This window comes from Mycobacterium asiaticum DSM 44297 (genome assembly GCF_000613245.1).
Classification (GTDB): domain Bacteria; phylum Actinomycetota; class Actinomycetes; order Mycobacteriales; family Mycobacteriaceae; genus Mycobacterium; species Mycobacterium asiaticum.
Map to the genome: position 1 here is coordinate 1,963,670 of NZ_HG964936.1, position 57,671 is coordinate 2,021,340.

The 57,671-nt window shown below is 66.2% G+C and carries 47 protein-coding genes and 6 pseudogenes (1 of these 53 cut by a window edge); 32 read left to right on the forward strand and 21 right to left on the reverse strand.

The features are described 5' to 3' along the window. A pseudogene (locus BN972_RS09535) lies at positions 1-256 on the reverse strand (hypothetical protein); the annotation flags it as partial. A gap of 417 nt (positions 257-673) precedes the next feature. Here BN972_RS09535 and gap point away from each other — a divergent pair. The 3 genes from gap to tpiA are packed head-to-tail and all read left to right on the forward strand — an operon-like array spanning position 674 to position 3,728. Beyond that, positions 674-1,693 carry a type I glyceraldehyde-3-phosphate dehydrogenase gene (gap, locus tag BN972_RS09540; RefSeq protein WP_036355628.1) on the forward strand — a complete coding sequence of 340 codons (1,020 nt, stop codon included), beginning with the start codon at positions 674-676 and terminating at the stop codon, positions 1,691-1,693. A gap of 2 nt (positions 1,694-1,695) precedes the next feature. Continuing rightward, the gene (locus BN972_RS09545) at positions 1,696-2,928 is read left to right on the forward strand and encodes a phosphoglycerate kinase (protein WP_036355631.1); all 1,233 of its coding nucleotides are present in this window, start codon (positions 1,696-1,698) and stop codon (positions 2,926-2,928) included. A gap of 14 nt (positions 2,929-2,942) precedes the next feature. Beyond that, positions 2,943-3,728 (forward strand): triose-phosphate isomerase, encoded by a 786-nt coding sequence (tpiA, locus tag BN972_RS09550; protein ID WP_036355634.1) that lies wholly within the window; start codon positions 2,943-2,945, stop codon positions 3,726-3,728. A 12-nt stretch (positions 3,729-3,740) separates the two neighbouring features. On the opposite strand, the gene BN972_RS09555 is transcribed toward tpiA, so the two are convergent. Then, positions 3,741-5,252 (reverse strand): hypothetical protein, encoded by a 1,512-nt coding sequence (locus BN972_RS09555; protein WP_051545175.1) that lies wholly within the window; start codon positions 5,250-5,252, stop codon positions 3,741-3,743. A 280-nt stretch (positions 5,253-5,532) separates the two neighbouring features. On the opposite strand from BN972_RS09555, the pseudogene BN972_RS31155 reads away from it, so the two are divergent. Together BN972_RS31155 and BN972_RS31160 are read left to right on the forward strand one after the other, a co-directional pair. After that, positions 5,533-6,006 (forward strand): annotated as a pseudogene (locus BN972_RS31155) (PAS domain-containing protein); the annotation flags it as partial. Between the two features lie 9 nt (positions 6,007-6,015). Further along, positions 6,016-7,278 (forward strand): putative bifunctional diguanylate cyclase/phosphodiesterase, encoded by a 1,263-nt coding sequence (locus BN972_RS31160; RefSeq protein ID WP_390176203.1) that lies wholly within the window; start codon positions 6,016-6,018, stop codon positions 7,276-7,278. 7 nt (positions 7,279-7,285) lie between these two features. On the opposite strand, the gene secG is transcribed toward BN972_RS31160, so the two are convergent. Next, positions 7,286-7,519 carry a preprotein translocase subunit SecG gene (gene secG, locus BN972_RS09565; protein ID WP_036355638.1) on the reverse strand — a complete coding sequence of 78 codons (234 nt, stop codon included), beginning with the start codon at positions 7,517-7,519 and terminating at the stop codon, positions 7,286-7,288. Positions 7,520-7,645: 126 nt separating this feature from the next. Here secG and BN972_RS09570 point away from each other — a divergent pair, with 126 nt between their 5' ends. The 3 genes from BN972_RS09570 to BN972_RS09580 are packed head-to-tail and all read left to right on the forward strand — an operon-like array spanning position 7,646 to position 13,303. Beyond that, entirely contained in the window at positions 7,646-8,107 is a 462-nt protein-coding gene (locus BN972_RS09570) for a hypothetical protein (protein WP_051545181.1), read from the forward strand. Positions 8,108-8,140: 33 nt separating this feature from the next. Then, a complete protein-coding gene (gene ppc, locus BN972_RS09575; RefSeq protein WP_036355641.1) occupies positions 8,141-10,948 on the forward strand; it encodes a phosphoenolpyruvate carboxylase in 2,808 nt (935 codons plus the stop codon). Between the two features lie 21 nt (positions 10,949-10,969). Continuing rightward, on the forward strand, positions 10,970-13,303 hold the full coding sequence (locus BN972_RS09580) for a molybdopterin guanine dinucleotide-containing S/N-oxide reductase (protein ID WP_036355644.1): 2,334 nt from the start codon (positions 10,970-10,972) through the stop codon (positions 13,301-13,303). 7 nt (positions 13,304-13,310) lie between these two features. Here BN972_RS09580 and BN972_RS09585 read toward each other — a convergent pair whose 3' ends face one another. The 6 genes from BN972_RS09585 to tkt are packed head-to-tail and all read right to left on the reverse strand — an operon-like array spanning position 13,311 to position 20,217. Next, positions 13,311-13,712, reverse strand: a complete 402-nt coding sequence (locus BN972_RS09585; protein ID WP_036355647.1) for a hypothetical protein — start codon at positions 13,710-13,712, stop codon at positions 13,311-13,313. Between the two features lie 51 nt (positions 13,713-13,763). After that, on the reverse strand, positions 13,764-14,504 hold the full coding sequence (gene pgl, locus BN972_RS09590) for a 6-phosphogluconolactonase (protein WP_036355649.1): 741 nt from the start codon (positions 14,502-14,504) through the stop codon (positions 13,764-13,766). Then, positions 14,501-15,412 carry a glucose-6-phosphate dehydrogenase assembly protein OpcA gene (gene opcA, locus BN972_RS09595; protein ID WP_036355652.1) on the reverse strand — a complete coding sequence of 304 codons (912 nt, stop codon included), beginning with the start codon at positions 15,410-15,412 and terminating at the stop codon, positions 14,501-14,503. The genes pgl and opcA overlap by 4 nt, the downstream gene beginning before the upstream one ends. 40 nt (positions 15,413-15,452) lie before the next feature. Then, on the reverse strand, positions 15,453-16,982 hold the full coding sequence (gene zwf / locus BN972_RS09600) for a glucose-6-phosphate dehydrogenase (protein WP_036355655.1): 1,530 nt from the start codon (positions 16,980-16,982) through the stop codon (positions 15,453-15,455). After that, positions 16,979-18,097: a transaldolase gene (gene tal, locus BN972_RS09605; RefSeq protein ID WP_036355657.1), complete on the reverse strand. Its 1,119-nt coding sequence runs from the start codon at positions 18,095-18,097 to the stop codon at positions 16,979-16,981. Before tal ends, zwf begins: the two co-directional genes overlap by 4 nt. Positions 18,098-18,111: 14 nt before the next feature. Next, entirely contained in the window at positions 18,112-20,217 is a 2,106-nt protein-coding gene (gene tkt, locus BN972_RS09610) for a transketolase (protein WP_036355659.1), read from the reverse strand. Between the two features lie 270 nt (positions 20,218-20,487). Between tkt and BN972_RS09615 the strand changes: the two genes are divergently transcribed. Then, on the forward strand, positions 20,488-21,414 hold the full coding sequence (locus BN972_RS09615) for a heme o synthase (RefSeq protein ID WP_036355663.1): 927 nt from the start codon (positions 20,488-20,490) through the stop codon (positions 21,412-21,414). 312 nt (positions 21,415-21,726) lie between these two features. Further along, positions 21,727-23,274, forward strand: coding sequence for a PPE family protein (locus tag BN972_RS09620; protein WP_036355666.1), 1,548 nt, complete (start codon positions 21,727-21,729; stop codon positions 23,272-23,274). On the opposite strand, the gene BN972_RS09625 is transcribed toward BN972_RS09620, so the two are convergent. Next, positions 23,271-24,248, reverse strand: coding sequence for a quinone oxidoreductase family protein (locus BN972_RS09625; protein WP_036355669.1), 978 nt, complete (start codon positions 24,246-24,248; stop codon positions 23,271-23,273). The genes BN972_RS09620 and BN972_RS09625 overlap by 4 nt on opposite strands. 19 nt (positions 24,249-24,267) lie before the next feature. Here BN972_RS09625 and BN972_RS09630 point away from each other — a divergent pair, with 19 nt between their 5' ends. After that, the gene (locus tag BN972_RS09630; protein WP_036355671.1) at positions 24,268-25,095 is read left to right on the forward strand and encodes an ATP-grasp domain-containing protein; all 828 of its coding nucleotides are present in this window, start codon (positions 24,268-24,270) and stop codon (positions 25,093-25,095) included. Here BN972_RS09630 and BN972_RS09635 read toward each other — a convergent pair. The 4 genes from BN972_RS09635 to mptB form a co-directional block, all read right to left on the reverse strand. Next, complete coding sequence (locus BN972_RS09635; protein ID WP_200869722.1) at positions 25,045-25,974, reverse strand: COX15/CtaA family protein; 930 nt, start codon at positions 25,972-25,974, stop codon at positions 25,045-25,047. The two genes, BN972_RS09630 and BN972_RS09635, sit on opposite strands and share 51 nt — an antisense overlap. Positions 25,975-26,119: 145 nt before the next feature. Continuing rightward, positions 26,120-26,830 (reverse strand): ABC transporter permease, encoded by a 711-nt coding sequence (locus BN972_RS09640; RefSeq protein WP_235192427.1) that lies wholly within the window; start codon positions 26,828-26,830, stop codon positions 26,120-26,122. 59 nt (positions 26,831-26,889) lie between these two features. Continuing rightward, complete coding sequence (locus tag BN972_RS09645; RefSeq protein WP_036355679.1) at positions 26,890-27,831, reverse strand: ABC transporter ATP-binding protein; 942 nt, start codon at positions 27,829-27,831, stop codon at positions 26,890-26,892. Continuing rightward, positions 27,828-29,549, reverse strand: coding sequence for a polyprenol phosphomannose-dependent alpha 1,6 mannosyltransferase MptB (gene mptB, locus BN972_RS09650; RefSeq protein WP_036355681.1), 1,722 nt, complete (start codon positions 29,547-29,549; stop codon positions 27,828-27,830). The genes BN972_RS09645 and mptB overlap by 4 nt, the downstream gene beginning before the upstream one ends. Positions 29,550-29,609: 60 nt before the next feature. On the opposite strand from mptB, the gene BN972_RS09655 reads away from it, so the two are divergent. The 7 genes and pseudogenes from BN972_RS09655 (at position 29,610) to BN972_RS09685 (ending at position 35,853) form a co-directional block, all read left to right on the forward strand. Beyond that, positions 29,610-30,386: a helix-turn-helix transcriptional regulator gene (locus BN972_RS09655; RefSeq protein WP_235192428.1), complete on the forward strand. Its 777-nt coding sequence runs from the start codon at positions 29,610-29,612 to the stop codon at positions 30,384-30,386. Then, positions 30,383-31,822, forward strand: a complete 1,440-nt coding sequence (sufB, locus tag BN972_RS09660) for a Fe-S cluster assembly protein SufB (RefSeq protein ID WP_036355684.1) — start codon at positions 30,383-30,385, stop codon at positions 31,820-31,822. Before BN972_RS09655 ends, sufB begins: the two co-directional genes overlap by 4 nt. Beyond that, positions 31,819-32,988: pseudogene (gene sufD / locus BN972_RS09665) on the forward strand (Fe-S cluster assembly protein SufD); the annotation flags it as partial. The gene sufB and the pseudogene sufD, both read left to right, overlap by 4 nt. Before the next feature lie 7 nt (positions 32,989-32,995). After that, a complete protein-coding gene (gene sufC / locus BN972_RS09670) occupies positions 32,996-33,778 on the forward strand; it encodes a Fe-S cluster assembly ATPase SufC (RefSeq protein WP_036355688.1) in 783 nt (260 codons plus the stop codon). Between the two features lies 1 nt (position 33,779). Beyond that, positions 33,780-35,024: a cysteine desulfurase gene (locus BN972_RS09675; RefSeq protein ID WP_036355691.1), complete on the forward strand. Its 1,245-nt coding sequence runs from the start codon at positions 33,780-33,782 to the stop codon at positions 35,022-35,024. Next, positions 35,021-35,510 (forward strand): annotated as a pseudogene (gene sufU / locus BN972_RS09680) (Fe-S cluster assembly sulfur transfer protein SufU). Before BN972_RS09675 ends, sufU begins: the two are co-directional and overlap by 4 nt. Further along, positions 35,485-35,853, forward strand: coding sequence for a metal-sulfur cluster assembly factor (locus tag BN972_RS09685; protein ID WP_036355695.1), 369 nt, complete (start codon positions 35,485-35,487; stop codon positions 35,851-35,853). Before sufU ends, BN972_RS09685 begins: the two are co-directional and overlap by 26 nt. A gap of 137 nt (positions 35,854-35,990) precedes the next feature. On the opposite strand, the gene BN972_RS09690 is transcribed toward BN972_RS09685, so the two are convergent. Continuing rightward, complete coding sequence (locus tag BN972_RS09690) at positions 35,991-36,488, reverse strand: DUF5666 domain-containing protein (protein WP_051545185.1); 498 nt, start codon at positions 36,486-36,488, stop codon at positions 35,991-35,993. Between the two features lie 28 nt (positions 36,489-36,516). Here BN972_RS09690 and BN972_RS30255 point away from each other — a divergent pair, with 28 nt between their 5' ends. Continuing rightward, positions 36,517-36,690 (forward strand): hypothetical protein, encoded by a 174-nt coding sequence (locus BN972_RS30255; protein WP_235192395.1) that lies wholly within the window; start codon positions 36,517-36,519, stop codon positions 36,688-36,690. A gap of 86 nt (positions 36,691-36,776) precedes the next feature. On the opposite strand, the gene BN972_RS09695 is transcribed toward BN972_RS30255, so the two are convergent. Both BN972_RS09695 and BN972_RS09700 read right to left on the reverse strand, forming a co-directional pair. Further along, positions 36,777-38,606: an acyl-CoA dehydrogenase gene (locus tag BN972_RS09695; protein WP_036357158.1), complete on the reverse strand. Its 1,830-nt coding sequence runs from the start codon at positions 38,604-38,606 to the stop codon at positions 36,777-36,779. A gap of 79 nt (positions 38,607-38,685) precedes the next feature. Continuing rightward, positions 38,686-39,615: a PE family protein gene (locus BN972_RS09700; protein ID WP_036355699.1), complete on the reverse strand. Its 930-nt coding sequence runs from the start codon at positions 39,613-39,615 to the stop codon at positions 38,686-38,688. A gap of 280 nt (positions 39,616-39,895) precedes the next feature. Here BN972_RS09700 and BN972_RS09705 point away from each other — a divergent pair, with 280 nt between their 5' ends. The 5 genes from BN972_RS09705 to BN972_RS09725 all read left to right on the forward strand — a co-directional run bounded on the left by BN972_RS09705 (position 39,896) and on the right by BN972_RS09725 (position 45,064). Beyond that, on the forward strand, positions 39,896-41,911 hold the full coding sequence (locus BN972_RS09705) for a heavy metal translocating P-type ATPase (protein WP_051545345.1): 2,016 nt from the start codon (positions 39,896-39,898) through the stop codon (positions 41,909-41,911). A 7-nt stretch (positions 41,912-41,918) separates the two neighbouring features. Next, the gene (trxA, locus tag BN972_RS09710; protein ID WP_036355702.1) at positions 41,919-42,263 is read left to right on the forward strand and encodes a thioredoxin; all 345 of its coding nucleotides are present in this window, start codon (positions 41,919-41,921) and stop codon (positions 42,261-42,263) included. Between the two features lie 36 nt (positions 42,264-42,299). Continuing rightward, positions 42,300-43,136 (forward strand): enoyl-CoA hydratase, encoded by an 837-nt coding sequence (locus BN972_RS09715; RefSeq protein WP_261785910.1) that lies wholly within the window; start codon positions 42,300-42,302, stop codon positions 43,134-43,136. 30 nt (positions 43,137-43,166) lie between these two features. Beyond that, positions 43,167-44,795 (forward strand): ABC-F family ATP-binding cassette domain-containing protein, encoded by a 1,629-nt coding sequence (locus BN972_RS09720; RefSeq protein WP_036355708.1) that lies wholly within the window; start codon positions 43,167-43,169, stop codon positions 44,793-44,795. A gap of 77 nt (positions 44,796-44,872) precedes the next feature. Beyond that, the gene (locus tag BN972_RS09725) at positions 44,873-45,064 is read left to right on the forward strand and encodes a helix-turn-helix domain-containing protein (RefSeq protein ID WP_036357160.1); all 192 of its coding nucleotides are present in this window, start codon (positions 44,873-44,875) and stop codon (positions 45,062-45,064) included. 59 nt (positions 45,065-45,123) lie between these two features. Here the strand turns inward: BN972_RS09725 and BN972_RS09730 are convergent, their stop codons facing one another. The 3 genes and pseudogenes from BN972_RS09730 to acnA all read right to left on the reverse strand — a co-directional run. Next, on the reverse strand, positions 45,124-45,699 hold the full coding sequence (locus BN972_RS09730) for a TetR/AcrR family transcriptional regulator (protein ID WP_036355712.1): 576 nt from the start codon (positions 45,697-45,699) through the stop codon (positions 45,124-45,126). 20 nt (positions 45,700-45,719) lie between these two features. Then, positions 45,720-46,784 (reverse strand): hypothetical protein, encoded by a 1,065-nt coding sequence (locus BN972_RS31165; RefSeq protein WP_390176204.1) that lies wholly within the window; start codon positions 46,782-46,784, stop codon positions 45,720-45,722. Positions 46,785-46,793: 9 nt separating this feature from the next. Then, positions 46,794-48,778, reverse strand: a pseudogene (gene acnA, locus BN972_RS31170) (aconitate hydratase AcnA); the annotation flags it as partial. A gap of 39 nt (positions 48,779-48,817) precedes the next feature. On the opposite strand from acnA, the gene BN972_RS09740 reads away from it, so the two are divergent. From BN972_RS09740 to BN972_RS09765, 6 genes are all read left to right on the forward strand, one after another. Continuing rightward, positions 48,818-49,372, forward strand: a complete 555-nt coding sequence (locus BN972_RS09740; protein ID WP_036357162.1) for an Rv1476 family membrane protein — start codon at positions 48,818-48,820, stop codon at positions 49,370-49,372. A 234-nt stretch (positions 49,373-49,606) separates the two neighbouring features. Continuing rightward, a complete protein-coding gene (gene ripA / locus BN972_RS09745; RefSeq protein ID WP_036355715.1) occupies positions 49,607-51,034 on the forward strand; it encodes an NlpC/P60 family peptidoglycan endopeptidase RipA in 1,428 nt (475 codons plus the stop codon). Between the two features lie 9 nt (positions 51,035-51,043). Further along, positions 51,044-51,763: an NlpC/P60 family peptidoglycan endopeptidase RipB gene (gene ripB, locus BN972_RS09750; RefSeq protein ID WP_036355718.1), complete on the forward strand. Its 720-nt coding sequence runs from the start codon at positions 51,044-51,046 to the stop codon at positions 51,761-51,763. 131 nt (positions 51,764-51,894) lie between these two features. Further along, the gene (moxR1, locus tag BN972_RS09755; protein WP_036355719.1) at positions 51,895-53,019 is read left to right on the forward strand and encodes a chaperone MoxR1; all 1,125 of its coding nucleotides are present in this window, start codon (positions 51,895-51,897) and stop codon (positions 53,017-53,019) included. A gap of 32 nt (positions 53,020-53,051) precedes the next feature. Beyond that, the gene (locus BN972_RS09760) at positions 53,052-53,963 is read left to right on the forward strand and encodes a DUF58 domain-containing protein (RefSeq protein WP_080696752.1); all 912 of its coding nucleotides are present in this window, start codon (positions 53,052-53,054) and stop codon (positions 53,961-53,963) included. 31 nt (positions 53,964-53,994) lie between these two features. Next, a complete protein-coding gene (locus BN972_RS09765; RefSeq protein ID WP_036355725.1) occupies positions 53,995-55,002 on the forward strand; it encodes a VWA domain-containing protein in 1,008 nt (335 codons plus the stop codon). Between the two features lie 17 nt (positions 55,003-55,019). On the opposite strand, the pseudogene BN972_RS09770 reads toward BN972_RS09765, so the two are convergent. Continuing rightward, a pseudogene (locus BN972_RS09770) lies at positions 55,020-55,932 on the reverse strand (hypothetical protein). Positions 55,933-56,084: 152 nt separating this feature from the next. On the opposite strand from BN972_RS09770, the gene fabG1 reads away from it, so the two are divergent. Together fabG1 and inhA are read left to right on the forward strand one after the other, a co-directional pair. Continuing rightward, positions 56,085-56,840, forward strand: a complete 756-nt coding sequence (fabG1, locus tag BN972_RS09775; RefSeq protein WP_036355729.1) for a 3-oxoacyl-ACP reductase FabG1 — start codon at positions 56,085-56,087, stop codon at positions 56,838-56,840. A gap of 33 nt (positions 56,841-56,873) precedes the next feature. Beyond that, a protein-coding gene (gene inhA / locus BN972_RS09780; RefSeq protein ID WP_036355732.1) for an NADH-dependent enoyl-ACP reductase InhA crosses the window boundary here: on the forward strand, positions 56,874-57,671 show its 5' portion. The gene runs 12 nt beyond the window's last position; only the first 798 of its 810 coding nucleotides appear in the window; it begins with the start codon at positions 56,874-56,876; its stop codon lies off the right edge, out of view.

The following is a 57,671-nucleotide window of genomic DNA, read 5'->3' on the forward strand; positions in this document are numbered from 1 at the left end:
CGCCTCCGGTCCCACCGCCGTACGCGCAGCACACGGTGTGGGTGCCCGCGGCCCCCGCGCCGGCCGCAGCGGCAGGTCCGCCCGCCGCGGGTGCGCCGCCAAGTTCACCCGACATGCCCTGGATGCACGCGTGGCCACCCGTTATCAGCGGGACCGCCGCTGCCTCCGGGCTCAACGAGATGGCGGCCCCGCACAACCCAGCGCTCGCGGCAATTACCTTGATGTTGAATCGATCAAAGATCGCCATCAACGTCACTCCTTTATTCGCGCTCAGACATTTCACATCAGGTGGTCCAGCAGAACCGCATAGCCGTACCGAAGCCGTGCCTGACGACCGGCTCAATAATTAAGCGTCGGCGTGCAACGCAAGCCGCGCCGCGCCGCGCCGTTTCCAAACGGTGACGTTCGGCTATATCCGGCCTTGGATAAGTCGCCAGGCGTGCAGCGAGAATGGCGACCGCCGCCATCCCTTGGGAGCTGAATCGTCAAAGAAAACGGCGGGGCCAAAACGTGAGCGGGGCCACAACGCCTGTACCAGTCGTTCATCGCGTAGCCGGGCGGTTTAGGTTCAAACTCGATGGGCGGTCTTACCGGCCAGCAATGGGTACCGCTACTGATCTAGGCTGACGAAGAGCAGATCATCAGCGCAGATTATGGACACAAGGAGAGACACGTGACGGTCCGAGTTGGCATCAACGGCTTTGGTCGAATCGGACGAAACTTCTACCGGGCCTTACTGGCTCAGCAGGAGCAGGGCGACGCCGACATCGAGGTGGTGGCCGTCAACGACATCACCGACAACAAGACGCTGGCGCATCTGCTCAAGTTCGACTCGATCCTGGGCCGGTTGCCGCACGAGGTCAGCCTCGAGGGCGAGGACACCATTGTGGTGGGGCCGGCCAAGATCAAGGGCCTGGCCGTGCGCGAGGGTCCCTCGGCGCTGCCATGGGGCGACCTCGGCGTCGACGTGGTGGTCGAATCCACCGGCCTGTTCACCAACGCGGCCAAGGCCAAGGGCCACTTGGAGGCCGGGGCCAAGAAGGTGATCATCTCGGCGCCCGCCACCGACGAAGATCTCACCGTGGTGCTGGGTGTCAACGACGACCAGTACGACGGCAGCCAGAACATCATCTCCAACGCCTCGTGCACCACGAACTGCCTGGGACCGCTGGCCAAGGTACTCAACGACGAGTTCGGCATCGTCAAGGGACTGATGACCACGATCCACGCCTACACCCAGGACCAGAACCTGCAGGATGGCCCGCATAAGGACCTGCGCCGGGCCCGCGCGGCGGCGCTGAACATCGTGCCCACGTCCACCGGAGCGGCCAAGGCGATCGGCTTGGTGCTACCGGAACTGAAGGGCAAGCTCGACGGGTACGCGCTGCGGGTGCCGATCCCCACCGGTTCGGTCACCGACCTGACCGCGGAGTTGTCCAAGTCGGCCAGTGTCGACGAGATCAACGCCGCGTTCAAGGCCGCCGCCGAGGGTCCCCTGAAGGGCATCCTCAAGTACTACGACGCGCCCATCGTTTCCAGCGACATTGTCACCGACCCGCACAGCTCGCTGTTCGACTCCGGGCTGACCAAAGTCATCGACAACCAGGCGAAGGTGGTGTCCTGGTACGACAACGAGTGGGGCTACTCCAACCGCCTCGTGGACCTGGTCAAGCTCGTCGGTAAGTCCCTCTAGCCGTGGGCGTCCCGACTCTGAAAGACCTTCTTGCCGAAGGTGTTTCCGGACGCGGCGTGCTGGTGCGCTCCGATCTCAACGTCCCGCTCGACGATGACGGCAACATCACCGACCCGGGCCGGATCACGGCGTCGGTGCCGACGCTGAAAGCCCTGCTCGACGCCGACGCCAAGGTCGTCGTCACGGCGCACCTCGGCCGGCCCAAGGACGGCCCGGACCCGAAATACTCACTGGCCCCCGTTGCCGCGGCGCTGGGTGAGCAACTCGGCCGGCATGTGCAGTTGGCCGGTGATGTAGTCGGCACCGACGCGCTGGCCCGAGCCGAGGGTTTGACCGACGGTGACATCCTGTTGCTGGAAAACATCCGCTTCGACAAGCGCGAGACCAGCAAGGACGACGGCGAGCGCCTCGCCTTGGCCCGGCAGCTCGCCGAATTGGTCAGTCCGGGAGGCGCTTTCGTCTCCGACGGGTTCGGGGTGGTGCACCGTAAGCAGGCCTCGGTGTACGACGTCGCAACGCTGCTGCCGCACTACGCCGGCACGCTCGTCGCGGACGAGATCGAGGTGCTGGAGCAGTTGACCAGCTCGACCGACCGTCCCTACGCAGTGGTCCTCGGTGGATCGAAGGTCTCTGACAAACTCGGGGTGATCGAGTCGCTCGCCACCAAGGCCGACAGCATCGTCATCGGCGGCGGCATGTGCTTCACCTTCCTTGCCGCACAGGGCTATTCCGTAGGTAAGTCGCTGCTCGAAGAGGACATGGTGCAAACCTGTCGCGACCTGCTGGAGACCTACCACGATGTGCTGCGGCTGCCGGTCGACATCGTGGTCACCGAGAAATTCGACGCCGACTCGCCGCCGCAGACCGTCGCCGCCGACGCGATTCCGGACGGCTTGATGGGTTTGGACATCGGGCCGGGTTCGGTCAAGCGGTTCACCACCTTGCTGTCGAACGCCAGAACTGTGTTCTGGAACGGTCCGATGGGCGTGTTCGAGTTCCCGGCGTACGCAGAGGGCACCAGGGGGGTGGCCGAGGCGATTGTCGCCGCGACCGGCAAAGGCGCGTTCAGCGTGGTCGGCGGTGGCGACTCCGCCGCCGCGGTCCGCGCCCTGAAGATTCCTGAGGACGCCTTCTCGCACATCTCCACCGGTGGCGGCGCGTCACTGGAATACCTTGAGGGCAAATCGCTTCCGGGCATCGAGGTGCTTGGCAGCGAACAGCCCGAGCAGAACTGAAGGGGAGACGCTTCGTGAGCCGCAAGCCGCTGATCGCCGGCAACTGGAAGATGAACCTGAACCACTTCGAGGCGATCGCGCTGGTGCAGAAGATCGCATTCGCTCTGCCGGACAAGTACTTCGACAAGGTCGACGTCACGGTGATCCCGCCGTTCACCGATCTGCGCAGCGTGCAGACCCTGGTCGATGGCGACAAACTGCGCCTCACCTACGGTGCCCAGGACTTGTCGCAGCACGACTCCGGTGCCTACACCGGTGACATCAGCGGGGCCTTCCTGGCGAAGCTGGGTTGCACGTTCGTCGTCGTCGGCCACTCCGAGCGGCGCACCTACCACAACGAGGACGACGCGCTGGTGGCCGCCAAGGCCGCGGCCGCCCTCAAACACGAGCTCACCCCGATCGTCTGCATCGGCGAGCACCTCGATGTCCGCGAGGCGGGAAATCACGTGTCGCACAACGTGGAACAATTGCGCGGTTCGCTGGCCGGCCTGTCGGCTGAGCAGATCAATCGGGTGGTCATTGCTTACGAGCCGGTCTGGGCAATCGGCACCGGGCGAGTGGCCAGTTCCGCCGACGCCCAGGAGGTGTGTGCCGCGATCCGTGCCGAGCTCGCCTCGCTGGCCTCCCCGCAGATCGCTGAGACGGTGCGGGTGCTTTACGGCGGCTCGGTCAACGCCAAGAACGTCGGCGATCTCGTCGCACAACAGGACATCGACGGTGGACTGGTCGGCGGCGCGTCGCTGGACGGCGAGCAGTTCGCGACGCTGGCGGCCATCGCCGCCGGGGGACCGTTGCCGTAACGGGCCGCCGGCCTACGTGTGACTGGCCAGTGCCGCGTACTTCCCGGCGCGCGCCACGGCGTAGGACCGCCACAATTGGCGGTCCATCGAGGCGAATACGTGATCGGCAATGTGTTTCGCCAGCCCCAATTGCTCAGCGGTCAGCGACGCTGGGGCGCTGATCTCCACCGAGCCTCCCGCATCACCGGTGACGCTCGGCGGGTCATGCCGGCCGCAGAGGTAATCCAGCCGGCCACCGGTTTCGGCTTCCGCCGCCAGCGCCAGCGGCTGTGTCTGGGCGAAGAACTCTTCACCCGTCGATTCCAGGGCTACCAGCATCCACCAGCGCAACACCGGATCCCGGTGGCGCAGAGCGATTTTGGCGAACTCGACCATGTTCTGCCGATGCAAGTCCATATCGGCATCCAGGAACAGCCACTCGAGAGCGTCACTGGCTGTGTGGCCCAGCTCCTGATCGAGTCCCAGCGCTTCCCAGTCTGAGAGGAACAGCTTGCTGTGTTGGGACAAGCGCGATGCCCACTCGTTGACCGCCTCCTCCTCGGCGCAACCCGGCTGCGCATAGGTCATGGCGTACTTGGTCAAATCGCGGTACCCGAGGATGTCCATCACCCACATCGGGATGAACAGACGAAGCCTCTCGGCGGCCCCGCGCTGGTCGCCGCGCAGCCAGTCGTAGAACGGATGCGCGCGCAGGCGCGCTTTGTGTTGCTCAATGTGACGAACCAGTTCGGCGTCATGGTCATCACGCGGTCTGACCACGAGCGCGGGCGCCGTCCAGTCATCCCGGGCCAGCGAGACCACGGCGGGTTTGTGGGGGACGACGCCCGGTTCCAGATACGTGGTGGCGTAGTCGTAGAACCCGGTGAATATGTCGTCGAAAATACCGAACATCCGCTGACATGCCTCGCCGGCGCGTTCGCGGCGCTCGGGATCGAGCACGACCGCCTCGAACAACCCTTCGGTGTTGGCGACGTGTCCGGATTCCAGGTCGAGGTGATACGGACCGAAATAGCGGTATTCCAGACCGGTTTGGCGTGACAGCTCGGCCGCGACGCGGGCGGTGTTGCTGAGCATCACATGTCCGGTGGCTTCGCCGGCTTCCGAGTGGCCGAACCGGATCAGCGCGTCGTCACCGTCGTCGACGGCCAGCCTGATGAACTCAATTCCACTGCGGCGGAACGTTTCCTGATCCGGTGAGAGGAACAACCACCACAGCACGTCGCTGGTACGCCAACCCAGCCGGGAATCCAGGTCGAGCTTGCGCCAATCTTCCAGGAACATCCTCGAATGCTTCTCGTCTTCGAGAGTGCCAAGGTTGATCAGCCATTCGTATTCGTCTCGCGGCTCCGGGAAGCGCAACACCCATCGGTTCATGTCCCGGAATTGCATGATGAAGAAGGCGCCGGCCGGCCCGATGGCGAGTCGGTCCCGCGCCGGAATGTGCTCGGCAGAAAGCCAGTTGAAAAACGCATGTCTACGCGCTGCCTCCTGGCCCGCATCGCGCAGTTCCATCACATGTTTCATCGCACGGTCTTTCTTTGCTGGACTCGACTGCTGCTTGGTGAGTCGCTAACCGTCAACAGGCCTTTCGAAGTTGTGCTAATTATACGCCCGTTGAGTACAATCGTTTAGTTGCCTCACCACCCGCAACTTGTCGGATCCCGGGGTGAGTTCATCTCATTGCCGGTGCTGGTTTGGTATCGGGTTGGAAAAATGTGTGTTACTGCTAACGGGTGTTGACCGCGTGTCGGTGACCGGTCTGCAAGGTGGATGAGTCGTCTCGGGGATGGAGGAGCTCAACGAGATGAGCGGTCAAGACGACGTGGGCGGTGTGCTCACGGGGGAGACAACCAACACGAGGGCGGCCAATGGCGCTCTCGAATCGATTTTCGCCGGCGGCGCGAGCGGCCGGGACGCGGCGCTCCTGCGTGCGGTGTTCGCCCAGTCGGGCGTCGGGGTGGGCATCTCCGACATTATGGGCAAGATCCTGGTGGTCAACGACGCGTTCGCGAACATGTTCGGCTACGAGACCGAAGAATTCATCAGGACGTTTCAGGTCACCGATCTCACCCATCCGGACGACACGATGGAAGTGTGGGACCAGTACGCGGCCTTGATGCGGGGCGACGTCGAGATGGTCAGCCTGGAGAAGCCGCACCTGCATCGCGACGGGCACACCATCTGGAACACCGTCAACGTCTCCCTGATCCGCGACGCCAACGGCGTACCCATCTACACGCTGGCCGTGTTCGGAGATGTCACCGACCGGCGCGAGCTCGAACAACAGTTGCGTCATCAGGCCTCACACGATCCGCTGACCGGATTGCCCAATCGCAGCCAGTTCTTCGACCGCCTCAGCGCGGCGTTCGAAGACCCGCAGTCCCGGGTGGGCATCTGCTACGTCGACCTCGACGGTTTCAAGGATGTCAACGACACACTCGGCCACGACATCGGTGACAAGCTTCTCGTCGAGGTTGCCGAGCGGCTGTCGTTGTGCCTGCAGCGGCCCGAGCAATTCGTCGCGCGCCTCGGTGGCGACGAGTTCGTCTTCCTGTTGCCGGAGCCGGCCAGCACGGACGAGGTCACTGAACTCGCCGACTCGGTGCTGCGTGTTCTGGAGTCGCCCTTCGACATCGACGGCAACCCCATCACCGTGTCCGCCAGCGTGGGAGTGATGGAACAGGAGGTCGCCATTATTTCCGAGGTCGACCTGATGAAGGGCGCCGACGTCACGCTCGCGCGGGCCAAGCAGGCCGGCGGCAACCGGTGGGTGATCCACGATCGCCACCACGAGAACACCCCGATGCACAAAGCCCTGGATCGCGGTGAGTTCCGCCTCGTCTACCAGCCGATCGTGCGGCTCTCCGACAACGCCGTCATCGGAGCCGAAGCCTTGGTGCGGTGGGAGCACCCGACGCTGGGGACACTGCTGCCGGACCGATTCATCAATCTCGCCGAGCGAAATGGCATGATCGTGCCGCTGACGACCTTCGTGGTGGAGCAAGCGTGTCGCCACGTGCAGGGCTGGCGGGCCAGCCAGGCGGTCGATTCGCCGCTGTTCGTCAGCGTCAATGTCGCCGTCCGCAATGTGTGTGATCCGAGCTTTCTCTCGGTGGTCAAGAACGCACTGCACAACAACGGCCTGCCGCCGCATGCCTTGCAATTGGAGCTCACCGAAAACGCGGTCCTAGGCAAGGACGAGACATCGGTACGCCGGATGCAGCAACTGTCGGCCATGGGCGTGTCGATCGCAATCGACGATTTCGGCACCGGCTTCTCCAGCCTGGCCTACCTGCGGGATCTGCCGGTCGATGTGGTCAAGCTCGCCGGCGAGTTCATCAACAATCTCGGTGGCAACATTCATGGTCGGCTGGCCGATGAACAGATCACCAGAGCCATGATCGACCTGGCTCACACGCTGGGACTCACCGTCACCGCCGAACAGGTCGAGACCCCCAGCCAGGCGGCCCGATTGCGGGCCCTGGGCTGCGACTCCGCGCAGGGTTGGCACTTCGGCAAGCCGGTAGCGCCGGAGTTGTTCAGATTCTGACGGCCGCTCAGCGGTACTTGATCAGCAAGGCCATGCCGATCACCGAAACCAGCCAGATCCCGGTGATGAACAGCGTCAGACGGTCGAGGTTCTTTTCCACCACCGTGGAGCCAGACAGGCTGGACTGCACGCCGCCACCAAACAGTGTCGACAGGCCGCCACCCTTGGCGCGGTGCAGCAACACCAGCAACACCACCAGCACGCTGGTGACCACAAGGGTGATCTGCAGGGCCAATTCCATACGGGCAGACTACCCAACGCCACCAAACCGCCCGCGACGGACGCACCAATGAGACGGAATCAGCCCAGGTGAGGCTGTACCGGGGGTACGGTGAGCTGCAAATTCGCCGTCGATCGGGGCGCGCCCATGAACCATCCCCAGCCAGGCTGGCCCTACGGCCAACCCGCCCACGGCCCCAGCAGTGGCATTGCGGTGATTCCCAAGCTTCCCGCTGCCTCGCAGTTGACAGCCCGTTGGCAGTTCACCCCGAAGCTCGTACTGGACGGCTATCACATACCGTCCGCCGGGTGGAATCGCATCCTGGCGCCGGCCGCTCCGGGTCGCCACCACCTGCAGGCCTACAGCCAGGATGGGCTCTATCGAAGGCAATTCGGGCGGGCCGACCTGATGGTCGATGTCGCGCCTGGCCAGTGGGTCGAACTTGAATACCGGCTGCCCCCGTTCGGCGGTCCGGGTTCACTCGGTCCACCGACAACAGCCGTCGACCAGGCCAGCAAGGTGATTTTCGGGTTGATCGCCGGGCTTCTGCTGGGGATTCCCGCCTTGATATTCATCGTGTTCGTCATCGCGTCGGTCGCTGCCAAATAGCCGACTCGGCGGTTGCCCTCAATACTGGGACACATGGTCGAGGTTTCTGACACCGCGCTGGACCCCATCGGCGATGTGCACCGAACGGCGCTGGGACGCGAGGCGACCGAACCCATGCGTGCCGACATCCGGTTGCTGGGCGCCATCCTCGGTGACACCGTTCGCGAACAGAACGGCGAAGAGGTATTCGACCTCGTCGAGCGTGCCCGGGTGGAATCCTTCCGGGTGCGGCGCTCCGAGATCGACCGCACCGAGGTCTCGCGCATGTTCGACGGCATCGACATCCACCAGGCCCTTCCCGTGATCCGCGCCTTCACCCAGTTCGCGCTGCTGGCCAACGTGGCCGAGGACATCCACCGGGAGCGCCGCCGCAGTATCCACGTCGCCGCCGGGGAACCCCCGCAGGACAGCAGCCTGGCCGCCACCTACCTCAAACTGGATGAGGCTGAACTAGATTCGGCGACCGTGGCCGAGGCTCTCAAAGGCGCCCTGGTGGCACCGGTGATCACCGCCCACCCGACCGAAACCCGCCGCCGCACGGTCTTCGTCACCCAGCATCGCATCACCGAATTGATGCGGCTGCACGCCGAAGGGCACACCGAGACCGACGACGGCCGCAGCATCGAACTCGAGCTGCGCCGCCAGATCCTCACGCTGTGGCAGACCGCGATCATCCGGTTGTCCCGGCTGCAGATCAGCGACGAAATCGCAGTGGGACTGCGGTATTACCCGGCATCGTTCTTCGAAGTCATTCCGCGGGTCAACGCCGAGGTGCGGGAGGCGCTGCAGAAGCGCTGGCCCGACGCGAAGCCGCTGTCCGCGCCGGTGCTGCGCCCGGGGTCGTGGATCGGTGGCGACCGCGACGGCAACCCGAACGTGACCGCCGAGGTGGTTCGGCTGGCCACGGGCAGCGCGGCCTACACCGCGCTGTCCCACTACCTGACCGAACTCGACCACCTCGAGCAGGAGCTCTCGATGTCGTCGCGGCTGCTCGACGTGACATCCGAACTCGCCGAGCTGGCGGAGGGCTGCCAGGACAAAGCACGCGCTGACGAGCCCTACCGGCGGGCGTTGCGGGTAATCCGGTCCCGGCTGAGCGCCACCGCCACCGCGATCCTGGACGAGCAGCCACAGCACCTCCTCGATCTCGGCCTGCCGTCGTATGAGACGCCCGAAGAGCTGCGGGCCGACCTCGACACCATTGACGCTTCGCTGCGCACCCACGGCAGTGCGGTGCTGGCCGACGACCGGCTGGCGCTGTTACGGGAAGCCGTGCACGTGTTCGGGTTTCACCTCAGTGGGCTGGACCTGCGGCAGAATTCCGATGTACACGAGGAGGTGGTCGCCGAACTGCTGGCCTGGGCCGGCGTGCACCCGGACTACGCCTCGCTCCCGGAAGAGGAGCGGGTCGAACTGCTGGTGACCGAACTGAGCACCCGCCGTCCGCTGATCAGGGACCGCGCGCAACTGTCCGAATTGGCGCGCAAGGAACTCGACATTGTCAGCGCCGCCACCCACGCCGTCCAAACCTACGGTCCCGCAGCGGTTCCCAACTACGTCATCTCCATGTGTCAGTCGGTGTCGGACATCTTGGAGGTGGCAATTCTGTTGAAGGAGGCGGGCCTGCTGGACGCGTCGGGGGAGGAGCCGTACTGCCCGGTCGGCATCTCACCGCTGTTCGAGACGATCGACGACCTGCACAACGGCGCGGCGATTCTGCAGTCGATGCTGGAACTCCCGCTGTACCGGGCCATGGTCGCCGCTCGCGACGACGAACAGGAAGTGATGCTCGGCTACTCCGACTCCAACAAGGACGGCGGATACCTGGCCGCGAACTGGGCGGTGTACCGCGCCGAGCTGGCCCTGGTCGAGGCGGCCCGCAAGAACGGAATCCGGTTGCGGCTCTTCCACGGTCGCGGTGGAACCGTCGGGCGCGGGGGCGGTCCGAGCTACCAGGCCATCCTGGCGCAACCGCCCGGCGCGGTGAACGGCTCCCTGCGGCTCACCGAGCAGGGTGAAGTGATCGCCGCCAAGTACGCCGAGCCGCGGACCGCCCAGCGCAACTTGGAGAGCCTGGTGGCCGCCACCCTGGAGTCAACGCTGCTGGATGTCGAAGGCCTCGGGGATACCGCGGAACCGGCCTACGCGGTGCTCGACGAAGTGGCCGAGCTGGCCAAACATGCATACGCCGAATTGGTCCACGACACACCGGGTTTCGTCGAATACTTCAAGGCCTCGACCCCGGTCAGCGAGATCGGGTCCCTCAACATCGGCAGCCGCCCGAGCTCGCGTAAACCCACCGAATCGATCGCGGACCTGCGGGCCATCCCATGGGTGCTGGCGTGGAGCCAGTCGCGGGTGATGCTGCCGGGATGGTACGGCACCGGAGCGGCTTTCGAACAATGGATCGCGGCGGGCCCCGAAAGTGAGGAAGAGCGGCTGGCGGTGCTGCACGACCTCTACGAGCGGTGGCCGTTCTTTCGCAGCGTGCTGTCCAACATGGCGCAGGTACTGGCGAAGAGCGATTTGGGCCTGGCCGCCCGCTATGCCGAACTGGTCGACGACGAAGCCTTGCGGCACAGGGTGTTTGACAAGATCGTCGAAGAACATCGCCGCACCATCGCGATGTACAAACGGATCACCGGGCAGGAGGACCTGCTCGCCGACAATGCCGCGCTGGCGCGTTCGGTGTTCAACCGGTTCCCCTACCTGGAGCCACTGAACCACCTGCAGGTGGAGTTGCTGCGCCGCTATCGCTCGGGGGAGGACAACGAATTCGTTCAGCGCGGCATCCTGCTGACCATGAACGGGTTGGCCAGCGCGCTCCGGAACAGCGGGTAGCCGGCCGCCTAGACTGCAGCAATGGCGCACACCCACACGTCGACGACGCACTGGGGCGCGTTCAACGCCCAGGTCCGCGATGGCGACATTGTGGCGGTGAGCGCCCTGGGCCGCGATACCAATCCCGCTCCGCAACTGCAGAACCTGCCCGGTGCTATTCGGCATCGCAGCCGCGTCGCCAATCCCGCGGTGCGGCGCGGTTGGCTGGAAGACGGCCCAGGCCCCAGCGACCGGCGCGGCGCCGACGAGTTCGTCGAGGTCGGCTGGGACGAGTTGATCGAGCTGCTGGCCACCGAGCTCAGGCGGGTCGTCGACCGGTACGGCAACGAGGCAATTTACGGCAGCTCCTACGGTTGGGCCAGCGCAGGACGGTTCCACCACGCCCAGAGCCAGGTGCACCGCTTCCTGAACCAGCTGGGTGGCTATACGGCGTCCCGGCACAGTTACAGTGCCGGAGCGTCGGAGGTGATCTTCCCGCACATATTCGGCGGCGAGTTCTACGACATGATGAGCCGGTCCACGACCTGGGACGTCATCATTGAGCACACCGACCTGCTGGTGGCTTTCGGCGGTTTGCCGCTCAAGAACACCTCGGTGATGCCGGGTGGCACCACCCGCCACCCCGATCGTGACCACATTGCCGACTACCGCGCCGGTGGCGGAAGGTTGGTGTCGGTGAGCCCGCTGCGGGACGACATCACCGCGATCGCTGGCCATCTCGACGAAAAGTGCCAATGGATCCCGGCCGTACCGGGCGCCGACGTGGCTCTCATGTTGGGCCTGGCCCACGTGCTCATCACCGAGTCACTGGTCGATCGCGCCTTCCTGGACACCTACTGCACCGGATACGAGCGCTTCGAACGCTACGTCCTGGGCGGTGCGGACGTGGTGGCGAAGACGCCGGAGTGGGCGGCGCAGCTGGGCGGCGTGGACGCGGACACGCTGCGGGACCTGGCCCGACGGATGGCGGCGGGCCGGACCCTGATCACCACCAGCCTGTCGCTGCAGCGGACCGAGCACGGCGAGCAGACCGTGTGGATGGGCGCCACCCTGGCGGCGATGCTCGGCCAAATCGGGCTTCCCGGCGGGGGTTACGGCCATGCCTACGGTTCCAACGGCATCGGCAACCCGCCGCTGGCTTGCGGCCTGCCGACCCTACCGCAGGGCTCCAATGCGGTGCGCAAGTTCATCCCGGTTGCGGCCATCAACGAGTTGTTGCACCGGCCGGGTGACAAGCTGCCCTTCAACGGTCAACTGCTCGATCTGCCCGACATCAAGTGTGTCTACTGGGCGGGCGGCAACCCGTTCCATCACCACCAGAACCTGCCGCGACTGCGCCGGGCACTGGCTCGGGTCGACACAATCGTTGTGCACGAACAGTTTTGGACCGCGATGGCCAAACACGCCGACATCGTCGTGCCCACCACCACCAGCTTCGAACGCGACGACTTCGGGGGCAGCCGCACCGATTCCACGCTGCTCGCCATGAAGGCGATGGTGGCGCCATACGCGAACGCCCGCGACGACTACGACACATTCGCCGCGCTGGCGCAGCGGATGGGGTTCGGCGAGCGGTTCACCGAGGGCCGCACCGGCTACGAATGGTTGGAGCACATGTACGGCAAGTGGGCGGCCGAACAAGATTTCGCTGTGCCGGCCTTCGCCGAGTTCTGGCACGCCGGCGAGCTCGAGTTGCCGACCCGAACCGGCCTGACGTGGTTCGCCGACTTCCGCGCCGATCCGGTCAATTGTCCGTTGGGGACGCCGAGTGGGCGCATCGAGATCTTCTCGGAGACGATCGACGGATTTGGGCTGCACGACTGCGCCGGCCACGCCACCTGGTTCGAACCGGCCGAATGGTTGCACGGCCCGCGGGCCGCCCAATTCCCGCTGCACCTGATCGCCAACCAGCCGCGCACCCGGCTGCACAGCCAACTCGACCACGGGGCGGTCAGTATGGCATCGAAAATCGATGGCAGAGAACCGATCCGGATGCACCCGGCGGATGCGGCGGCGCGCGGTCTAGGCGACGGCGACATCGTGCGGGTATTCAACGATCGAGGGGCCTGCCTGGCCGGCGTGGTGGTCGACGACGATTTGCGGCCGCAGGTGGTGCAATTGGCGACCGGCGCATGGTTCGATCCCGCCGACCCGGCCGATCCCGACTCGATGTGCGTGCATGGCAACCCGAACGTATTCACCAATGACATCGGGACATCCTCGTTGGCACATGGCAGCACCGGCCAGCACGTGCTGGTCCAGGTGGAGAAGTTCATTGGTGAACTGCCTGCGCTCCGTGCGCATGAACCGCCGCCACTGGTTCGGCGCGGCGAGGACTTGAGGGGCCAGGAATAGCGATGGCCTAGTGGACCGACCGATTTCGTAGCCGGTCCAGCACGCCACGCAGGACGTGTTCGGTCGCCGAGAGCGGCGTCATCATCGTTTCGCCGAGGCCGACCACGTAGTCGAACCGTTCGATAATGGCCTCCACCGGCTCGAGCAGTACAACCAACCGCTGCGCGAGGTCGTCCAAGCTGGACAGCGTCCTGTCCAGATGGTTCAGGCCACCTTCCATGCGCTCCACGGTGGCATTGAGGGAACCTAGGCATTTGTTGAGCTCGACCAGGGAGGTGCTCAGACCGTCGAGGACGTCCTCGACCTGCTCTACCGTCTTGTCGGCATTCAACGCCGCCTGGGTAAGCGTCTTCACTCTTTGCCGAGCTGGGGTCGGGCGGCCGCCGCTTCTGTCTGCCATGACGGTCATTATTACCGCATTGACATCGGAGGACCTACCCCCGGCAGCAATTGCCCGCTGTCAATCGGAGAGTTTGCCCGCGGCGTCCCGATCGAGCAGCCATCGGGTGGTCTCCCGGCCCACGGCGCCGGCCGCCGGGACCGACACCGGATCGGCGCCGCCGAGGGCGGCGGCCACCGCGTCGGCTTTGCCCGCACCCGAAACGATCAGCCACACCTCCCGGGAACGCTGAATCGCGGGCAACGTCAGGGTGATTCGCAAGGGAGGCGGTTTCGGGCAGTCCTCGACCGCGACCACCAGGCGGTCGGTCTCGCGTACCGCGGGCGTGTCCGGGAACAGCGAGTTGATGTGTCCCTCGGGTCCCATGCCCAGCAGGTGGACGTCGAAATCGGGTGCCGTCTCACCGGGTGCGGCGTTGGCGGCCAGGATCTGCTCGTAGGCCAACGCGGCAGCGTCGATGTCGGCACCGAATTCGCCGTTGCTGGCCGCCATCGGATGCACCTGGCTCGCCGGCACCGGAACGTGGTCGAGCAACGCTTCCCGGGCTTGCTTCTCGTTGCGCTCGTCGTCGTCCTCGGGCACGTAGCGCTCGTCGCCCCAGAACAGGTGGACCTTGGACCAGTCGACCTGTTGTCCGTCGGCGAGGTAGCGCAGCAGGGCGATACCGTTGCCGCCGCCGGTGAGCACGATCAGCGCTTGCCCACGAGCCTGAACCGCGGCATTGATGGTGCTGACCAATCGTTCGCCGGCCGCCTGCACCAGGGCCTCACCGTCGGAGAATACTTCAACCTCTGCGCTCACTGGTACTGCACTTTCTCGATGCCTTGCAGCGCGGCGTGAAAGATCTCGTCGGCGTCCAGCCGACGCAGGTCTTCGGCCAGGCATTCACCGGTTTCCCTGCGCGCCAACGGAACCAGCGCTTCGGGCTTGGCTGTGCGGCTCAGGGTTGCGGTGGTTCCCTCCTGCGGCCGGCTCAACACGATGGTCTCGCTCTTGCGCACCAATTCCACCTTCAGCTCGCCGACCTCGCGGCGCACCGGGCCGTCGATGCAGTGGGCGAGCCAGCCCGCCAGGATATCCAGGGCAGGTTCGTCGCGCAGACCCGAAACCAGGGCCGACTCGATCGGCTCGTGCGGCGGCAGGTCGACGGCCGAGGTGAGCAGCGCCCGCCAGTAGGTGATGCGACTCCACGCCAGGTCGGTGTCGCCCGCGGTGTAGCCGGCCAGCCGGCTCTTGATCGCCGACAACGGATCGACCCCATTGGTGGCGTCGGTGATGCGGCGAATCGCTAACTTGCCCAACGGATCCTGCGCCGGAACCGCCGGAGCGACGTCGGGCCACCACGCCACCACCGGGATGTCGGGCAGCAGGAAAGGGATCACGACGCTGTTGGCGTGACCGGACAGCGACCCGGACAGCTTGAGTACGACGACCTCGCCGGCACCGGCGTCGCCGCCCACCCGGATCTGGGCGTCCAGGCTCGGCTTGTCGGCGTACGGGTCGCCGCGCATCGCGACGATGACGCGGCTGGGGTGTTCATGGCTGGCCCCGTTGGCGGCCTCGATGGATTCTTCGAGCACCGCCTCGCTGTCCGGCGCGATGATCAACGTGAGGACTCGGCCCATGGTGACGATGCCGGCCTTCTCGCGCATGTCATCGAGCTTCTTGTTCACCGCCGTAGTGGTGGTGTCAGGCATGTCGACAATCATCCGCGCCGCTCCTCAGCACCCCTGCGTCCACAATGCGAGATCACGGCCGCCGCCATTCCCGGCCGGTGCGGCGCAGCATCTCAAATGCCGATTCCGGGCCCCAAGTGCCCGCCTCGTACGGGTCCGGTTTCCCGTGCGATGCCCAGTTGTCCAGCGCGGGATCCAGTATCTCCCAGGCCAATTCGACCTCCTCATTGACCGGGAACAGGGACGGCTCCCCAAGCAGCACGTCGAGAATCAGCCGCTCGTAGGCCTCCGGCGATTCCTCGGCGAATGCCGAACCGTAGGAGAAGTCCATGTTGACGTCGCGGACCTCCATCGCGCTGCCCGGCACCTTCGAACCGAACCGCAGGGTGATGCCCTCGTCCGGTTGTACTCGGATGACCATCGCGTTGGTGCCCAACTCGTCGGTCATGGTGGCGTCGAACGGCAGGTGCGGCGCCCGCTTGAAGACCAGCGCGATCTCGGTGACCCTGCGGCCCAAGCGTTTTCCGGTCCGCAGGTAGAAGGGCACTCCGGCCCAGCGTCGGGTGTCGACCTCGAGGGTGATCGCGGCGAAGGTCTCGGTTATCGAGTCTTTGGAGAACCCTTCCTCATCGAGCAGCCCGACTACCTTCTCCCCGCCCTGCCAGCCGGCGGTGTACTGGCCGCGGCTGGTGGTCTCGTCGAGGGGCTCGGCCAGCCGGGTCGCCGACAGCACCTTGATCTTTTCGGTCTGCAAGGCATGAGGATTGAAGCTGACCGGCTCCTCCATCGCGGTCAATGCCAGCAGCTGCATCAGGTGGTTCTGGATCACATCGCGGGCGGCGCCGATGCCATCGTAGTAGCCGGCCCGGCCGCCCAGGCCAATGTCCTCGGCCATGGTGATCTGTACGTGGTCGACGTAATGCGCGTTCCAGATCGGGTCGAACAGCTGGTTGGCGAAGCGCAGCGCCAGGATGTTCTGCACCGTCTCCTTACCGAGGTAGTGGTCTATACGAAAGACCGATTCCTCCGGAAAGACGGAATTGACCGTTTTGTTCAGGTCTTGCGCACTGGCCAGGTCATGCCCGAACGGCTTCTCGATCACCACCCGGCTCCACCGGCTACCCTGTGGCCGAGCCAGCCCCGACTTGTGCAGCTGTTCACACACCTGCGGGAAGGACTTCGGTGGGATGGCCAGGTAGAACGCGTGATTGCCGCCGGTGCCGCGCTCGGCGTCGAGCTTTTCCAGCGTCTCGGCAAGCCGGGCAAAGGCGTCGTCGTCGTCGAAAGCGCCTGGCACGAAACGGAATCCCTCGGCCAACCGGTCCCAGTTCTCCTGCCGGAACGGGGTCCGGCAGTGTTGTTTGACGGCGTTGTAGACCACGTCCCCGAAATCCTGGGTGGTCCAGTCGCGGCGCGCGAAACCCACCAGGGAAAATGTCGGGGGCAGCAAGCCGCGGTTGGCCAGGTCGTAGATCGCCGGCATCACCTTCTTGCGGGCCAGGTCACCGGTGACCCCGAAGATCACCATGCCGCACGGCCCGGCGATTCTGGGCAGCCTTTTATCCCGCTTGTCCCGCAGCGGGTTATGCCACGCTTGGGTCATTTCTTGGCGGAGTCCAGCTGCGCCTGAGTCTCCTCGAGTAGCTCACTCCAGGACTCCTCGAACTTCTGGACGCCCTCGTTCTCGAGCACGATGAACACGTCGTCCAGGTCAAGGCCGATGTCCTGCAGCTTGTCGAAAACTTGCTGGGCTTCCGCTGCGGTGCCGGTCACCGTGTCGCCGTTGATCACGCCGTGGTCGGCCACGGCGTCAATCGTCTTCTCCGGCATGGTGTTCACCGTGTTGGGCGCCACCAACTCGGTGACATACAGGGTGTCGGAGTAGTCGGGGTTCTTCACGCCGGTGGACGCCCAGAGTGGCCGCTGCACCCGGGCGCCGTCGGCCTTGAGCGCCTCGAACCGCTCGCCGCCCTCGAACACCTCCTGGTATGCCGCGTAGGCCAGCCGGGCATTGGCGACCGCGGCCTGCCCCAGCAGCGCCCGCGCCTCGTCGGAGTCGATCTTCTCCAGCCGCTTGTCCACCTCGGTGTCCACCCGGGACACGAAAAACGAAGCGACGGAATGGATCTTGGACAAGTCGTGGCCGGCCTGCTTGGCCCTCTCCAGTCCCTCAAGGTAGGCGCCCATCACCGCCCGGTAACGCTCCACCGAGAAGATCAGCGTGACATTGACCGAAATCCCTTCCGCCAGGGTAGAAGCGATGGCCGGGATACCGGCCTCGGTGGCGGGGATCTTGATCAGCAGGTTCGGCCGGTCGACGGTCTTCCATAGGTCGAGGGCCTGCTGCGTGGTCTTGTCCGTGTCGTGGGCCAGTCGCGGGTCGACCTCGATCGATACCCGCCCGTCGACACCATCGGAGGACTCCCACTGCGGCCGCAACACGTCACAGGCGTCGCGGACATCGTCGGTGGTGACCGTGCGGATGGTGGCATCGACGTCGGCGCCGCGCTCGGCCAGCTCGGCAACCTGGTCGTTGTAGGTATCGCTGTCGGCCAGCGCTTTCTGGAAGATCGACGGGTTGGTGGTCACCCCGACGACGCTCTTGGTGTCAATCAGTTCCTGCAGATTGCCCGACTTGATCCGGTCCCGCGAGAGATCGTCCAGCCATACCGATACCCCTGCCTCGCTCAACGCCGCGAGGTTTGGATTCTGGGTCATCTTCAATCACCTTCTCAATTATCGAGTGCTTCTTCCGCGGCGGCAGCGACGGCTTCCGCTGTGAAGCCGTACTCGCGGAATAAGGTCTTGTAGTCGGCCGATTCGCCGAAATGCTCGATCGACACGATCTTGCCGGTGTCGCCGACGAGCTTGTGCCAGGACTGCGCGACGCCGGCCTCGACAGCCACCCGCGCCGACACCGACGGGGGCAGCACACTGTCGCGGTAGTCGCTGGGCTGCGACTCGAACCACTCTACGCAGGGCATCGAGACCACCCGCGCCACAATGTCCTTGTCCGCCAGCAACTTCTGCGCCCCGACCGCCAGCTGAACCTCGGAACCGGTGCCGATCAGCACGACGTCGGGCTCGTCGTCGTCTTCCCGGCCGCCGGCCTCCTGGCCCAACACGTAGCCGCCACGCGCGACACCTTCCAGGTTGGTGCCCTCGAGTATCGGGACGTTCTGACGGGTCAGGATCAACCCCACCGGCCCGCTGCCGTTGCCCCGCGCCAGAATCGTGCGCCAGGCATATGCCGTCTCGTTGGCGTCGGCCGGGCGCACCACCGACAGGTTCGGAATGGCCCGCAGCGCCGAAAGATGCTCGATCGGTTGGTGCGTCGGACCGTCCTCACCCAACCCGACCGAGTCGTGCGTCCACACGTAGATGGTGTCGATGTCCATCAGCGACGCCAACCGCACCGCCGGACGCATGTAGTCGGAGAACTGCAGGAAGGTGCCGCCGTAGGCGCGGGTGGGGCCGTGCAGGACGATGCCGGACAGAATGGCACCCATCGCGTGCTCGCGTACACCGAAGTGCAGCGTCCGGCCGTACCAGTGGGCGGTGTAATCCTTCGTCGAAATCGACGGTGGGCCAAAGGAATCCGCGCCCTTGATGGTGGTGTTGTTGCTGCCCGCCAGGTCGGCCGAACCGCCCCACAACTCCGGAAGCTTCGGGCCCACCGCGTTTAATACCTCGTTGGAGGCCTTGCGGGTGGCAATCGCGTCCTCGCCGGGGTCCCAGTGCGGCAGCTCGGCATCCCAACCTTCAGGAAGTTCCTCAGCGGTCAACCGGTCCAGCAGCGCCTTGCGTTCCGGCTCGCGCTCGGCCCAGGCGTCGAAGTCTTGCTGCCACTTCTCGTGAGCTTCCTTACCGCGGTCCACCAGCTTGCGGGTGTGCGCGATCACCTCGTCGCGCACCTCGAAGTTCTTGTCCGGGTCGAAACCGAGGATCTTCTTGACCTCGGCGACCTCTTCGTCACCGAGCGCGGCACCGTGCGCCTTGCCGGTGTTCATCAGGTTCGGCGCCGGGAAACCGATGATGGTGCGCAGCGCGATGAACGACGGCCGATCGGTTTCGGCCTTCGCGTTGGCAATCGCCTCTTCGATGCCGACTACGTTCTCGCCACCCTCGACCTCCTGCACGTGCCAGCCGTAGGCGCGGTAGCGGGCCGCGGTGTCCTCAGACAGGGCGATGTTGGTGTCGTCTTCGATCGAGATCTGATTGCGGTCGTAGAACACGATCAAATTGCCCAGTTGCTGGACTCCGGCCAGCGATGACGCCTCGGAGGTCACACCTTCTTCGATGTCACCGTCGGAGGCGATCACGTAGATGTGGTGGTCGAACGGGCTGGTGCCCGGTTCGGCGTCCGGATCGAACAGGCCACGCTCATACCGCGCCGCCATCGCCATCCCGACGGCCGAGGCCAATCCCTGGCCCAGCGGGCCGGTGGTGATCTCCACGCCCTTGGTGTGCCGGAACTCCGGGTGCCCCGGGGTCTTGGACTTCCAGGTCCGCAGCGACTCGATGTCCTCGAGCTCGAGACCGAAGCCGCCCAAGTAGAGCTGCAGGTAGAGCGTCAGGCTGCTGTGTCCGGCGGACAACACGAACCGGTCGCGGCCCAGCCAGTGCACGTCGCTGGGATCGTGGCGCATCGTGCGCTGGAACAGGGTGTAGGCCAGCGGGGCGAGGCTCATCGCGGTCCCTGGGTGACCGTTGCCGACCTTCTGGACGGCGTCGGCGGCCAGGACCCGGATCGTGTCGACCGCAGCCGAATCGATCTCGGTCCAGTCGTCGGGGTGGCGCGGTTGCGTAAGGGCGGAGATCTCTTCGAGTGTGGTCATTCAGTCCTCAGTCCTGGGGTCATCAAACTGATCAATCCCACCCTAGTGCGGGATGGGTGGCCGCTGCAGGCCCAGTTCTGTGTACCCCGCGGAGGCGATGTGAAAATATCGTGTCGGGGTGGTGAGCTGTGCAGTCGGCGCCTGGACGGGGTCGAATGCCGGAAGAAACGGCCCGAATCGACCCTGCGGGTCTGTGGTTGAGCCTGCGCGGTCTACCATCGTGTGTAGTAGAAGCTGCGCGCGGCTGCGATTTTCCCGAGGAGTTATTGCGTGAGCGTTCGCGGGCGCGTCGCGTCGGGCAGGACAACAAGCCGGATCACCGGCACCTTGCTGGCGTACCTGGCGCTGACCAAGCCACGGGTCATCGAACTGCTGTTGGTCACCGCCATCCCGGCGATGCTGCTGGCCCACCGGGGCAGCGTCAACCCGCTACTCATCCTCAACACGCTGGTCGGAGGCATGATGGCGGCGGGCGGTGCCAACACGCTGAACTGTGTGGCCGACGCCGACATCGACAAAGTGATGAAGCGGACGGCGCGGCGGCCGCTGGCCCGAGCCGCAGTGCCGACGCGGCACGCGCTCGTCTTCGGCTTGCTGCTCAGCGTCGGCTCGTTCGGCTGGCTGTGGTGGACCACCAACCTGCTTTCGGGTCTGCTGGCCGTGGCCACCATTGCGTTCTACGTGTTCGTCTACACCCTGCTGCTCAAGCGGCGTACCTCGCAGAATGTGGTGTGGGGCGGCGCGGCCGGCTGCATGCCGGTGATGATCGGCTGGTCGGCTGTGACCGGCACCATCGGCTGGCCCGCGCTGGCGATGTTCGCGATCATCTTCTTCTGGACGCCGCCACACACTTGGGCCTTGGCTATGCGGTACAAGGAGGACTACAAAGTCGCCGGCGTGCCGATGCTGCCCGCCGTGGCGACCGAGCAACAGGTCACCAAACAGATCCTGATCTATACCTGGCTTACGGTGCTGGCGACCCTGACGCTGGCGCTGGCGACCGGCTGGCTGTATGCGGCCGTGGCCCTGGTGGCCGGAGTGTGGTTCCTGGCGATGGCGCATCAGCTGTACGCCGGTGTGCGGGCGGGGGAAACGGTCAAGCCGCTGCGGCTGTTCCTGCAATCGAACAACTATCTGGCCCTGGTGTTCTGCGCACTGGCTGTCGACTCGGCGATCGCGCTTCCCACGCTGTTGTGACCAGGGCGATTTGAAACCGCGCGGCCGGTGTCCGCGCTGCCGCTCGTTGTCTTAAACGCTCAGCGCCACAACGTAATTCGGTCCACGTCGGGGGCCCGCCGCGGCTCCCTTGGCTGGACTCGCGACGGCCTACTCGGTTTGCGATACGTCCCGTCGCGATATCGAATCTGCTTGTAACAGCTCATTTCTAACAATCACCCCGTCAAAGGGAGGAGTGTCTGGCATGACTTTGTTTGTCGCTTTCCGGGGGCTGGACACTTCCTGTGCCTGCGGGGGGGCATTTGACGAGGGTCCGGCGGCGACCGGCTGATCTTGACCGCGCCCGTCTGGATGGCATCGCCACCAGAGGTGCATTCGGCGTTGCTGAGCAGTGGGCCGGGACCGGGGCCTTTGTTGGCCGCGGCCGGAGCATGGAGCTCATTGAGCGCCGAATATGCCTCAGCTGCAGAAGAACTCATTGGGCTGCTGGCAGCCGCGCAGGGCTCGGCATGGGAGGGGCCGAGCGCCGAAACGTACGTGGCCGCCCACGCGCCGTACGTGGCCTGGTTGACGAAAGCCAGCGCGGACAGCGGCGCCGTCGCCGCCCAGCACGAGACGGTGGCCGCGGCGTACACGACCGCGCTAGCAGCGATGCCGACATTGCCGGAACTGGCCGCCAACCACGTCATCCACGGAGTGCTGGTCGCCACCAATTTCTTTGGCATCAATACCATCCCGATCGCACTCAACGAGGCGGACTACGTCCGGATGTGGATTCAGGCCGCGACGACGATGGCGACCTACGAAGCCGTGTCGGGCACGGCAGTGGCGGCCGCCCCCCGGAGCGTCGAAGCACCGCCGATTGTGAAGTCGGACACTGCGAGCGCCGCTACATCGAACCCGCTGGAACAGCTTCAACAGATCCCGCAGCAGCTCTTCCAGTTCGCCCTGCGGCTGATCGGCATGGACTGGGACCCCGTCAACGGCACCATCAACGGAATCCCGTACGCCTCCTACACGACACCGGGCCAGCCGGGCTATTGGGTCTCCCGACTGTTCCTGTTTGTGCAGGACTTTCAGGGCCTGCAGGATTGGATCCAGCTCTTGCTGACCAACCCGATCGCCGCCCTGCAGTCACTCGGCGGCATCACCCCCGCCCAGATCGTCGTGTATTTGGTGGCGCACCCGGTGCTGGCAGCGGTGCTCGGTACGTCGCCGTTGTGGTCGACATTGTCCACGCTGCCAGCGGCGGCGGCCAGCGCTGCCGCGGCCGCGGCCGTGCTGGCGCTGCCGCTTCCCGTGGCCGAAGTTCCCGCGCTGGCCCCGGCGCTGGCCCCGGTAGCCGCGGCGGCTGGCACTGCGCCGGCGGTCGCGGTCGCCCCGACGCTGGCCGGGTCCGTCGGAGGCGCTGCGCCCGGAGCTCCGGTCTCCGCCGCGGGCTCGGTCGCCACTTCAGCGCCACCGTCTGCCCCTCCGGCGGCCGGCACCGCATTTGTGCCGTACGCGATCGGTGGTGGTCCGGGCATCGGATTCGATTCGGGGTCGAAGACGCGCAGTCCTGTCAGCGCCCAGGCCAAGGCGCCCGAGCCGGACAGCGCTGCGGCGGCCGCGGCGGCCGCGTCGCGCCGTCGCAAACGCAGACGCCGTAAGCAGGACGAACCACTGCGCGCCTACGCCGACGAGTACGTCGACGTGGGACCCGACGACGTTGAGGAGCCGGCGGCTTCCGCATCCGGCGCGGGACCGCTGGGTTTTGCCGGCACCGCGGCAGAACGCCGTCGGCAAGCGGCCGGACTCGCGGTGGTGGCCGACGACGGATTCGGTGGTGGGCCGACGATTCCTTTGCTGCCGGGGTCTTGGGAGCCTGCCGAGGACGGTTAAGGCAGCAACACGATCGACCCGGTGGTCTTACGCCCCTCCAGGTCGGAATGCGCCCGTGCGGCTTCGGCCAGTGGATACGTGCCGCCGACCTCGATCCGTATGGCTCCGCTGGCGATCACCTCGAACAGTTCTTCGGCCCGCCAGCTGAACTCCTGGGCGCTGCGGACGAAGTGGGCCAGGGACGGGCGGGTCAGGTACACCGATCCGGCGTAGTTGAGCTGCTGCGGGTCGAACGGGGGAACGGGCCCGCTGGCCGCACCGAACAGGGCCAGCGTTCCGCGCACGGCCAGGCTGGCCAGGCTGGCGTCGAACGTGGTTGCGCCCACGCCGTCGTACACGACCGCCACTCCGGTACCCCCGGTGAGTTCCCGCACGCGCTGCCCGAACTGATAGGAGTCCTGCGGATAGGGGAGCACCTCGGCGGCGCCGGCTTGCCGAGACAACCGTTCCTTCTCTTCGTTGGAGACGGTGGTGATCACCCTGGCGCCCAGGTGCGTCGCCCATTGCGTCAGGATCAGCCCGACACCACCGGCGCCGGCGTGCACGAGTATGTCGTCCCCGCTTTGCACCGGATACACGGATTTGAGCAAGTATTGCGCGGTCAGTCCTTTCAGCAGTGCCGAGGCGGCGACCTGCGGGGAGATGCCGTCGGGTACCTTGGCGGTGAGAAACGCTGGGGCCGTGGCGAATTCGGCGTATGCCCCGTTGGCCGAGGCGCTGACCACCCGGTCACCCACGCTGAGATCGGGTCCGGCTTCCGACCCCAGCGCAACGACGGTGCCGCACACTTCCGAGCCGAGCACGAAGGGCAGTGGGCGAGGGTACTGGCCCGTGCGGAAGTAGGTGTCGATGAAATTGACCCCGATGGCTTCGGATTGGATCAGCACCTCACCGGGACCGGGCTCCGGTTGGGACACGTCGTTGTAGCCCAGCACTTCCGGGCCGCCGGTTTGGCTGACTTCTATCGCATGCATGTCGATATCATGCCCGGGCATGAAGCTCGCCCGACCGGACACCTTCCATCCGCGCATCGTGCTGGCCGGGTGCCCCCGAAACCCCGCGGGCGAGGCGGATGACGCCGGGCTGGTTGCGGCGCTGCGCCGGCGGGGCCTGCATGCCCGTTGGTTGTCCTGGGATGACCCAGAAACCGGTGCGGCACATCTGGTCATATTGCGGGCCACCCACGACTTTCCCGGTCGTCTGGAGGAATTCCTGACCTGGACGCGCCGGGTGCAGAACCTGCTGAACCCGCCCGCGGTGGTCGCATGGAACGTCGACCGCCGGTATCTCGGCGATCTCGCGCAACGCGGGGTCCCGACGCTTCCGGGCGAGGTGTACGCGCCCGGTGATCAGGTCCGGTTGCCGCAGACCGGCCGGGTCTTCGTCGGCCCGACCGTTGGGACCGGGACGAAGCGCTTCAGCGACCGGTTCGACGCGCACACCTACATCGCCGAACGCCACGAGGCCGGCCAGAGCGTGTTCGTGCAGTCCGGTGTGGCCGAAGAAACGGTGCTGGTCTTCATCGGTGGGAAACCGTCGCATGCGTTCACTGCCGTCGACAATGCGTTGCATCAGGGAGATGCCGATTTCGAGCTGTGGGACGTAGGCGCGGCAGCGTTGGCCGATCTCGGGGATTTGCTCTATGCACGGGTCCACTTGCTCGGTGGGCGGGTGCTCGAGGTTCAGCTGATCGACCCGTCGCTGGGCTGGCTGCGGTTGGACGCCGACACCCGCGGGCTGGCGCTGCGCGGTTTCGCGGTTGCCGTCGAGTCAGCTCTCGAGCGGTTCGGGCTGGGTCCGTTCTCGCATCGAGGCCCATAGCGCGGCGGTGGCGGCGGTGCAGGCCGCCGCGCCGGCCACATGGATGGCGACCAGGACCGCCGGTACCCCGGTGTAGTACTGGGCGGTGCCGACGCCGGCCTGCGCGAACACCAGCACTAGCAGCACTCCGAGCCGCCGCCTGACAGGCTGGGCGGCGTTCACCGCCAGCAAGCCGAACCCCAGACCCACCAGCAGTGCGAAATAGGACACCAGCAGCGACGAGTGCGCGTGCACCAGGTCGGTGATCTCGATCTTGAGGCGCGGCACCGTCCGGCTCGGGCTCTTATCGCCCGCATGCGGACCCGCCGCGGTCACCAGCGTCCCGGTCACCAGCACCGCGGCCAGATTCATCGCGCTCAGCACTGTGAGCAGCCGCAGCGGCTTGACGACCCGTTCGTGGACCACGCCATCGTCGGGCTCGCCGACCTTGACGAAGAGCAGTACCGACAACCAGACCATTGTCATGGACGCCAGCAGGTGGATCGCCACCGTCCACCACAACAGTCCGGTGCGGACCGTGATGCCACCGATGATGGCCTGGACGACTGTCGAGGCCGGCATCAGCCAGGCGTAGACCAGGACTTCTGGGCGCCGGCGCGCGCGGGTGACGGCCAGGACGGCGAGCGCGGCGGTGAGGACGACCGCGAAGGTGATCATCCGGTTGCCGAACTCGACGGCCTGGTGGATGCGAGGGACTTCGGCGACGGCTACCGGTGTGAAGCTGCCTGGGAAGCACTGTGGCCAGGTCGGACAGCCCAGGCCCGAGGCGGTGACCCGGACGATCGCGCCGGTGACCGCGATGCCGCCCTGGGTGAGTATGACGGCCGCGGCGATGATGCGCTGTACACGCAGGCTGGGGTTCGGCAGCTTGTCCACCACCCGCAGCAATGCTTGTCCGACGGCCACCGCCCGATCGTAGCGACGACTACATTGCGTAGTAGAAGCCGCCCTTGCATTGACTCTGCGTCTATGGCGTCAGCTACTCGCACTTTTGCGCCGTGAGCGCAGAGTCAAGCCCGCGCGCCTAGGTGAAACGGAACCACCTTCGCGCGGCCAGCGCCGCGAGAACGCCCCACACCACCAACACCGCAAGCCCGAACCAGTCCACCGACAGGCTCATCGCCTGCGACAAGGCCTCGGTCAGTGCGCCCGACGGCGTCACTCGCGCCACCCACTTGACGGCGGTGGGAACCATTCCGCTCTCGAGTGTCAGAGCGCCCAGACCGGCGAACACGAACCACAGCAGGTTGGCCAGCGCCAGCACGATCTCAGCCCGCAGGGTCCCGCCCAGCAGCAAGCCCAGCGAAGCGAATCCCGCGGTGCCCAGCGCAATGACCACAGCGCCCAACGCCAGCGCCGCGAACGCCGGCCGCCAGCCCAGCGCAAAACCAATGGCGCCCAACACCACCGACTGCAGGAACACGGTGAAGATGACGGCCAGCGCTTTGCCGGTGATGATGCCCCAGACTGGCAGCGGGGTCGCGCCGAGCCGCTTCAGCGCTCCGTAGCGCCGGTCGAATGCCACCGCGATCGCCTGCCCGGTGAACGCGGTCGAGATCACCGCCAGCGCCATGATGGCGGGCACGAACACCGCGGCCCGGTGCGGCCCGAACGAACCCAGCGGCAGCAGGGTGAGCCCGATGAGCAGCGTGATCGGGATGAACATCGTCAGCAGCAGCTGCTCGCCGTTGCGCAGCAGCAGCTTGGCTTCGAGGCTGAACTGCGCGAGCAGCATCCTGGACACGACGTTGGGGCGGGGGTCCGGGGTGAACGTGCCCGCTGGGAACAGGTCGCTCACTGCCGCAACCTCCGGCCGGTCAGATCGAGGAAGACGTCTTCGAGGCTGCGTTGCTCGACGCGCATATCGGTGGCCAGCACGTCGATCTGCGCGCACCATGCCGTCACCGTCGCCAGCACCTGGGGACCGACCGGGCCTTCGACGAGGTACTCACCCGGCGTTACCTCCGTCGTCTGGTAGTCCTCGGGCAGCGCGGAGGCCAGCAGGGACAGGTCAAGCCGTGGCGGCGCGGTGAAGCGCAGCTGGTCTTTGGCACCGCTGCGCATCAGCTCGGCGGGCGTGCCGGCGGCGACGGTCGCGCCGTGGTCGATGATTACCAACCGGTCGGCCAGTTCCTCGGCCTCCTTGAGCTGGTGGGTAGTGAGCACCACCGTGACGCCGTCGCGGCGCAGCGCGTCGATCAGCTCCCATACCAGTAGCCGGGCGTGGGCGTCCATGCCGGCGGTGGGTTCGTCCAGGAACACCAGCTCGGGGCGTCCCACCAGCGCGCACGCCAGCGCGAGGCGCTGCTGCTGGCCGCCGGACAGCCGCCGGTAGGTAGTGCGGGCGGCTTCGGTGAGCCCGAGCGTTTCCAGCAGCCACTGCGGGTCCAGCGGGTCGGCGGCGTAGGACGCCACCAAGCTGAGCATCTCGCCGGCGCGGGCCGCCGGATACCCCCCGCCGCCCTGCAGCATCACGCCGATGCGCGTGCGCAGGCGGGCGTTGTCGGCGATCGGGTCCAGACCGAGCACCTCGATGGTGCCGGCATCGGGACGGGTGAAGCCCTCGCACATCTCCACGGTGGTGGTCTTGCCGGCACCGTTGGGGCCCAGCAACGCGAACACCTCAGCGGTATGCACCTCGAGATCGAGGCTGGACACGGCCGTGACGGACCCGTACTGCTTGCATACCCCGCGCAGCCGCACCGCGATGTCGCGGTCCTGGGGGAGTGAGCTCACGTGGAGTCAGCGTAGGCGTCGGTTGTCGCCTCGGGACGGGGAGTGCTCCGCGGGGTGGCCGGGGTCACAGGATCAGTGGGCGTTGAGGAGGCCACCGCCTCGGTCGGCGCGGCGCCGTCACCGTTGGGCAGCGGCCGCCACGGTAGTCGGGTGTAGGTCAGCGCGATCAGTACCACCACGATGAACGCGCTGGCCAGGGTGGCGTCAACGATCTGGAACAGCGCGAAGCGGTCGCCGTTGGCAGTGGGTCCGAAGATGCCGATGATCAGGGTGATGACAATCACGGCCACCCGGAATCCGTGCCGGGTCGCCCAGGCCGCCAGCGGGATGATCGCCCACAGCAGATACCACGGCTGCACGACGGGGAACAGCAGCACCGTCAGGCCCAGCGCCACTCCGAGGCCCCCGATGGGGTGCAACCGGCCGCGGAAGACCGCCACCAGCAGCCAGCACACCAGGACCATGATGATGAGCACACCGATGCCACGGGTCAGGGACAACACCGCGGTGGTGTGATCGCCCAGCCCCAGCAGAATGCCCACCTGGCCGGTGCCCAGCGCCAGCAGCGTGGGCGGCGACATCCAGCTGCGCACCACATTCGCGGTGCCCAGCGTGTAAATCCAGCCGAAACCGAGCCCACTGGCCCAACCGACCAGTCCCATCACCGCCAGCGACAACGCCGCCATCGCGCCACCGGACAACAGCAGCGCCTTCAACGTGCCGCCGCACCGGTACGCCAGAGCCATCGTCACGAAGCCGAGCGCCAGCAGCGACGGCAGCTTCACCTGCGACGACAGCACGATCAGGATCGAGCCCCCCACCAACATGCCCAGCGGTTGCCAGTCCGGCCCGATGCGCCAGGAGTCCGGTTTGAGCGAACGGGTGGCGTCGATGCCGCGCAGGGCGTACTCGGCGCCGGTCAGCATCAGGCCGAGCATCAACGCCTCGTTGTGGATGCCGGCGACCAGGTGCATGAACAGCAGCGGATTGGCCGCGCCCAGCCACAACGCGCTGACCTCGGCCACGCCGCAGCGCCGCGCCAGCCGCGGCGTCGCCCACACGATCAACGCCACGCCGAGCAACACCACCAGCCGGTGACACAGCACCGCCGCAACGATGTTCTCCCCGGTGATCGACGAAATGCCCCGGCCGATCCACAGGAAAAGTGGGCCGTAGGGCGCCGGTGTCTCCCGCCACAGGCTCGGTACCGAGAGGGTGAACACATGGCCCAGGCCCAGGCCGGAGGCCGGTCCCACCCGGTACGGGTCGAGGCCTTCCAGCGAAATCTGACTCTGGGCAAGGTAGGAGTAGACGTCTTTGCTGTACATCGGCGGTGCGATCAGCAGCGGCAGCATCCACAACACCAGGGTGCGGTCCACGTCGCCGCGGGACATCCGCCGCTTGCCGATCGCGAAGCGGCCGAGCATCAACCAGGCCAGCGCCATCATGACCGCGCCGGTGGTGGTCATGGTCAGCGACACGGTCTGGATCCGCGACGGCAGGTTCAGCAGCCGCACGCCGAAGGTGGGGTCCTGGACAACCGGCCGCGCGCCGTCGCCCAGCGCGCCGATAGCCATCAGCACGGTGCCCGTGGCACCGAACAACCGGGTGCGTTTGAGCGCCGTGAGCTCGGCGGCGTTGAGGGGTTTGCCCACCGTCTGCTCGTCGCCGTGCAGGCTGGCGATCGACGAGCTCAGGGTGTGGTGGCGGGCTGCCATCAGAGCAGACTAGCCCCGGGCACCTGTGACCAGCGCAACGCAGTTGATAGGGCACCCTTCCTGGACCGGCTGCCGGAATTGCGTCACACTGGTGTTGTGAAAATCCGAACCGAGCTGGACGCTGCCGTGCCCGCGGCCGGTGCTGCCGGGTCGGATGGTCACACCCGCCGCGCGATCGTGCGGTTGCTGCTGGAATCCGGCTCGATTACTGCCGGCGAGATCGGCGAGCGTTTGAGCCTGACCGCCGCCGGGGTTCGGCGTCACCTCGACGCGCTGATCGAGGCCGGTGACGCCGAGTCCGTGCCTGCCGCGCCATGGCAGCAGGTCGGACGTGGCCGGCCGGCCAAGCGCTACCGGTTGACGGCGGCGGGCCGCGGCAAGCTCGACCACGCCTACGACGATCTGGCCGCCGCGGCGATGCGTCAATTGCGGGAGATTGGCGGCGACGAGGCCGTGCGGAAATTCGCCAGGCGCCGCATCGACGCGCTACTGGCCGATGTCGACGCGGCGGAGGGGCCGGACGAGGCCGCTGTGGAAGCCGCTTCGGAGCGGATCGCCAACGCGTTGACGAAGGCGGGCTACGTCGCTACCACCACCCGGGTGGGCGGGCCCATCCACGGTGTGCAAATCTGCCAGCACCACTGCCCAGTCGCTCATGTCGCCGAGGAATTCCCGGAATTGTGCGAAGCCGAGCAGCAAGCCATGTCGGACGTGCTCGGCACCCACGTACAGCTGCTGGCGACCATCGTCAACGGCGACTGCGCCTGCACCACCCACGTACCACTTACCCCGGCGCCCAGCCCGCGCTCAACCACCAACAAAGGAGCGTCCTCATGACACTCGAAGCCGCACGGACCGCCGAGCCGCTCACCCAGGAGCAGACCATCGACTCGCTCGGCCGGTACGGCTACGGCTGGGCCGACTCCGACGTGGCCGGTGCCAGCGCGCAGCGGGGGTTGTCCGAGGCGGTGGTGCGTGACATCTCCGCGAAGAAGAACGAGCCCGAGTGGATGCTCGAGACCCGCCTGAAGGCCCTGCGCACGTTCGACAAGAAGCCGATGCCGAACTGGGGATCCAACCTCGAAGGAATCGACTTCGACAACATCAAGTACTTCGTGCGCTCCACCGAAAAGCAGGCGGCCAGCTGGGAAGAGCTGCCCGAAGACATCCGCAACACCTACGACCGGCTCGGCATCCCCGAGGCCGAAAAGCAGCGTCTTGTTGCCGGTGTGGCGGCGCAGTACGAATCCGAGGTCGTCTACCACCAGATCCGCGAGGACCTGGAGGCCCAGGGTGTCATCTTCCTGGACACCGACACCGGCCTGCGTGAGCACCCGGAGATCTTCCAGCAATACTTCGGCACCGTGATCCCGGCCGGTGACAACAAGTTCTCGGCGCTCAACACCGCCGTGTGGAGTGGCGGCTCGTTCATCTACGTCCCGCCGGGAGTGCACGTCGACATCCCGCTGCAGGCCTACTTCCGGATCAACACCGAGAACATGGGCCAGTTCGAGCGCACGCTGATCATCGTCGACGAGAACGCCTATGTGCACTACATCGAGGGCTGCACCGCGCCGATCTACAAGTCGGACTCGCTGCACTCCGCGGTGGTCGAGATCATCGTGAAGCCAGGTGGCCGTTGCCGTTACACGACGATCCAGAACTGGTCGAACAACGTCTACAACCTGGTCACCAAGCGCGCCCGCGCCGAGGCCGGCGCCACCATGGAGTGGGTCGACGGCAACATCGGGTCGAAGGTGACGATGAAGTACCCGGCAGTCTGGATGACCGGCGAGCACGCCAAGGGCGAGGTACTGTCGATCGCGTTCGCCGGCGAGGACCAGCACCAGGACACCGGCGCCAAGATGCTGCATCTCGCGCCGAACACGTCGAGCAACATCGTGTCCAAGTCGGTGGCCCGCGGTGGCGGCCGCACCTCCTACCGCGGTCTGGTGCAGGTGAACAAAGGAGCGCATGGGTCGCGCTCCTCTGTGAAATGCGATGCGCTGCTGGTCGATACGATCAGCCGCAGCGACACCTACCCCTACGTCGACATCCGCGAGGACGACGTCACGATGGGCCACGAGGCCACCGTCTCCAAGGTCAGCGAGAACCAGCTGTTCTACCTGATGAGTCGCGGCATGACCGAAGACGAGGCCATGGCAATGGTGGTGCGCGGCTTCGTCGAGCCGATCGCCAAGGAACTGCCGATGGAGTACGCGCTGGAGCTCAACCGGTTGATCGAGTTGCAGATGGAGGGCTCTGTGGGATGACGAGTCCTACGACCGCTCCCACGGGATCAGCCGCCGCCGCACTCAACAAAGGAGAGTTGTTCTCCTCCTTCGATGTCGAAGCCTTCGAGGTGCCGCACGGCCGGGATGAGATCTGGCGGTTCACGCCGCTGAAGCGGCTGCGCGGTCTGCACGACGGGTCCGCCCATGCCACCGGCAACGCCACGATCACCGTCAGCGAGCACAAAGGCGTACAGACCGAGAGGGTGCACCGCGGTGACGAACGGCTCGGCGAGGGCGGCGTCCCCGCGGATCGCATTGCCGCGCAAGCTTTTTCGTCGTTCAACTCCGCGACCCTGGTTAGCGTCGCCCGCGACACCCAGGTCGCCGAGCCGGTGAACGTCACCGTCACCGGTCCCGGAGCCGGCGCGGTCGCGTACGGGCATCTGCAGATCCGGGTGGCTGAACTGGCGGAGGCCGTCGTCGTCATCGACCACAAGGGCAGTGGAACCTACGCCGACAACGTGGAATTCGTCGTCGACGATGCCGCCCGACTCACCGTCATCTCGATTGCCGATTGGGCGGACGACATGGTGCACGTCAGCGCTCATCACGCGCGGCTCGGCAAGGATGCGGTGCTGCGCCACGTCACCGTCACGCTTGGCGGCGAGGTGGTTCGGACCGCCACCAACGTGCGGTTCGCCGGACCCGGCGGTGACGCGGACCTGCTGGGTTTGTACTTCGCCGACGACGGCCAGCACCTCGAATCGCGGCTGCTGGTCGACCACGCCCAGCCGGACTGCCGGTCCAACGTGTTGTACAAGGGTGCGCTGCAAGGGGATCCGTCCTCGCGGTTACCCGACGCACACACCGTGTGGGTGGGAGATGTGCTGATCCGCGCCGAAGCCACCGGCACCGACACGTTTGAGATGAACCGCAATCTGGTGCTCACCGACGGCGCCCGCGCCGACTCGGTGCCCAACCTGGAGATCGAGACCGGCGAGATCGTCGGCGCCGGGCACGCCAGCGCCACCGGACGATTCGACGACGAGCAACTGTTCTACCTGCGCTCCCGCGGCATCCCCGAAGAGCAGGCCCGCCGCCTGGTGATTCGCGGGTTCTTCGGCGAAATCATCGCCAAGATCGCGGTGCCCGAGATCCGGGAGCGCTTGACCGACGCCATCGAACACGAACTGGAAATAACGGAAAAACAGTATGACCACATTGGAAATCAAAGACCTGCACGTCAGCGTCGCAGGCCCAAACGCCACCGATGGGCAGGGCGAGATCCCCATCCTCAAAGGTGTCGACCTGACGGTGAAATCCGGTGAGACGCATGCCTTGATGGGCCCCAATGGTTCCGGCAAGTCGACGTTGTCCTACGCCGTCGCGGGGCACCCCAAGTATCAGGTGACGTCGGGGTCGATCACCCTGGACGGCGCGGACGTGTTGGCCATGAGCGTCGACGAGCGGGCGCGGGCCGGGCTCTTCCTGGCCATGCAGTACCCCGTCGAGGTGCCGGGCGTGTCGGTGTCGAACTTCCTGCGGTCGGCCGCCACCGCCATCCGCGGTGAGGCGCCCAAGCTGCGGCACTGGGTCAAAGAGGTCAAGTCGGCCATGGCCGCACTCGAGATCGACCCCGCATTCGCCGAACGCAGTGTCAACGAAGGCTTTTCCGGCGGTGAGAAGAAGCGCCACGAGATCCTGCAGCTCGAGTTGCTTAAGCCCAAGATCGCCATCCTGGACGAGACGGACTCCGGTCTGGACGTCGATGCGCTGCGCGTGGTGAGCGAGGGCGTCAACCGCTACGCCCAGGCCGAAGACGCCGGCATCCTGCTGATCACGCACTACACCCGGATCTTGCGCTACATCCACCCCGAGTTCGTGCACGTCTTCGTCGGCGGCCGCATCGCCGAGTCGGGTGGTCCGGAACTCGCCGACGAACTTGAGCAGAACGGGTACGTGCGCTTCACGCAGACGGCGGTAACTGGGGCATAACATGAGCACCGCGCTGGACCTCACGGCGATCCGGGCCGACTTTCCGATCCTCAAGCGCATCATGCGCGGCGGAAATCAGTTGGCGTACTTGGATTCCGGGGCGACATCGCAACGGCCGCTGCAGGTGCTCGACGCCGAACGCGAGTTTCTCCTCACCTCCAACGGCGGTGTGCACCGCGGTGCACACCAGTTGATGGAAGAGGCCACCGACGCCTACGAGCAGGGCCGTGCCGACATCGCCGCGTTCGTCGGTGCCGACGCCGACGAACTGGTGTTCACCAAGAACGCCACCGAGTCACTGAACCTGGTGTCGTATGTGTTGGGGGACAGCCGTTTCGAGCGCGCGGTGGGCCCCGGAGACGTGATCGTCACCACCGAGCTCGAGCACCACGCGAACCTGATCCCGTGGCAGGAGCTGGCCCGCCGCACCGGCGCCACGCTCAAGTGGTTCGGCGTGACAGAGGACGGCCGCATCGATCTCGACTCACTGGAACTCGACAGTACCGTGAAAGTCGTTGCGTTCAGTCATCATTCCAACGTGACCGGTGCATTGGCGCCGGTGCCGGAACTGGTGGCGCGAGCCCAGGCCGTCGGCGCACTGACTGTGCTGGACGCCTGCCAGTCGGTGCCGCACCAGCCCGTCGACTTCCACGAGCTGGACGTTGATTTCGCGGCGTTCTCAGGGCATAAGATGCTGGGTCCTAATGGAATCGGGGTGCTCTACGGACGCCGGCAGCTGCTCGCCTCGCTGCCCCCGTTCATCACCGGTGGCTCGATGATCGAGACCGTCACCATGGAGACCTCCACCTACGCGCCGGCCCCACAGCGCTTCGAAGCCGGCACCCCGATGACTTCGCAGGTGGTCGGTCTGGCCGCCGCCGCGCGCTATCTCGGCGCGATCGGCATGGGCGCCGTTGAATTGCACGAACGTGACTTGGTTGCGCGAGCTATCGAGGGGCTGTCCGGCATCGACGGGGTCCGCATCGTCGGCCCGACGTCGATGGCCGACCGTGGATCTCCGGTCTCGTTCGTGGTCGACGGTGTGCACGCGCACGACGTCGGTCAGGTGCTCGACGACGACGGTGTCGCCGTGCGGGTCGGGCACCACTGCGCGTTGCCGCTGCACCGCAGGTTCGGTTTGGCCGCCACCGCCCGGGCGTCGTTCGCGGTGTACAACACCGCCGAGGAAGTGGACCGTCTGGTGGCCGGCGTACAGCGGTCGATCGAATTCTTCGGGAGAGCCTGACGGTGCGTCTCGAGCAGATCTACCAGGACGTGATCCTGGACCATTACAAGCACCCGCATAACCGCGGGCTGCGCGAACCATTCGCCGCCGAGGTGTCCCACGTCAACCCCGTCTGTGGTGACGAGGTCACGCTGCGAGTCGCGCTCTCTGACGACGGCGCGACCGTCTCCGACATCTCCTACGACGGGCAGGGGTGTTCGATCAGTCAAGCCTCGACATCGGTGCTGACCGAGCAGGTGATCGGGCAGAGCGTGCCCGAAGCGCTGCGCACCCTCGATGCGTTCACCGAGATGGTCTCTTCGCGCGGGAACGTGCAGGGTGACGAGGACGTTTTGGGTGACGGAGTAGCGTTCGCAGGAGTGGCCAAGTATCCGGCGCGGGTGAAATGTGCGCTGCTCGGCTGGATGGCGTTCAAAGACGCCCTGGCGCAGGCCCACGCGATCCTCGAGGAGGTTGACCAATGAGCGAGACCACCGCGCCCGGTAGCGACACCAGCGCGTCCGACCAGAATTTCCTCGCCGAAGTCGAGGAGGCGATGCGCGACGTGGTCGACCCGGAACTGGGCATCAACGTCGTCGACCTCGGCCTGGTCTACGGGATGAATCTCGAAGAGGGCGACGAGGGAACCATCGCGCTCATCGACATGACACTGACGTCCGCGGCCTGCCCGCTCACCGACGTCATCGAAGACCAGTCGCGATCCGCGCTGGTGGGCGCCGGCCTGGTCGACGAGATCCGGATCAACTGGGTCTGGAATCCGCCGTGGGGTCCGGACAAGATCACCGAAGAGGGCCGCGAGCAGCTGCGCGCGCTCGGTTTCACCGTCTGAGCCAACTCGGCGGCGCGGTATCTCGGTGTCGAGGACGCAATGCTATTGCCGGCCAAGCATTTCTTTCAGGACGCTTGCCCGAGAGAAGTCGCCCCAGCGGTGGCTCGCATCGTAAAGGACGGCGGTTAGGTCGGTCATCATCCGCCGTGCCCGTGTGGCTTACCACCGGGCCCACACTTGCCGTCGACCGCCGGTCGCAGGCTGATGGAGCTCGCCTGCAGCACGCCGCCGTCGCCCTGAGTTCCTCGCGCGGTCAGGCATTTGCCCGCGGTGATGGCTTGGCTGGTCGCGGGGTTCTGTTTGGTGTAGCGGGTTTTGGTGGTGACGGTGGCCGACGCCGGGGCGGCATCGGTGGTGATGTTGAGGGTGCTACCGGTGACGGACGCGACGGTGCCGTTGATGGCCGGGCGTTTGGCGGGTTCCTTGGGCTGCGGGCACTTGCCGTCGGCCGCGGGACTGATCCGCACCATGGTTGCGGTGGCGGGCTGACCGTTCGGAGCTTCCCGGGTCAGCACGGTGACGCAACTGCCCGGGGTGACATCGGTCAGCACTGCGGGGGTGACCTCGGTGATCTTGGTTGACGGCGTGAAATCGACTGTCGCGCTGGTGTTTCCCTGGTCATTCTGTTGCGTCACCTGTGCCGCGCTGCCTGAGACCGATGCGATGAGTCCGCTGACCCGGGATTGGCCTTCGGGCGGCGGTGCCGCGGCTGCCGTCGATGTGCTCGACGTGGCCGATGGTGCGGGCGGACCGGCCTTGTTCGACGAGCCGCAAGCGGCGACCGACAGCGCGGTTATCGCTGCGAGCGTCAAGACGGCGAACCGGGCGGGCCGGTGAGTGCGCGAAGACATCAAAGCTGCTCCAATCGTGGGCTAGTCCCAACAAGCGGGTCTACCCGCGGCAGCTTTGTACTAGCTGTGTGTTTAGAAGGCGTCTTCTGGCATGCGCATGATTTCGTCGTCAATTTGTTCGATGACGCTGCGCACTCCGCTTAGCTTGGGCAGCATGTTCTTGGCGAAGAACGCCGACACCGCGACCTTCCCCTGATAGAACGCCCGGTCGCCGTCCGATGGTTCGCCCGCCAGCGCCGCCTGCGCCACATTGGCTTGGTCCAGCAGTCGCCAGCCGATCAGCAGGTCCCCGACGGCCAACAGGTAGCGCGTTGAGCCCAAACCCACCTTGTAGATGTCGGTGGGGTGTTGGGCGGCCGACATCAGGTATCCCATCAGCGCGGTGGTCATGGCCGTCACGTCTTCAAGTGCGCGCTGGACCAATTCGGATTGATCCTTAAGAGATTCGTCGGTGTTCTCCAGGGTCTTGTTGATCTGAGTCGTCACGTGCTGCAGCGCCCGGCCGTGGTCCCGCACGATCTTGCGGAAGAAGAAGTCCAGCGCCTGAATAGCGGTGGTGCCCTCGTAGAGCGAATCGATCTTCGAGTCGCGGATGTACTGCTCGAGGGGATAATCGGTCAGGAAGCCCGAGCCACCCAGTGTCTGCAGCGACTCGGTCAGGATCTCGTAGGCACGTTCGGATCCCACGCCTTTGACGATGGGCAGCAGCAGATCATCCACACGGTGTGCCATGTCGTGATCGGCACCCGAAACACGTTCTGCCACAGCGTCATCCTGGTGTGCCGCGGCGTAGAGGTACAGCGCCCGCAGGCCTTCGGCGTAAGCCTTCTGGGTCATGAGGCTGCGACGCACATCGGGGTGGTGCATGATCGTCACCCGCGGCGCGGTCTTGTCCGTCATCTGCGTCAGGTCCGCGCCCTGGATCCGTTCCTTGGCATAGGCGAGGGCGTTCAGGTAGCCAGTCGACAGGGTGCCCGCCGATTTGACGCCGATCGTCATGCGCGCGTGCTCGATGACGGTGAACATTTGCGCGATCCCGTTGTGCACGCCGCCGACCAGATACCCGACGGCAGGCACATCCGTGGCCCCGAACGTGACCTCGCACGTGGGCGAGGACTTCAGGCCCATCTTGTGTTCGAGCCCGGTGACGTATACCCCGTTGCGGGAACCGATTTCGCCGGTGTCGGGGTCGAACAGGTAGTTGGGCACGTAGAACAGGCTCAGGCCCTTGGTGCCGGGGCCGGCACCCTCAGGGCGCGCCAGTACCAGGTGGAAGATGTTCTCGGCGGTGTCGCCGACGTCGCCGCCGGAGATGAACCGCTTGACGCCTTCGATATGCCAAGTGCCATCGGGTTGTTCGATCGCCTTGGCGCGGCCGGCGCCCACATCGGAACCGGCATCGGGCTCGGTGAGGACCATGGTGGCCTGCCAACCGCGCTCGATTCCCAAAGCGGCCCAACGCTTCTGTTCGTCGTTGCCTTCGACGAACAGCGACTGCGAAAACACCGGGCCGAGGTTGAAGAAGCACACCGACGGGTTGGCGCAATAGATCATCTCGTTGACAGCCCAGGTCAGCGGCGGGGGAGCGGCCATGCCGCCGATCTCCTCGGCCATGCCGAGCCGCCACCACTCGGCGTCCTTGATCGCCTGCACCGTCTTCACCAACTCCGGAGCGACGCTGATGCTGTGCGTCGCCGGGTCGAACACCGGCGGGTTACGGTCGGCGAAGGCAAACGTTTCGGCAACCGGCCCTTCGGCCAATCTGGCCGCCTCGGACAGGATCGTGCGGACCGTGTCGACGTCCAGGTCGGCGTAATCACCGGTGCCCAGGACGGCGCCGACATCGAGAACTTCGAGCAGGTTGAACTCGAGATCACGGACGTTGGCGATGTAATGCCCCACTGCGGTTCCTTCCACTCAGGCTGGTGGGTCCTAAGTGTCTCCGACGCGAAAAAACGTACGCAACCGTAAGTAAGGGCTGCTAACCGTTCGCGCCGTTCTGGCCGAAGAGCAGCCCGCGCTGGCCGCCTTGACCGGGAGTGCTGCCGATGGTGGCGCCGCCGCCGGCACCGCCGTTGCCGACTAAGAGCGCATTTCCGCCATTGCCACCGCTGCCGCTTAGTGTCCCGCCTCTGCCGCCGTCCCCGCCGTCCCCGATCAGTCCGGCCTGGCCGCCGAACCCACCGTTGCTGGTGCTACCGCCGCCGCCCCCGGCGCCGCCGTTGCCCACGAGGAATCCGGCGGCGCCGCCGTTGCCGCCACCGCCGAAGGAGAGGGAATTGCCACCCGCACCGCCGCTGCCAATCAACCATGCCCTACCGCCGGCACCGCCGCCGGCGAATCCGCCGCCGCCCGCGCCCCCATTGCCATAGAAGAATCCGCCGTTGCCTCCGGCGCCGCCGACTCCGCCAGGAATGCCCTGGCCCCCGGCCCCACCGCTGCCGAACAGCAGCGCGGACCCGCCGCTGCCACCGTTGACGCCGTTTCCGCCGTTTCCGAACAGGATTCCCCCGCCCTCACCGTTCGGGTTTGCCGCCGTGCCGTCCGCGCCGTTGCCGATCAGCGGGCGATTGAAGAGTGTCCTCGCCGGCGCGTTGATCGCGTCGAGCACCGGTTGCAGCGGACCCAGGTTCGTCGCCTCCGCGAGCGCGTAAGCGTTCGCACCGCCGGCCATGGTGCGCACGAATTGCTCATGGAACGACGCAATTTGGGTGCTGATGGCTTGATAGCCCTGGGCGTGTGCGCCGAAGACCGCCGCGACGGCTCTTGAGACTTCATCGGCTCCCGCGGCCACGACGGCGGTGGTCTCAGCAGCCGCCGCCGAATTGGCCTCATTGATCAGTGCACCGACGCGGGACAGATTCCCGGCCGCTTGTGAAACGAGATCGGTATTTGCGACCACGAACGACATCCCGCACCTCCTGCGAAGAGTCTGTAACGGATGAATCGTATCCCTATTTCGCAACATTGATCATGAAATCGTCAGGCATTTTTTCAAAGGATTCCGCCTGCTCAACGGCGTCTTTCTAGGCCCGCCGCCCATGTCGGGTCATCAACTGAGGTTGCCGTCGTATGCCTTGTGCCAGAGGCCAATTCAATGACATACCGAGATACAACCGAGACCTCCGCATCGGTCGGTCTCAATACACTCGGTGCAGCCGGACCAATCCCACCCCTGCGAGGCCGCCGGAATGACCCTGACCGCCCTGGAAGCGACCGCTTCTGAGGCCACTCTCGCCCGCGTTTCGCCCCGCGTCGCCCGTCCGATGAGTTGGCATGCGGCGCTGTGGTCGGTGATGTCGGTGCGCTGGGCGGCGGTCGCGCTGCTGCTTTTCCTGGCCGGCTCGGTGGCTCAGCTCAACGGCGCGCCGCACGCGGTCTGGTGGGCGCTGTATCTGGTCTGCTATCTGGCCGGCGGCTGGGGTTCGGCATGGGCCGGAGCGCAGGCGCTGCGCAACAAGGCGCTCGACGTGGATCTGCTGATGATCGTCGCCGCGATCGGAGCGGTTGCGATCGGACAGATCTTCGACGGTGCCTTGCTGATAGTGATTTTCGCGACCTCCGGTGCCCTCGACGAGGTTGCCACCAAGCACACCGCGGACTCCGTGAGGGGACTACTGGACTTGGCGCCCGACCGAGCCGTGGTGCTCGACGGTGACGGGCGGGAACGGGTGGTGCCTGCCGCCGAGTTGGCGGTGGGCGACCGCGTGGTGGTCCGGCCCGGTGAGCGAATCCCGGCCGACGCCGCCGTGCTGTCGGGCTCGTCAGAAGTCGACCAGCGTTCCATCACCGGCGAATCGATGCCAGTGGCAAAGTCGGCGGGAGATGACGTGTTCGCGGGCACCGTCAACGGGTCGGGCGCATTGCATCTCGTCGTCACCCGCGACCCGTCGCAGAGCGTGGTCGCCCGGATCGTCCAACTGGTGTCCGAGGCGTCGGCCACCAAAGCCAAAACCCAACTCTTCATTGAACGAATCGAACAGCATTATTCGCTCGGGGTGGTCGCAGCCACCCTCGCCCTGATCAGCATTCCGCTGATGCTGGGCCAGCCGCTGCAACCAGTTCTGTTGCGCGCCATGACATTCATGATCGTGGCCTCGCCGTGCGCGGTGGTGCTGGCGACCATGCCGCCGCTGCTGGCCGCGGTGGCCAACGCGGGTCGGCACGGGGTTCTGGTCAAGAGCGCGGTGGTGGTGGAACACCTCGCCGATGCCAGCATCGTCGCAATGGACAAGACGGGCACGCTGACTTGCGGCACGCCGCGACTCACCACCGTCGAGGCGCTGCGGCCCGAACTGTTCGACGTGGCGGCGATTCTCCAATTAGCCGCTGCCGCAGAACAATCCAGTGAGCACCCGCTGGGGCGGGCGGTCGTGGAGGAGGCGCGGCGCCGTCAGGTCGTGATTCCCGCCGCCGAGGACTTCCGGGCCGTGCCGGGCCGCGGAGTGCGTGCCACCGTGGGCCGCGACTTCGTCGAGGTGTGCAATCCGCACGGCTACCGTGGGGTTGCCCCGGCCGAATTGGCGTCCATAGTGGCGCTCGGGGCGACCGCCGCCATCGTGCTCGTCAACGGGGTGGCCGTCGGAGTCCTCGGGCTCACCGATCGGATCCGTGCCGATGCCGCCGGATCCGTGGCGGCGCTGACCGAGCTGACGTCGACACCGCCGGTGCTGTTGACCGGCGACAACGGGCGCGCGGCGCGGCGGGCCGCCGCCGAGGCCGGGATCGGGGAGGTGCGCGCCGGGCTGCTGCCCGAGCAGAAGGTCGAGGCGGTGCGCGAGTTGCAGGCTGCGGGTCACCGGGTGCTCGTCGTCGGTGATGGTGTGAACGATGCCCCCGCGATGGCCGCCGCATGGACATCGGTGGCCATGGGTGCCGGCGCCGACCTCACGCTGCAAACCGCGGACGCCGTCACCGTCGGCGACGAACTCCACGCCATCCCGACACTCGTCGCACTGGCCCGGCAAGCTCGCCGGGTGGTGATGGCCAACCTCGCCATCGCCGGTACCTGCATCACGGTGCTGGTGTTGTGGGATCTGTTCGGCCAGTTGCCGCTGCCGCTGGGGGTGGCGGGTCATGAAGGGTCGACCTTGCTGGTCGCGCTGAACGGCATGCGCCTGTTGACCGACCGCAGCTGGCGGGCCGCCATGGCAAGGTTTGCTGGGACGCCGCGGACTCGGGAACAACGACCACCCGGCGGGCGTTGAGGGGACTGTGAGCACTCAAGACTTAACTGCTGCGCAGTTCAACGAAACCGTCAACGGCAACGACATGGTGCTGGTTGACTTCTGGGCGTCCTGGTGTGGACCGTGCCGCGCCTTCGCGCCGACGTTCAAGGCCGCCTCGGAGAACCACCCCGACGTGGTGTTTGCCAAGGTTGACACCGAGGCCGAGCAGGAATTGGCCGCGGCCGCCCAGATCCGCTCGATTCCCACTCTGATGGCTTTCAAAAAGGGCAAGCTGCTGTTCAACCAGCCGGGCGCGCTGCCGCCCGCAGCGCTGGAAGACCTGGTGCAGCAACTCAAGGCCTACGAGTTCGACGAAGCCACCGAAGTCTGAGCCTGCGGCGTACGCGACTTCGCCAGCGCCGCAGCAATCTCGGGCTTGCGTTACCGTTCAAAGGTGAGTTTGGTCCTCCTGGAACATCCGCGGCCCGAGATCGCCCTCATCACCCTCAATCGCCCCGAGCGAATGAATTCCATGGCGTTTGACGTCATGGTGCCGCTCAAAGAGACCCTGGAGCAGGTCACCTACGACAACTCGGTGCGTGTGGTGGTCCTCACCGGCGCCGGGCGTGGCTTCTCCTCGGGTGCTGATCACAAGTCCGCGGGAACCGTCCCGCACGTCGAGGACCTGACCCGCCCGACCTACGCGCTGCGGTCGATGGAGTTGCTCGACGACATCATCCTGGCGCTGCGGCGGCTGCACCAACCGGTCATCGCAGCCGTCAACGGCGCGGCCATCGGCGGAGGGCTGTGCCTGGCGCTAGCCGCCGACATCCGCGTTGCGTCCACCAGCGCTTATTTCCGGGCGGCCGGCATCAACAATGGTCTGACCGCGAGCGAATTAGGCCTGAGCTACCTGCTACCAAGAGCCATCGGGGCGTCCCGTGCCTTCGAGATCATGCTCACCGGCCGGGACGTCAGCGCCGAGGAGGCGGAGCGGATCGGGCTGGTCTCCTGTCAGGTGCCCGGAGCGCAGTTGCTCGACACCTGCTATGCGATCGCCGCACGCATCGCGGCGTTCTCGCGGCCGGGAATCGAGTTGACCAAACGCACATTGTGGAGTGGACTGGACGCCGGCAGCCTTGAGGGGCACATGCAGGCCGAGGGCCTGGGACAGCTTTTCGTCCGTCTGCTCACCTCCAACTTCGAAGAAGCAGTTGCTGCGCGCGCGGAGAAGCGCCCGCCGGTTTTCACCGACGACAAGTAAGACAAGCAAGACAAAGACCAGGGAGCGAATGTGATCACGGCTACGGGCCTTGAGGTCCGCGCTGGTGCGCGCATTCTGCTGTCTCCCGATGGTCCGGACCTGCGGGTGCAGCCCGGCGACCGGATCGGACTGGTCGGTCGTAACGGCGCCGGCAAGACGACGACGCTGCGGATCCTGGCCGGGGAGGGCCAACCCTATGCCGGGACGCTCACCCGTAAGGGTGACATCGGCTATCTGCCGCAGGACCCCAAAGAGGGCGACCTTGATGTGCTGGCGCGCGACCGGGTGCTCTCGGCCCGCGGCCTCGATGTGCTGCTCACCGATTTGGAAAAACAGCAGGCACTGATGGCTGAGGTCGCCGACGACGATGCGCGCGACCGCGCCATCCGTCGCTATGGCCAGCTCGAGGAGCAGTTCGTCGCGCTCGGCGGCTACGGCGCGGAAAGCGAGGCGGGGCGCATCTGCGCCAGCCTCGGTTTGCCGGAGCGGGTGCTGACCCAGCAGCTGCGCACCCTCTCGGGCGGTCAGCGCCGCCGGGTGGAGCTGGCGCGGATCTTGTTCGCCGCCTCTGACAGTGGGGCCGGGTCGGCCACCACGCTGCTGCTGGACGAGCCGACCAACCACCTCGACGCGGATTCGGTCGGCTGGCTGCGTGACTTCCTGCGCTCCCACACCGGCGGCCTCGTCATCATCAGCCACAACGTGGATCTGCTCGCCGACGTGGTGAACCGGGTCTGGTTCCTTGACGCCGTGCGCGGCGAAGTCGACGTCTACAACATGACCTGGCAGAAGTATCTCGACGCTCGCGCGACCGACGAGCAGCGTCGCCGCCGGGAACGCGCCAACGCCGAACGCAAGGCGGCAGCGCTGCGCACCCAGGCCGCCAAATTGGGCGCCAAAGCCACCAAAGCCGTTGCAGCACAGAACATGTTGCGCCGCGCCGATCGGATGATGGCCGCTCTCGATGAGGAACGCGTGGCCGACAAGGTGGCCCGGATCAAGTTCCCGACGCCCGCGCCGTGCGGCCGGACCCCGCTGGTGGCCAAGGGGTTGAGCAAGACCTACGGCTCCCTCGAGGTGTTCACCGGCCTCGACCTGGCGATCGACCGCGGCTCGCGGGTTGTGGTACTGGGCCTCAACGGCGCCGGCAAAACCACGCTGCTGCGGCTGCTGGCCGGGGTCGAGACACCCGACACCGGCGGCTTGGAGCCCGGGCACGGCATGCGGATCGGATACTTCGCCCAGGAGCACGACACCCTGGACAACGACGCCACCGTTTGGCAGAACATCCGGCACGCCGCGCCCGAGTCGGGTGAGCAGGACCTGCGTGGCCTGCTCGGGGCGTTCATGTTCAGCGGACCGCAACTCGACCAGCCCGCCGGCACACTGTCCGGCGGTGAGAAGACGCGGCTCGCCCTGGCCGGGCTGGTGGCCTCGACGGCCAATGTGTTGCTGCTCGACGAACCGACCAACAACCTCGACCCGGCCTCGCGCGAGCAGGTGCTGGACGCGCTGCGCAGCTACCAGGGCGCGGTGGTGCTGGTGACGCACGACCCGGGCGCGGCCGAGGCGCTGGATCCGCAGCGTGTCCTGCTGCTTCCCGACGGCACCGAGGACTATTGGTCCGAGGAGTATCGGGACCTCATCGAGTTGGCCTGATCGGTTTCGGCAAAAGCATCCCGAACTCGCCGCCGGATTCTTACCCTGAATGCCAGGGGATAGCCGTGGAGGTTCCGATGCGGAGGTCGAAGAAGACCCGCGAGGAGATGTTGCAGGAGTTGCGCAACGCCTACGAAAGGGGCGCCAGCATCCGCAACCTGGCGGCTACTACCGGTCGGTCCTACGGGTCGGTCCACAGCATGCTGCGCGAGTCGGGCACCACGATGCGCAGCCGCGGCGGGCCGAACCACCGCGCCCGGCCCCGCTGAACGCGGCGTAGCGCGACTGCGAGAATCCCTTTGCTCGCAGTAGCGCTGCGCTCGTCCGCTCAATCGGTCAAATCGGTTGTGCGCACGGAATTTTCGACCAGATCCAGCACGGCTGCCAGGCGCTGCGGATCTTCCCCGGAAGCCAAGCGGGCCACCAACCCGTCCAGCACCAGATCCAGGTAACAGTGCAGGACGTCACTGGGCACGTCGTCGCGCACCCGTTTGGCCTCCTTCTGGCGGCGCAGCCGTTCGGTGGTCGCGGCGGCGAGTTCGGCCGACCGCTCGGCCCAGCCGCGGCTGAACTCCGGATCGTGCCGCAGCTTGCGGGCAATCTCCAGGCGAGTGGCCAACCAGTCGAATTGTTCGGGCGTGGCAAGCATGTTGCGCATCACCTGAATCAGCCCCTCGCGCGACGCGACTTCCGCCATCCGCTGGGTGTCCTCGCGCGCCAGCGCGAAGAACAGAGCGTCCTTGTCACGGTAGTGGTGGAAGATCGCGCCGCGCGACATCCCGATCGCCTGCTCCAACCGTCGCACCGTGGCTTGGTCGTAGCCGTACTCGGCGAAACAGCGGCGGGCACCGTCGAGGATCTGACGGCGCCGGGCCTCCAGATGGTCCTCGCTGACTTTGGGCACGAGCGGGCGTGGTGTGGACGCTAGCCAGACTTGAGCATGTTCCGCAGCACGTACTGCAGGATGCCGCCGTTGCGGTAGTAGTCGGCCTCTCCGGGTGTGTCGATCCGCACCACGGCGTCGAACTCGACCGGGTCTCCGGAGTCCTTGCTGGCCTTGACCTTCACCGTCTTCGGTGTCTTACCGTTGTTGAGCTCCTCGATACCGGTGATGTCGAACACCTCGGTCCCGTCGAGTCCCAGGTCCTTGGCAGACTTGCCGTCCGGGAACTGCAGCGGGATCACGCCCATGCCGATGAGGTTGGAGCGGTGGATGCGCTCGAACGACTCGGCGATCACCGCGCGCACCCCGAGCAGCCGCGTCCCCTTGGCCGCCCAGTCCCGCGACGATCCGGACCCGTACTCCTTGCCGCCCAGCACCACCAGCGGAATGTCCTGCGCCGCATAGTTTTGCGCCGCGTCGTAGATGAAGGCCTGCGGCGCATCGTCCTGCGTGAAGTCACGGGTGTAACCGCCCGAAACGTCATCCAACAGCATGTTGCGCAACCGGATGTTGGCGAACGTGCCGCGGATCATCACCTCGTGGTTGCCGCGTCGGGAACCGAAGGAGTTGTAGTCCTTGCGCTCCACGCCGTGCTCGTCGAGGTACTGCGCGGCCGGGGTGCCCGGCTTGATGCTGCTGGCGGGGGAGATGTGGTCGGTGGTCACCGAATCACCCAGCAGCGCAAGCACTCTGGCGCCGGTAATGTCGGCCACCGGCTCGGGCTCGGCGGGCATGCCGTCGAAGTACGGAGGCTTGCGCACATACGTCGAGTCCGGGTCCCACTCGAAGGTGTTGCCGCTCGGCGTGGGCAGGTTCTGCCACCGCTCGTCACCCTTGAACACGTCGGCGTAGTTACTGGTGAACATCTCCTGGTTGATCGCCGAGGCGATGGTGTCCGAGACGTCCTTCTGCGACGGCCAAATGTCCTTCAGGAAGACGTCATTGCCGTCTTTGTCTTTGCCCAGCGGGTCGGATTCGAAGTCGAAGTCCATGGTGCCGGCCAGGGCGTAAGCGACCACCAACGGCGGCGATGCCAGGTAGTTCATCTTTACGTCCGGATTGATCCGACCTTCGAAGTTCCGGTTGCCGGACAGTACCGCGGCCACGGAGAGGTCGTTGTCGTTGACCGCCTTGGAGATCTCGTCGGGCAGTGGACCGGAGTTACCGATGCAGGTGGTGCAGCCGTAACCCACCAGGTAGAAGCCGAGCTTCTCCAGATACGGCCATAGGCCTGCTTTTCGTAGTAATCGTTGACGACCTGAGAGCCCGGCGCCATGGTGGTCTTCACCCACGGCTTGGAGGCCAGGCCCTTCTCGACGGCGTTGCGGGCCAGCAGCGCCGCGCCCAGCATCACCTCGGGGTTGGACGTGTTGGTGCACGACGTGATGGCGGCGATCACCACAGCGCCGTGGTCGAGCACGAATTCGCCACGCTCGTCGGACTTCACCGTCACCGGGTTGCTCGCCCGGCCCTTGGCGTTCTGGGCGGCGGAGAACACCTCGGGCTTGTCGTCGGCGTGCCCGTTCTGCGGCTGGCCGGGGTCGCTGGCCGGGAAGGACTCGTCGACCGCCTCGTCCAGCTTGGAGTAGTCCTTCTTGTCGGGGTCGTCGCCGACGTAGTTCGGAATCTGTTCCCGGAACGCCGTTTTCGCCGCAGACAGTGCGATCCGGTCCTGCGGCCGCTTCGGTCCGGCGATCGAGGGAACCACTTCGGACAGGTCCAGCTCCAGGTACTCGGAGAACGCCGGCTCGCGCTCGGGGTTGTGCCACAGGCCCTGTTCCTTGGCGTAGGCCTCGACCAGCGCCAGTTGCTCCTCGCTGCGCCCGGTGAACTTCAGGTAGTCGATGGTCTCCTGATCGATCGGGAAAATCGCTGCGGTGGAGCCGAATTCGGGGCTCATGTTGCCCAGGGTGGCGCGGTTGGCCAACGGCACCTCGGCTACGCCCTCGCCGTAGAACTCGACGAACTTGCCGACGACACCGTGCTTACGCAGCATCTCGGTGACGGTGAGCACCACGTCGGTGGCGGTGACACCCGGCTGGATCTCACCAGTCAGCTTGAACCCGACGACGCGCGGGATCAGCATCGACACCGGCTGGCCGAGCATCGCCGCCTCGGCCTCGATGCCGCCGACACCCCAGCCCAGGACGCCGAGGCCGTTGACCATGGTGGTGTGGCTGTCGGTGCCGACACAGGTGTCGGGGTAGGCCTGTCCATTGCGGGTCATCACCACGCTTGCCAGGTACTCGATGTTGACCTGGTGCACGATGCCGGTGCCCGGGGGAACCACCTTGAAGTCGTCGAAAGCGCCCTGGCCCCAACGCAGGAACTGGTAACGCTCGCCGTTGCGCTCGTATTCGATCTCGACGTTGCGCTCGAACGCGTCGGCGGTGCCGAAGAGGTCGGCGATCACCGAGTGGTCGATCACCAGGTCGGCCGGCGCCAGCGGGTTGACCTTGTCGGGGTCACCGCCCAGGTCGCCGACGGCCTCGCGCATGGTGGCCAGGTCCACGATGCACGGCACTCCGGTGAAGTCCTGCATGACCACCCGGGCCGGCGTGTACTGGATTTCGATGCTCGGTTCGGCTTCGGGGTCCCAGTTCGCGATGGCCTCGATGTGTTCCTTGGTGATGTTGCTGCCGTCCTCGTTGCGCAGCAGATTCTCGGCCAGGACCTTGAGGCTGTAAGGGAGTTTCTCCGTGTTGGGGACGGCGTCGAGACGATAGATCTCGTAGCTGTTGTCACCGACCTCAAGGGTGTCGCGGGCTTCGAACGAATTCACCGAACCTTTGCTAGTCACATCAACTCCCTGGATTAAGTTCTCTTCGCCGACGGGCCGTGTCGAACGAATGCGGTGCCACTTTAACAGTACGCTTGTCCTGCAATACGCAGCACCCGTACCGGCCAGTCTTGTCCTGTCGGCTCGGCCTGGGAAGCCCGGGTCTACTGCGGCCGACCCGCACCCGCCCGTCGCGCCGACCGATACGCCGACCGGGGCGCCGAGCGTCACACTAGAGTGACGGCGGTAGCCGAGCGCCACGCCAGCGTGACGTTCGGGCTGAGAGGAGCGACGACGACGATGACCAACCCGCCGCAGACGATCCCGTTTCTGCCGGAATACATTCCGCAGGACGTGGACATCGAGTCGATCAAGGCACAGGTCGCCGTCGACGGGGTCGCGGCGGCGCCGGCGGCCGAGCCCGGTCTGCTCGAGGTGGTCAACCAGGCTCGCGGCGATGGCATCAATCTCAAGATCGTGCTGCTCGACCACAACCCGCCCAGCGACACCCCGCTGCGCGACATCGCGACCGTCGTTGGCGCCGACCACCCCGATTCGACGGTGCTGGTGCTCAGCCCGAGCTATGTCGGCAGCTACAGCTCGCACTACCCGCGCGTGACACTCGAGGCCGGTGAAGACCACTCCAAAACCGGCAATCCCACCCAGTCCGCGCAGAACTTCCTGAACGAACTCAACACCCCCGAGTTCCCCTGGGCGGCGTTGACGATCGTCCTGCTGATCGTGGTGTTTGCTGCCGCCGTCGTCGGGCGCGTCATGCAGCTCCGCAACAGGCAGCCAGCAACGCCGGACGCCCCGGCAGAGATCGCTGCGGACGCACAAAACCCGAGCGTCTAGCGAGCTCACCGCTCTTTTTGTGCTGCCACTGCAGTACGTCAGCCGCTAGTGCGGCAAACCCACCAGGTCACTGTTGGGTCACAGTAAACGCACTTCCAGAGTGCAATTTGTGACTTGCGTTTCTTTAGGGACAGCTGTGACGTACGGTGCGAATGATGCTTGTGATGCTAATGGCGCTACCAGTGCATTCCGGCGCCGTCCGTCCGATATGAGCCCCAAGGAGATCGACGTCGTATGAGACGGACAAGCCCCAGCTCCGCTACGCGAACCGCCGCCCGGCTGATACGACCAGCCGTCCCGGTGGTAATGAGCGCGGCGTTGCTGTTCTGCACGCCCGAGCTCGCCACCGGGGTCGCCTGGGCAGATCCCGCCGCTGATTCGATGGCGGTTCTGATCGCCAATGTTGCCAAGGCCAGCCAGCGCCTGGAAGATCTGAGCGCGGCAGTAGAGATGGAGCAGGAGAGCGTCAACAAGGCGTTGGTGGCCGTCGAGGACGCCCGCGAACACGCCGAGGTGGCCGGCCGGGAACTCGAGGCCACCCAGCAGTCGGTCAAGGACGCGACCGCCGCGATCGCCGCGGCCCAACAGCGGTTCAACACCTTCGCCGCGGCCACTTATATGAACGGTCCCTCGGACGGCTACCTCACTGCGCGCAGCCCCGAGGACATGATCGCCGCTGCGACCGCCACCCGGACCATGGCCGCCAGTGCCGCGGCCGTGATGGCCAAGCTGGAGCGGGCCCGCACCGAACAGCTGAACAAGGAATCGGCTGCGCGGATGGCCAAGGAGAAAGCCGACAAGGCCGCCGCGGACGCCAGGGCCAGCCAGGACGCGGCGGCGGCCGCGCTCAGCGAGACTCGGCGCAAGTTCGACGAGCAGCGCGAGGAAGTCAACCGCGTCGCCGCCGAACGCGAACAGGCCGAAGCCAAGCTGCAGCAGGCCCGACTGGTGGCGTGGCAGGCCGCCGGCGGGCAGGGCACGCCGCCGAACGGCATGTGGGACTCCGCCGACGGCCCGGGCGGCGGGCGCCGCTGGGACGGCTGGGACCCCACCCTGCCGCAGGTCCCCAGCGCCAACATCCCCGGCGACCCGATCGCCGTCGTGAACCAGGTGCTCGGGTATTCGGCAACGTCGGCGCAGGTCACCGCCCAGATGGGGCGCAACTTCCTGCAGCAGTTGGGGATCCTTAAGCCCGACGACACCGGCATCACCAACGCGCCTTCCGGAGCGAGGTCGGGCCGGATCCCTCGGGTCTACGGCCGACAGGCCTCCGAGTACGTCATCCGTCGCGGCATGTCCCAGATCGGTGTGCCGTACTCCTGGGGTGGCGGCAACGCCGCCGGCCCCAGCAAAGGAATCGACTCCGGAGCCAGCATCACCGGCTTCGACTGTTCGGGCCTGGTGCTGTACTCGTTCGCCGGAGTGGGCATCAAGCTGCCGCACTACTCCGGCTCGCAGTACAACCTCGGCCGCAAGATCCCGACCGCTCAGATGCGCCGCGGCGACGTCATCTTCTACGGACCGGGCGGCTCTCAGCACGTGACCATCTACCTCGGCGACGGCCAGATGCTCGAGGCGCCCGACATCGGTCTGAAGGTCCGGACCGCCCCCGTGCGCACCAGCGGTATGACGCCCTTCGTAGTCCGCTATATCGAGTATTAACGAGGTTTCATGCGTCACAAGCGAATTCGTTTCTCCATAGCCTGGATCACCGTGTTGGTGACCGGGCTTTTGCTCACTGTGGCCGCCCCGGCCACGGCCGACCCGGGCGAATGGGACCCGACGCTGCCGGCGGCGATCAGCGCCGGCGCTCCCGGCGACCCGCTCGCGGTCGCCAACGCCTCGCTGCAGGCCACCGCTCAAGCCACCCAGACCACCCTCAACCTGGGTCAGCAGTTCCTCAGCGGGTTGGGCATCAACCTGGGCGGCCCCGCCGCGCCGGCCGCGTCGACCAACACCAGCGGCAGCCGCATCCCGCGGGCAAACGGCAGGCAGGCCATCGAGCACGTGATCAAGCGCGCCGGGTCGCAGATGGGCGTGCCGTACTCGTGGGGCGGGGGCTCGCTGGAGGGGCCCAGCAAGGGCGTGGACTCCGGGGCCAACATCAACGGCTTCGACTGTTCGGGGTTGATGCGGTACGCGTTCGCCGGCGTCGGTGTGCTGATCCCGCGGTTCTCCGGCGACCAGTACAACGCCGGGCGCCACATTCCGCAGAACGAGGCCCGACGCGGCGACCTCATCTTCTATGGGCCGAACGGCAGCCAGCACGTCACCATGTATCTGGGCAACGGGCAGATGTTGGAGGCTTCCAGCCTGGCCGGCAAGGTCACCATCAGCCCGGTGCGCAAGCCCGGGATGACGCCCTATCTGACTAGGATCATCGAGTACTGAGCCGGGTGGGCTGCTTGACCGTGCGTCGACGGATCCCCAGACGCCTGGAATAGTTGAACGCGGGCACGTCGCTGCCCGGTGACATTAGTCGGGTCGGCAGTCGTGTCGGGATGAGCTGTGGAGGGTTGTTGATGACATCAGCAGGAGGCGGTTACCCGGGTCCGGGTGGGCATTCGGCCCCGCCGACCCAGGAGGCGCACGTAGGTGGCTCTCCAGGCGGCGCGGATGGCCTGGCCGCCGAGGTACACACCCTCGAGCGGGCCATCTTCGAGGTCAAACGGATCATCGTCGGCCAGGACCAGCTGGTGGAGCGCATGCTGGTCGGACTGCTGGCCAAGGGGCACGTGCTGCTCGAAGGTGTGCCCGGCGTCGCCAAGACCCTGGCGGTGGAGACCTTCGCGCGCGTGGTCGGCGGGACCTTCGCCCGTATCCAGTTCACCCCGGACCTGGTGCCCACCGACATCGTCGGTACCCGGATCTACCGGCAGGGCAAGGAGGAGTTCGACACCGAACTCGGCCCGGTGGTGGTCAACTTCCTGCTCGCCGACGAGATCAACCGTGCCCCGGCGAAGGTGCAGTCGGCGCTGCTCGAGGTGATGGCCGAACGCCACGTGTCCATCGGCGGTAAGACCTTCCCGCTGCCCAATCCGTTCCTGGTGATGGCAACCCAGAACCCGATCGAGCAGGAGGGTGTCTACCCGCTGCCCGAGGCGCAGCGCGACCGCTTCTTGTTCAAGATCAACGTGGGCTACCCGTCCCCCGAGGAGGAGCGGGAGATCATCTACCGGATGGGTGTGACCCCGCCGCAGCCCAAGCAGATCCTCAACACCGGCGACCTGTTGCGCCTGCAGACCGTCGCCGCCAACAGCTTCGTGCACCACGCGCTGGTCGACTACGTCGTCCGGGTGGTGACCGCGACGCGGCACCCCGAGCAGCTGGGCATGAACGACGTCAAGACCTGGATCGCGTTCGGCGCTTCACCGCGTGCCTCGCTGGGCATCATCGCCGCGTCCCGGGCCCTGGGGCTGGTGCGCGGGCGTGACTACGTGATCCCGCAGGACATCATCGACGTCATCCCCGACGTGCTGCGGCACCGGTTGGTACTGACCTACGACGCGCTCGCCGACGAGATCACCGCCGAGACCGTTATCAACCGAGTCCTGCAGACGGTGGCCCTGCCGCAGGTGAACGCTGTTCCGCAGCAAGGACATTCGGTTGGCCCGGTGATGCAGGGCGCCGCGGTGGGCGGTCGGTGACAGATAAGAAGGCGGTTCGCCATCCGCCCTCGATGCTGCGCGGCACCATCGACGACCCGAAGTTGTCGGCGGCGCTGCGTACCCTCGAACTGACCATCAACCGCAAGCTGGACGGCATCCTGCACGGCGACCACCTCGGTCTCATCCCGGGTCCGGGCAGCGAACCGGGGGAGTCGCGGGTTTACCAGCCGGGCGACGATGTGCGCCGGATGGACTGGGCCGTCACCGCCCGTACCACCCACCCCCACGTTCGGCAGATGATCGCCGACCGCGAGCTGGAGACCTGGCTGGTGGTCGACATGTCGGCCAGCCTGGACTTCGGCACGTCCACGTGCGAGAAGCGGGACCTGGCGGTGGCGGCCGCGGCGGCAATCTGTTTCCTCAACGTCGGCGGCGGCAACCGGCTGGGTGCGCTGATCTCCAACGGCGACAACATGATTCGTGTGCCGGCCCGGTCCGGTAGGGAGCATGTACACACCTTGCTGCGCACCATCGCGACCACCCCCAAGGCGCCAGTCGGGGTGCGCGGTGACCTCGCCGCGGCCATCGACGCCCTGCGCCGACCGGAACGGCGTCGCGGTATGGCGGTCATCATCAGCGACTTCCTCGGGCCGATCAATTGGATGCGCCCGCTGCGCGCGATCGCGGCCCGCCACGAGGTGCTGGCCATCGAAGTGCTTGATCCGCGTGACGTCGAACTACCCGATATCGGCGACGTGGTGCTGCAGGACGCCGAATCCGGCGCCGTGCGCGAATTCACGATCGACACGCAGCTGCAAACCGATTTCGCCAAAGCCGCGGCCAAGCACCGCGACGACGTGGCTCGCACCATCCGTGGCTGCGGAGCACCGGTGATGACGCTGCGCACCGACCGTGACTGGATCGCCGACATCGTTCGTTTCATCTCCTCCCGCCGGCGTGGGGCGATGGCGGGACGCCGGTGACCGAATTGCTCACCTTTAAGACGGGTCTGTTATGACGTTGCCGTTGCTGGGGCCGATGACACTGTCCGGCTTCGAACACTCATGGTTTTTCCTGTTCCTGTTCGTCGTCGCCGGGCTGGTCGCCCTGTATGTGGTGCTGCAGCTGGCACGGCAGCGGCGGATGTTGCGCTTCGCCAATATGGAATTGCTGGAAAGTGTTGCGCCCAAGCGACCTTCGCGATGGCGGCACGTCCCGGCGATTCTGCTGGCGCTCTCGCTGGTGCTGTTCACCGTGGCGATGGCGGGGCCGACGAACGACGTGCGGATCCCGCGCAACCGCGCGGTGGTGATGTTGGTGATCGACGTATCGCAGTCGATGCGCGCTACCGATGTCGAGCCCAACCGGATGGTCGCGGCGCAGGAAGCGGCCAAGCAGTTCGCCGACGAGCTGACACCGGGGATCAACCTTGGCCTGATCGCCTACGCCGGCACCGCAACCGTGCTGGTCTCGCCCACCACCAACCGCGAAGCCACCAAGGCCGCTCTGGACAAGTTGCAGTTCGCCGACCGCACCGCCACCGGTGAGGGCATCTTCACCGCGCTGCAGGCCATCGCCACCGTCGGCGCGGTGATCGGTGGCGGCGACACGCCACCGCCGGCGCGCATCGTGTTGTTCTCCGACGGTAAAGAGACGATGCCGACCAACCCGGACAACCCCAAGGGTGCCTTCACCGCTGCGCGCACCGCCAAGGACCAGGGCGTGCCCATCTCCACGATCTCCTTCGGCACGCCATACGGTTTCGTCGAGATCAACGACCAGCGCCAGCCGGTGCCCGTCGACGACGAGACGTTGAAGAAGGTTGCGCAGCTTTCCGGCGGAAACGCTTACAACGCCGCGACTTTGGCCGAATTGAAGGCGGTCTACGCCTCCCTGCAGCAGCAGATCGGTTACGAGACCATCAAGGGGGACGCGAGCGTGGGCTGGCTGCGGCTCGGCGCCTTCGTGCTGGCGGTCGCCGGGCTGGCGGCGCTGCTGATCAACCGGCGCCTGCCCACCTAGTTTCCTGGCCGCTGTGCCTACGAGCCGAACCTGGCTGCGATTTCTGGGCGCGGATTCAGCAGTGTGGTTTGGTTCGTGAGCTTGTCGTGGGCCCCTCGCGCCGCTCGGGCCCGCCGCACTCGATCGATGACGTCGTTCGGATGGTCGCCGGCTAACACCCGGACCACGATCCAGCCGTAGCTGTGTGTCACCTTTTCGTGCCGCCGGATGTCCTTCCGAACGTGGTAACGATTGGTCAGGTGGTGGTCGCCGTCGTATTCGGCGGCGACCTTGATGTCCTCCCAGCCCATATCCAAGTACGCCTCTGCCCAACCCCATTCGTTGCACACCGCGATCTGTGTTTGCGGACGCGGAAAGCCCGCGCGGATCAATAGCAGCCGCAACCACGTCTCCTTCGGTGACTGCGCGCCGCCGTCGACCAGGTCGAGAGCAGCTCTGGCGGTCTTGATGCCGCGACGGCCCCGATACCGCTCGACCAAAGCTCGACATCCGCGACCTTGACATCGGTTGCCTGCACCAGGGCGTCGACTGCAGCGACCGCGGTGTCGAGCGGCAACCGGCTGGCGAGGTCCAGAGCGGTCCGCTCGGCAGTCGTGACGCGCATGCCGTCGATCAGGCATATCTCGTCGGGCTCGATGCGGTCTTCCCAGGTCTGAACGCCTGGTTCGCGGCGACTGTTGGCATAGATGATCGACGCCGGGAGGTCGGGGCCGATCCACTTCGCCCCGTGCAGGGCGGACGCCGAATAGCCCGCCAGCACGCCTCGCCCGCGCGAGCGCAGCCACAGCGCCCTAGCCCTCAAGTGTGCGGTCAGTTCGACATCGCGAGGCACGTAGACGTCTTGTGTATCGGCGTAAAACGGCTACGCAGTTGATAGGGCGTCAGCGCGCCCGCAGCCAGGGCGCTGCTGCCCATGAACGGAGCTGTCATGGTCGAAGTGTGCTGCGTCACACTGACAGCGCTCCGCGAACCGAACCGCACGGCGAAATTTCGGGCTGGATGTCGCAGCCTGGTTCGGCTCGCAGGCACAACGCGAACCAGCCGATTTCAAGGCAACCACGGCGAGGCGATAGGTTGACGGGGTGACTGATACAGCCACTGAAGCCGCCCCCGCCGCCGGCAAACCCCCGTTCGTATCGCGTTCAGTCCTGGTCACCGGCGGAAACCGGGGCATCGGACTCGCGATCGCGCAGCGGTTAGCCGCCGACGGCCACAAGGTCGCCGTCACCCACCGCGGATCCGGCGCGCCCGAGGGCCTCTTCGGCGTCGAGTGCGACGTCACCGACAACGACGCCGTTGACCGCGCCTTCAAAGAGGTCGAGGAGCACCAGGGTGCGGTCGAGGTGCTGGTGTCCAACGCCGGCATCTCCGCGGACGCCTTTTTGATCCGGATGACCGAGGAGCGCTTCCAGAAGGTCATCGACGCGAACCTCACCGGCGCGTTCCGGGTGACCCAGCGGGCCTCGCGCAGCATGCAGAAGAAGCGGTTTGGCCGGATCATCTACGTCGGGTCGGTCTCGGGCAGCTGGGGGATCGGCAACCAGGCCAACTACGCGGCTTCCAAGGCCGGCCTGATCGGCATGGCACGCTCGATCTCCCGCGAGCTGTCCAAGGCTGGAGTCACCGCGAACGTCGTCGCGCCCGGATACATCGACACCGAGATGACCCGGTCGCTCGATGAGCGGATCCAAGAAGGGGCATTGCAATTCATTCCGGCCAAGCGGGTCGGCACCGCCGCCGAGGTCGCCGGCGTGGTCAGCTTCCTCGCGTCCGAGGATGCAAGCTATATCGCCGGCGCCGTCATCCCGGTCGACGGCGGCATGGGTATGGGCCACTGATTCCACTCAAGACATAAGGACATTAGGACAGACATGGCAGGACTGCTCGAAGGCAAACGAATCCTGGTCACCGGGATCATCACCGACTCGTCGATCGCGTTTCACATCGCCCGGGTTGCGCAGGAACAGGGCGCTCAGCTGGTGCTGACCGGGTTCGACCGCTTGCGGCTGATCCAGCGCATCGCCGACCGGCTGCCGGAGAAGGCGCCGCTGCTCGAACTCGACGTGCAGAACGAGGAGCACCTGTCCACCCTGGCCGACCGGGTATTGGCCGAGATCGGCGAGGACAACCGGCTCGATGGCGTCGTGCATTCGATTGGGTTCATGCCGCAGACCGGCATGGGCATCAACCCGTTCTTCGACGCGCCCTACGAGGACGTGTCCAAGGGCATCCACATCTCCGCGTTCTCCTACGCATCGCTGGCCAAAGCGTTGCTGCCGATCATGAACCGCGGCGGAGCGATCGTAGGCATGGACTTCGACCCCACCCGCGCGATGCCGGCCTACAACTGGATGACCGTCGCCAAGAGCGCGCTGGAATCGGTCAACCGGTTCGTGGCCCGCGAAGCCGGAAAGGTCGGCGTGCGCTCGAATCTCGTTGCGGCCGGGCCGATCCGGACCCTGGCGATGAGCGCCATCGTCGGCGGCGCGCTCGGTGAGGAGGCCGGAGCCCAGATGAAGCTGCTCGAGGACGGCTGGGACCAGCGTGCCCCGATCGGCTGGGACATGAAGGACCCGACCCCGGTGGCCAAGACGGTGTGTGCGGTGCTGTCCGAATGGTTGCCGGCCACGACGGGCGACATCATTTACGCCGACGGCGGCGCCCACACC

Bases quoted from the DNA above. Each gene is read 5' to 3' on its own strand.
- BN972_RS09555 (WP_051545175.1), bottom strand. From the start codon at position 5,252: ATGAAACATGTGATGGAACTGCGCGATGCGGGCCAGGAGGCAGCGCGT.
- secG (WP_036355638.1), bottom strand. From the start codon at position 7,519: ATGGAATTGGCCCTGCAGATCACCCTTGTGGTCACCAGCGTGCTGGTG.
- BN972_RS09570 (WP_051545181.1), top strand. From the start codon at position 7,646: ATGAACCATCCCCAGCCAGGCTGGCCCTACGGCCAACCCGCCCACGGC.
- ppc (WP_036355641.1), top strand. From the start codon at position 8,141: ATGGTCGAGGTTTCTGACACCGCGCTGGACCCCATCGGCGATGTGCAC.
- BN972_RS09580 (WP_036355644.1), top strand. From the start codon at position 10,970: ATGGCGCACACCCACACGTCGACGACGCACTGGGGCGCGTTCAACGCC.
- BN972_RS09585 (WP_036355647.1), bottom strand. From the start codon at position 13,712: ATGACCGTCATGGCAGACAGAAGCGGCGGCCGCCCGACCCCAGCTCGG.
- opcA (WP_036355652.1), bottom strand. From the start codon at position 15,412: ATGATTGTCGACATGCCTGACACCACCACTACGGCGGTGAACAAGAAG.
- zwf (WP_036355655.1), bottom strand. From the start codon at position 16,982: ATGACCCAAGCGTGGCATAACCCGCTGCGGGACAAGCGGGATAAAAGG.
- tal (WP_036355657.1), bottom strand. From the start codon at position 18,097: ATGACCCAGAATCCAAACCTCGCGGCGTTGAGCGAGGCAGGGGTATCG.
- tkt (WP_036355659.1), bottom strand. From the start codon at position 20,217: ATGACCACACTCGAAGAGATCTCCGCCCTTACGCAACCGCGCCACCCC.
- BN972_RS09625 (WP_036355669.1), bottom strand. From the start codon at position 24,248: ATGCATGCGATAGAAGTCAGCCAAACCGGCGGCCCGGAAGTGCTGGGC.
- BN972_RS09630 (WP_036355671.1), top strand. From the start codon at position 24,268: ATGAAGCTCGCCCGACCGGACACCTTCCATCCGCGCATCGTGCTGGCC.
- BN972_RS09640 (WP_235192427.1), bottom strand. From the start codon at position 26,830: ATGCTGCTCGCGCAGTTCAGCCTCGAAGCCAAGCTGCTGCTGCGCAAC.
- mptB (WP_036355681.1), bottom strand. From the start codon at position 29,549: ATGGCAGCCCGCCACCACACCCTGAGCTCGTCGATCGCCAGCCTGCAC.
- sufB (WP_036355684.1), top strand. From the start codon at position 30,383: ATGACACTCGAAGCCGCACGGACCGCCGAGCCGCTCACCCAGGAGCAG.
- sufC (WP_036355688.1), top strand. From the start codon at position 32,996: ATGACCACATTGGAAATCAAAGACCTGCACGTCAGCGTCGCAGGCCCA.
- BN972_RS09675 (WP_036355691.1), top strand. From the start codon at position 33,780: ATGAGCACCGCGCTGGACCTCACGGCGATCCGGGCCGACTTTCCGATC.
- BN972_RS09685 (WP_036355695.1), top strand. From the start codon at position 35,485: ATGAGCGAGACCACCGCGCCCGGTAGCGACACCAGCGCGTCCGACCAG.
- BN972_RS30255 (WP_235192395.1), top strand. From the start codon at position 36,517: ATGAGTCCGCTGACCCGGGATTGGCCTTCGGGCGGCGGTGCCGCGGCT.
- BN972_RS09700 (WP_036355699.1), bottom strand. From the start codon at position 39,615: ATGTCGTTCGTGGTCGCAAATACCGATCTCGTTTCACAAGCGGCCGGG.
- BN972_RS09705 (WP_051545345.1), top strand. From the start codon at position 39,896: ATGACCCTGACCGCCCTGGAAGCGACCGCTTCTGAGGCCACTCTCGCC.
- BN972_RS09725 (WP_036357160.1), top strand. From the start codon at position 44,873: ATGCGGAGGTCGAAGAAGACCCGCGAGGAGATGTTGCAGGAGTTGCGC.
- BN972_RS31165 (WP_390176204.1), bottom strand. From the start codon at position 46,784: ATGAACTACCTGGCATCGCCGCCGTTGGTGGTCGCTTACGCCCTGGCC.
- BN972_RS09740 (WP_036357162.1), top strand. From the start codon at position 48,818: ATGACCAACCCGCCGCAGACGATCCCGTTTCTGCCGGAATACATTCCG.
- ripA (WP_036355715.1), top strand. From the start codon at position 49,607: ATGAGACGGACAAGCCCCAGCTCCGCTACGCGAACCGCCGCCCGGCTG.
- ripB (WP_036355718.1), top strand. From the start codon at position 51,044: ATGCGTCACAAGCGAATTCGTTTCTCCATAGCCTGGATCACCGTGTTG.
- moxR1 (WP_036355719.1), top strand. From the start codon at position 51,895: ATGACATCAGCAGGAGGCGGTTACCCGGGTCCGGGTGGGCATTCGGCC.
- BN972_RS09760 (WP_080696752.1), top strand. From the start codon at position 53,052: ATGCTGCGCGGCACCATCGACGACCCGAAGTTGTCGGCGGCGCTGCGT.
- BN972_RS09765 (WP_036355725.1), top strand. From the start codon at position 53,995: ATGACGTTGCCGTTGCTGGGGCCGATGACACTGTCCGGCTTCGAACAC.